The following is a 55,653-nucleotide window of genomic DNA, read 5'->3' on the forward strand; positions in this document are numbered from 1 at the left end:
ATCGGCTCCGGCAGCATCGGCGCCACCAATGTGCTGCGCACCGGGCGCAAGAGTCTTGCCGCCGGCACCCTGCTGTTCGATGCGCTCAAGGGCACCGTGGCCGTATTGATCGCCGGCTATATCGCAGGGCCCAACGCCGCCATGGTGGCCGGGCTCGGCGCCTTCCTCGGCCATCTCTTCCCGGTCTGGCTCAAGTTCAAAGGCGGCAAGGGCGTCGCGACCTACATCGGCGTCCTGCTCGGCTTGTTCTGGCCCGGCATGGTGGTGTTCTGCCTGCTCTGGCTGGCGACCGCCTTCACCACCCGCTACTCCTCGCTGTCGGCCCTGGTGGCGGCGTTCATCACGCCTATCTTCCTGTGGTGGTTCGGCCACCTCGCGCTCGCAGCATTGTTCGCGGTGCTGACACTGCTGTTGTTCTACGCGCATCGCGAGAACATCAAGCGGTTGCAAGCCGGCAAGGAAAGCCGGATCGGCGAGAAGGCCTGAATCCGGAAAAAGTACGGATATCGCCGCACATCCCTCGCATTATATGCCAAATCCTGTTCGCAACTTCCGCACCGCTCGCTGCAGACAGTAGCGAACGGGTTCCATGCCTGTCATCCTGACACAGGAAACGGCGTTACGCGGTTGCTCAGAATGTGCGAGATGATTGTCGGCGCGCATAAGGGGGTTGGTTCGCTCGGTGCTTCCGGCAGCGCGGCGAGCCGGCTGCTCTCGGCGACCAATATCTGGTCCGATGCGCCGCCGCCCGCCTCCGCGCCCGTTTCGCCGCAAGTGGCGCAGCCTGAGCCCGTCGCGCAAGCGGGCGCTCCGCGCGACGTCGCGGTCACCAAGGCTGCACCGGTCGCGCTCCCGCAGGCGCGTTCCGGCCAATGGCCGCCGCAACGATTGTCCCTGGCGCTGCAGGGCGGCGGCACCTTTGCCGCCTTCACCTGGGGCGTGCTGGAGCGGCTGCTGGAAGAGCCGATCGAGATCGACACCATCAGCGGCGCCAGTGCCGGCGCCATCAATGCGCTGCTGCTCGCTTGCGGTCTTGCCGAAGGCGGCCGTGAAGGCGCCCGCAGCCGGCTGAGCCGGTTCTGGCTCCGCCTGATGCACGAGGCCTCGTTCCGCTCGCTGATGCTGCTCGGTGGCTTCTCGCCGGCGGGAAGCTCGGTCGCATTCGGTCCGACGCTACGCTCGGGCCAGTTCGATCCGTTCGATCTCGATCCGCTGCGGCTGGCGCTGTCGCGCGACATTAATTTCCCGGCGCTGCAAGATCCAAGAGCACCAAAGCTGCTGATTGCAGCGACGCGGATCCGCGACGGCCAGCAGCAGATCTTCCGCAACGACGCCGTCACCGCCGACGTCGCGCTGGCCTCGACCTGCCCGCCGCTGGTTCACTGCGCCGTCGAGATCGACGGCGAGGCCTATTGGGACGGCGGCTTCGGCGGCAACCCGCCGCTGCTGCGGCTGGTGCAGGAGACGACGACGGCCGACGTCCTGCTCGTCCAGGTCACGCCGGCGCGCGACAGCTATGTGCCGATCACCCTGGCCGCGATCGACCGCCGGCTCGACCAGATCGCGGCCAACGCCGCGCTCAATGCCGAGATCGCAGCGATCGCATGGGCGCAATCCCACGCAGCCTCTTCCCCGCGGCTCACCAGGATCGCGGCGGAAGATTCCGTTGACGGCCTGGCGCAGCGTTCATCGACCGATCTCGGCCGCGGCTTCATCCGGCTGCTGCACCGGAGCGGTCGCGCGGCCGCCGAGCGCTGGCTCGGACAAGATGCGGTCGGGACCGAGGCCCCAAGCGTCTTGCCCGCCGCCGAGCCGGCGCTGCTCTGATTTGCGCCTCAGGCGTCCGAACCAGACGCGGCCCGGGGTAGCGGCTCGATTGCCATGCGATAGCCGACGAGGCGCGCCACGGGCGCAAGCGTCGCGAACAGCAGCTTCTGAAGCCAGATCGGCACGCCCGCGAGATAGAGGTGATCGCGATAGGTGTGGAGCACCAGTGCAATCAGGAGAAATTTCGGATCGCCCGCGCTGGAGAACCACGCAGGTTGCTTCACGGTGAGCGTTACGAAATTGGCGAAGAAGCGCAGATGCTGCTGCGCCGGCATGAACGAGACCTCGAACTCGGCGTTACCGTCGCCAGCATTGGCGAAATAATGCGGTCTGCCGCGTGGCACGGTCACGCTGCCGCCGGCGTCCACCACCTGCTCACGCCCGTCGATGACGAACTTGATGCGTCCACTCTTCACTGCAAAGTGCTCGTCCGCGCCGGGATGCACGTGCACGAGCGCGTTGCCGCCGCCCGAGCCGCCCTTTTCGAGGATCACACCGAAACGTGCGACGTCACGGTTGTCGAGCAGTCCGGAGAAGACGAACGTCTCCTTGTTGAAGGCATTGCGCAGCCGAGTGCCGCGGGCGAACTCTGTCGACATGTTTGCGTCTCCTTGCGAAGTCTGGAGACGCGCTGGTAGCGGGCTAGGTAACGAACGTATTGTAAAAATCCGACGAGGCGAGTTCGTCATTCCACCCCTGCCATCTGTCGGCCGCAACACGCCGGCAGAAAACCTCCGGCGAGCTTCCTGCGAAAGTGCGAAAGTCGCGGATCAGATGCGCTTGGTCGGTGAATCCGCAAGCATGCGCGACATCGGCCCAATCGGCGCCGGTCCGGCGCGCGGCGATCGCCTGCAGCATCCGCTCGATCCGTGCGAACCGCTTCGCGCACGCACCGGTCTCGGTCTTGAAGCGACGCTGAAGGCTGCGTTCGCCGACATCGAGGCAATCGGCGAGCCCGCGCATCGAGATCGCCGGATTCCGCCTGATCGCCCGCATCGCCTGTGCAACCAGCGGATCGAGCCGTGACGGCCTCCGCCTCTGCTCGAGAAAGCCCTGCATGCAAGTCACGCGCGCAGCTGCGCTGCCAGCCCCGGCGAGGCGTTCTTCAAGACATACAGCAGCGTTGTCGCCGAAGATGTCCGAGATTTCGACGCTTGTATCGAGCAGCTCGGCAGGCTTGACCCCGAGCACGCGATCGGCCGCCTCAGGCTTCAACCGCACCAGCACGACACCGACCGGACCACTCGGCTTCAGCGCCGTCGCGCGCGTGTGCATGCCTTTGACGGTGCGCTTGTAGACTCCGCGTTGCGAGGCCACTGGCGATCGATAGTGCACGATCAGTACCGGCGACGTCGCCGGTAGCACCTTGATCGTTCGCGCGCAGGCGGTCGCTGCATCTGCGAGATCGACATCACAAAACGTCTCGACGATCTCGCCGAGACTTTCGCTTGCAGCGAAGAATTGCGGGCCGCGCGGACCCTGTCGGTGCGGGAGAGCCATGAATTCAGTTGGTCGTCTGAGCGGCGGCGCGATTGCCTCCGCCGCGGTTACATGAAGTTGAGGGCACGCTCACGCCCGCGCCAGCGCGTTCTCCAGGAACCACGCCGTCGCGAGCGCGCGGGCGTCGTTGCCGAAACGTGCGATCACCTGCACGCCGATTGGCAGGCCGCCGACTTTCAGCACCGGCACGTTGACGCAAGGATTGCCCATCAGCGTCCAGAGCCGGTTGTAGCGAGGATCGCCTGTGGTCGCGAGCTCCTTGGCCGGCGCAGTGCCCGGCGCCGAATAGGTCAAGAGCACGTCGACGCCCTCGAACAATTCGCCGAGCTCGCGGCGGCCGCGACGGCTGATCCGGCGCGCCTCGTCATATTCCTTCGGGGTCAGATGGGCCGTCGCGTCGAGGCTTGCCCGCAGCATCGGCGCGATCTCGTCGTGACGCTCGGAAAACTCCCAGGCCAGCGCGCGATGCGCCTCGAAATCCTGAATGATAGGATGGATGCGCCAGGCTTCCTGCACCGCCTCGGGCAGATCGATGGTCTGCACGCTGGCACCGGCGCGCTCGGCCGCATTGATGGCAGCTTGCAGCCCCTGCTCGGCCGCCGGCTCCACGGTGTCCGCGAATTCCTGCCTGACCACGCCGATCCGCGGCGATTTCGCCGCGACGATGCCGGAGAACTCCGTGCGCCCCGTCATCGCGAGCAGCCCACGCGCGAGATCCTCAGCGCGCGCGCCGAACAGGCCGACGGTGTCGAGCGCCCACGAGTAGCACTTCACACCGACCGTCGGCAGCATCCGGAATGACGGCTTGATCGCGGCCGTCCCGCAATAGGCGGCGGGCCGGATCACTGAGCCGCCGGTTTGGGTGCCCAGCGCCAGCGGGATCATGCCGGCGCCGACGGCAGCCGCCGAGCCCGCGGACGAGCCGCCCGGCGAATGGCCAAGATTGTGCGGATTGAGTGTCGGGGTCGGATCGCGCGAGGCGAACGCGGTCGTGGTGGTCTTGCCGATGATGGTGGCCCCTGCCCGCTTCAGCATCATCACCACAGGCGCGTCGCTGCGCGGCTGCCAGCCGCGATAGATCTCCGAGCCCATCTCGGTCGGCATATTGGCGGTGTCGATGATGTCCTTGATGCCGACCGCGATGCCGCGCAGCGGACCGGAGCCTTGCGCCTTCGCCGACTTGTCGTGGCGGACGAAGGCGTGGACGTCGTTCTCCTTGGCCTCGATCGCCGCATGCGATTGCGCGATGGCGGCGTCAGGCGAAAGCTCGCCCGCTTCGATGCGGCGCTGGAGGTCGGCGAGTGAGATCATGGCAAAATCCTTCTTATTGGCATCGCTTTTAGCATCGGGGCGAGGCCACGCAAGCACACGTCGCTGTTGCGCAACGCCCTCAGGTTGTTCCATGCTGGGGCTACAAGGAGCCGCCGTGGACGCCATCAACCCGAGCGTGGAGCTGACCGAGGCTGACAGGATCGACCGCCTGCGGCTGATCCGCTCCGACAACGTCGGCCCGCGCACATTCCGTTCGCTGGTCGATCATTTCGGCAGCGCGCGCGCCGCGCTGGAGCGGCTGCCCGATCTCGCGCGCCGCGGCGGTGCGCAGCGATCGGGCCGCATCTGTAGCGCCGATGAAGCCAAGGCCGAGCTGGCCGCGAGCCGCAAATTCGGCATCGCCTGGCGCGCGCCCGGCGAGGACGGCTATCCAACACGGCTGGCGATGATCGACGACGCACCGCCGCTGCTCGCCGTGCGTGGCGATACCAAAACCCTGATGCGGCCGATGATCGCCATTGTCGGCTCGCGCAATGCTTCCGGCGCCGGGCTGAAATTCGCGGGCCTGCTCGCGCGTGAGCTTGGCGAGGCCGGCTTCGTCGTCATCTCCGGGCTCGCCCGCGGCGTCGATCAGGCCGCGCATCGCGCCAGCGTCGAGAGCGGCACCGTCGCCGTGCTCGCCGGCGGCCATGACTGCATCTATCCGCCTGAGCATGGCGACCTGCTCGCCGCGATCCTCGATCACGAAGGCGCTGCGATCTCCGAGATGCCGCTCGGCCATGAGCCGCGCGCCCGCGACTTCCCGCGCCGCAACCGCCTGATCTCGGGCGCGTCGCTCGGCGTCGTTGTGGTGGAGGCGGCGCACCGCTCGGGCTCGCTGATCACCGCGCGCATGGCGGCCGAACAGGGCCGCGAGGTGTTCGCGGTGCCGGGCTCCCCGCTCGATCCGCGCGCCGCCGGCGCCAACGACCTGATCAAGCAGGGCGCGACCCTCGTCACCGAAGCTGCCGACATCGTCAACGCGGTGCAGCCGATCATGGAGCGGCCGTTGATGCTTCCTGCGGGCGAGCCCGACAGCGAGCCGTTCGAGAGCGATCCGCAAGGCCACGACCGCGATCAGATCACCCGCCTGCTCGGCCCGGCGCCGGTCTCGATCGACGATCTCGTGCGGATGTCCGGCGCCTCGCCCGCGATCGTGCGCACGGTGCTGCTGGAGCTGGAGCTGGCCGGAAAGCTCGAACGCCACGGCGGCGGATTGGTGTCGCTGCTGTAGAGCCGTGCCTCGAACTCCCATTCACTGAGGGTACGTCATTCCGGGGCGCGACGAAGTCGCGAGCCCGGAATCCATTCATCCATCTACGCCGGGGCCAAATGGATTCCGGGCTCCCTCGCTCCCGCTCGGGGCCCGGAATGACCGAGAAGATCGTCGGATGTGCGCTATAGGCACCGGCAATGTTGAACCCGTCATCCTGAGGCGCGAGTGGCGCGATGCGGAGCATCGCGCCGGGAGCAGCGGCCGGGATGCAGCCGGGCCGTCGTCCTTCGAGGCTCGCCCTGCGTTGCAGGACGAGCACCTCAGGATGACGGTGACAGACTTGGCTAGCCGTTATTGCGCCGATCGAACTGCGTCCGTGCCGCCTCGATCTGCGTCAGGTGGTCCATCGCCCACTCCCCAAGCGCCTTCACCGGCTCCGACAGCCCTCGGCCGAGATCGGTCAGCTCATAGTCGACACGCGGCGGAATCGTCGGAAAGATCGTGCGCGTCACCAGGCCGTCACGCTCCAGCCCACGCAATGTCAGGGTCAGCATCCGCTGGGAGATGCCGTTGATCATGCGCTTCAGCTCGTTGAAGCGCTTCGGCCCGTCGCCGAGCATCATGATCACCAACACGCTCCATTTGTCGCCGACACGGGACAGCACGGAGGCGACCCCGCGGCAGTCCGCATGATCAGGATCCGGCCGCGGCAAGGCGGTCAAATCGGTGTGCGCAGGTTTCAAAGATGTGCCCATGGCCCAAAAAAGTGCGTTCTTGCGGGGATTTCGGTAGTCACTCATGTAGTCCTGGTTACAAACTTATACCATGGTGACCCCAAAATGAAACTTCTCCATCTCGACTCCAGCGTCCTCGGCCCCCACTCGGTCTCCCGGCAGGTCTCCGCCGCCATCGTCAATCGGCTGCGCCAGGCAACGCCCTCGCTCGAAGTGGCCTATCGCGACCTGACCCAGGCCCCGCTTGCCCACCTCTCCGGCTCTCATCTCGCCGCCGCGCAAGGCGCGCCCGCGCCGGCGGAACTCGGACCCGACCTTGCCGCTGGCGCTGCCGCGCTCGACGAGTTTCTTTCTGCCGACATCGTTGTGATCGGCGCGCCCATGTACAATTTTACGATTCCCAGCCAGCTCAAGGCCTGGATCGACCGCATCGCCGTGAGGGGCAAGACGTTCAGCTACGGCCCTAACGGACCGCAGGGCCTCGCCGGCGGCAAACGTGTGATCATCGCGATCTCGCGCGGTGGCTATTACGGCGCGGGCTCGCCCGCCGCGGCGCTAGAGCACCTGGAAACGTACTTGCGCAGCGTGTTCGGGTTCATCGGGATCAATCCCGAATTCATCGTCGCCGACGGCATCCAGGTCGGGCCGGAGCATCGCGAGAAGGCGCTGGCCGACGCACTCCACGCCGCCGCAAGCCTGCGCGCCGCCTGAGGTCGCAAGACGCAGGATTCGGCCGGCGCAATTGCGGACGCGGCGCCGGCCGATTCAGATTGTGGCCGATTTGATCAGCCGCGATAGATCGGCGCGCCGCTTGGAGAGGCCACCGCGCCGCCGTCGACGAAGATCTCCTGGCCCTGCACATGCGCGGCATCGTCGGAGGCGAGGAACAGCACCGTCTTCGCAACGTGATCGGTCTCGCCGATGCGGCCGAGCGGCGTCGACAGCGCGATCCGCTGCTCGAACGCCTTCTCGGCTTCCGGTGTCGCGGTCGCAGGCCCCCAGATCGGCGTGCGGATCGCGCCGGGCGCCACGACGTTGACGCGAATGCCGCGCGGCGACAGCTCGGAGGCCATGATCCGCGCCATCGCCCGCACGCCGGCCTTCGCGGCGCCGTAGGCCGCGTAACCGGGAATGCCGAGCACCGAGATCACCGAGCCGTTGAGGACGATCGAGGCGTTGTCGTTGAGATGAGGCAGCGCCGACTGCACCGTGAAGAACACGCCGGTCAGGTTGGTGCTGATGACCCTCTCGAACACGTCAAGCGTGGCCGAGCCCAGCGGCGTGCCGCCGGCGATGCCGGCATTGGCGAACACGATGTCGAACTTGCCGAACTTTTCGGCGCCCTGCTTGATCGCAGCTTCGGTCGCGGCGATGTCGGTGGCATCGGCGGCGAGCGCGAGCGCGTTCGGCCCGAGCTGCTTCGCCGCACTCTCCAGCGTCTCCTTGTTGCGCCCGGTGATCACCACCTTGGCGCCTTCGGCCACGAACAGTCTTGCGGTCGCAAGGCCGATGCCGCTATTGCCGCCGGTGATCAGGGCCGTCTTGTTCGTCAGTCTCACGCTCGCCTCCAGTGGTTGCATCATAAAACTAGATTGCCATCTAGGGCGCATGGTTTTATGATGCAACCACACAAGCGCGTGATCGGCGTTCGGATCGTGCGAACGCGACAGGACCGGAACGATGGTGAAACGAACGAGCTTCGAGGGCGATTCCTGCCCGATCGCGCGCTCATTGGAGGCGATCGGCGATTGGTGGTCGCTGCTGATCATCCGCGAGGCGTTGTTCGGCCTGCGCCGTTTCGGCGAGTTTCAGAGCAAGCTCGGCATGGCCAAGAACATCCTGTCCGTGCGGCTGCGTTCACTCGTCGATCACGGCATTCTGGCCACCGCCCCCGCCTCCGACGGCAGCGCGTATCAAGAATATGTGCTGACGGCGAAGGGCCGCGGCACCTTCCCGATCCTGGTGGCGCTGCGGCAATGGAGCGAGGAGTTCGACGACCATCCCGAGGAGATCGCGACCATTTTGGTCGATCGCGAGAAGGGCCGCCCGGTGAAGAAGCTGGAAATGCGCGCAGAGGATGGGCGGCTGCTCAGTCCCGCCGACACCACGCTGAAGCCGCGGCCGGCGCGACGGCGGTCGGCCTGATTGCGGCGACGAGCTGCCACCACGCCGTCAATGCCAGCGGGGCGAACTCTGGCTAGCATCCGACCAGGGTAGCCCTGCGAACCATTTTCAGGCGATCGGCGCGTTGGCGCTGGCCGAACTCGGCCTCGTAGTTCAGATCATAAACGCAGCCGACCTTCATGGCGGCAAAGTCTGCATTCCGCTCGATCGTGTAATGACCGGAAGGCTCCGTCTTGAGATGGACGCGACCGGGCTCGAACCAAGCTTGATCGACGCCGCGATAGATCACCCGATCGGTCCAGCCGACGGTCGCAAACCAAAGGATCAAGCCTCCGATCAATGCCGCCATGATCACGAGGCCACGAACATCGTTGCGGAGCTTGTCCGCAAGGCTCGAGAGATTGAACGCGTTCTTCACATTGGCTTTGTCGTCGGTAGAACGCGATAGTTCACGCCAAACTATCCAGCCTTGTCATGACAGCTTGCGCTTGCTCCGCAGCCTCAAGTGCTCGTCGGCCTCGAGCTTGGTCATGCCCAACAGATAATGCAGCACGGCGAGCTTGTGCCGCTCGGCGAGCTTGCGTAGCGCCCCGACCTGTTCGGCGATGAAGGCGACGGCCTCGTCCGCGCCGCCCTCCCCCGGTTCCTCGTGACGCGAGCCTCGCGGCGCGCCGACAGTGGCGCGCGCCCGTTTCTTTCCCGGCCTAGTCACCAGTCCCCACCCGAATCCATGCCCCACGCGACATTACGCCGACATCGGCCGCAACTCCAAGGTGGTGTTTTACAACTTTTTCGATATGAAACTTTTCCCATTCGGCGGGCCTTCGACACCCGTCGATTTGACAGCGGAGGCCTCACCACCCATGTTCGGGTCGAAACGGCCGACCCGAATCCTTTCGTTTTCGGCCTCAGATTTTCCCGTAAGTTACTGGAACTACATGAATATCGTCATTGTGGAGTCGCCGGCGAAAGCCAAGACGATCAACAAGTATTTGGGCTCGTCCTATGAGGTTCTGGCCTCGTTCGGCCATGTCCGCGACCTGCCGGCGAAGAACGGTTCCGTCGATCCCGATGCCAATTTCAAGATGATCTGGGAGGTCGACCCCAAGGCGGCCGGCCGGCTCAACGACATCGCCAAGTCCCTGAAGAACGCCGATCGCCTGATTCTCGCCACCGACCCTGATCGCGAGGGCGAGGCCATCTCCTGGCACGTGCTGGAGGTGCTGAAGGAAAAGCGCGCGCTGAAGGATCAGAAGATCGAGCGGGTGGTGTTCAACGCCATCACCAAGCAGGCGGTCTCGGACGCCATGAAGCATCCGCGCCAGATCGACGGCGCGCTGGTCGACGCCTATATGGCGCGCCGTGCCCTCGACTACCTCGTCGGCTTCACCCTCTCCCCGGTGCTGTGGCGCAAGCTGCCCGGCGCCCGCTCGGCCGGCCGCGTGCAGTCGGTGGCGCTGCGCCTCGTCTGCGACCGCGAGCTCGAGATCGAGAAGTTCGTCGCGCGTGAATATTGGTCGCTGATCGCGACGCTGCTCACGCCGCGCGGCGATGCGTTCGAAGCCCGCCTCGTCGGCGCCGACGGCAAGAAGATCCAGCGCCTCGACATCGGCACCGGCGCGGAGGCCGAGGACTTCAAGAAGGCGCTGGAAGCGGCGAGCTACGCCGTCACCGCGGTCGATGCCAAGCCGGCCCGGCGCAATCCGCAGGCGCCCTTCACCACCTCGACGCTGCAACAGGAAGCCAGCCGCAAATACGGCTTTGCGCCGGCGCACACGATGCGGATCGCCCAGCGGCTCTATGAAGGCATCGACATCGGCGGCGAGACCACCGGACTCATTACTTATATGCGTACCGACGGCGTGCAGATCGATCCGTCAGCGATCACCCAGGCCCGCAAGGTGATCGGCGAGGATTACGGCAACGCCTATGTGCCGGATACCCCGCGCCAGTACCAGGCCAAGGCCAAGAACGCGCAGGAAGCCCACGAAGCGATCCGCCCGACCGACATGTCCCGCCGCCCCGCGAGCATGAGCCGCAGGCTCGATGCCGATCAGGCGAAGCTCTATGAGCTGATCTGGAAGCGCACCATCGCGAGCCAGATGGAATCGGCCGAGCTCGAGCGCACCACCGTCGACATCACGGCCAAGGCAGGCTCCCGCACGCTGGAGCTGCGCGCCACCGGCCAGGTCGTCAAGTTCGACGGCTTCCTGGCGCTCTATCAGGAAGGCCGCGACGACGAGGAGGACGAGGATTCGCGCCGCCTGCCCGCGATGAGCCAGGGCGAGGCGGTGAAACGGCAGAGCCTGTCGGTCACCCAGCACTTCACCGAGCCGCCGCCGCGCTTCTCCGAGGCCTCGCTGGTCAAGCGCATGGAAGAGCTCGGCATCGGCCGTCCCTCGACCTACGCCTCGATCCTCCAGGTTCTGAAGGACCGCGGCTACGTCAAGCTGGAGAAGAAGCGCCTGCACGGCGAGGACAAGGGCCGGGTCGTGATCGCGTTCCTGGAGAGCTTCTTCAGCCGCTACGTCGAGTACGACTTCACCGCGGGCCTCGAGGAGCAGCTCGACCGCATCTCCAACAACGAGATCTCCTGGCAGCAGGTGCTGAAGGATTTCTGGACAGGCTTCATCGGCGCCGTCGACGAGATCAAGGATCTGCGCGTCGCGCAGGTGCTCGACGTGCTCGACGAGATGCTCGGGCCGCACATCTATCCGCCCCGCGCCGACGGCGGCGACGTCCGGCAGTGCCCGAATTGCGGCACCGGCCGGCTGAATCTCAAGGCCGGCAAGTTCGGCGCCTTCGTCGGCTGCTCTAACTATCCGGAGTGCCGCTACACCCGCCAGCTCGCCGCCGATGGCGAGGCCAGCGCCGACCGTTCGCTCGGCCAGGATCCTGACACCGGGCGCGATGTCTGGGTCAAGGCCGGCCGGTTCGGACCCTACATCCAGCTCGGCGAGCAGAAGGATTATGAGGAAGGCGAGAAGCCCAAGCGCGCCGGCATCCCGAAAGGCACCTCGCCCGGCGATGTCGATCTCGAGCTTGCGCTGAAACTCTTGTCGCTGCCGCGCGAGATCGGCAAGCATCCGGAGACCGGCCAGCCCATCACCGCCGGGCTCGGCCGCTTCGGGCCGTTCGTGAAGCACGAGAAGACCTACGCCAGCCTCGAGGCCGGCGACGAGGTGTTCGACATCGGGCTCAACCGCGCGGTGACGCTGATCGCGGAGAAGGTCGCCAAGGGCCCGAGCCGCCGCTTCGGCGCCGATCCCGGCAAGGCGCTCGGCGATCATCCCACCCTCGGCACCGTCACCGTGAAGAGCGGCCGTTACGGCGCCTATGTCGCTGCCGGCGGCGTCAACGCGACGATCCCGGCCGAGTTCGAAAAGGACACCGTCACGCTCGCCCAGGCCATCGCCCTGATCGACGAGCGCGCGGCCAAGGGCGGCGGAAAGAGCGGCAAGGCCAAAGCCAAGAAGGCGGCCAAGCCGGCCAAGGCCAAGAAGACTGCAGAGAAGGCCGCGGACGGCGAGGACACCCCGCCAAAGCCGAAGAAACCGGCCGCGAAGAAGGCGGCCAAATCGAAAACCGAATCCATCAGCAAGGCGCGCGCCGCCGTGCCGTCGACGGCAAAAACGTCGCCGACCAAGGCCGCCGCCACCAAGGCTCCGGCCAAGAAGAGTGCCGGAAAGACTTGAGATCAAGAATTAGAGGTTAAGTGAAACGCAAGAATGACCATGGCTTTCCCGACCGGCAAGCCATCGTCGCCTTCATCAAGGCAAATCATGGAAAGGCCGGGACCCGCGACATCGCACGCGAGTTCGGCCTGAAGAACGCCGATCGCGCCGAGCTCAGGCGCATGCTGCGCGAGCTCGCCGACGACGGAATCGTCAAGAAGAAGCGCCACAAGGTGTCCGAGCCGGACGCGCTGCCACCCACGCTGCTTGCCGACATTACGGGACGCGACGCCGACGGCGAATTGATCGCCTCCCCCGCCGAATGGGACGAGGTCGAAAGCGGCGAGCCGCCAAGGATCCTGATCGAGATGCCGCGCCGGCCCAGGCCCGGCACCGCCGCCGGCGTCGGCGACCGCGCGCTGTTGCGCATCGAGCCGACAGGCGAGGACGAAGGCCCGGCCTGGCGCGGCCGCATCATCAAGGTCATCGACAAGGCCAAGAGCCGTATCCTCGGCGTGTTCCGCGAGCTTCCCGAAGGTGGCGGGCGGCTCGTGCCCGTCGACAAGAAGTTCGCCGACCGCGAGCTGAACATCGCCAAGACCGATACCGCCGGCGCGCAGGACGGCGACCTCGTCAGCGTCGACATCGTCCGCTCGCGCGGCTTCGGTCTGGCCTCGGGCCGGGTCAAGGAGAAGCTCGGCTCGGTCAAGTCGGAGAAGGCGATCAGCCTGATCGCGATCTACGCCCACGACATCCCGTTGCAATTCTCCTCCGCCGCGGAGCGCGAAGCGGAAGCCGCCGAGCCTGCGAACCTGAAGGGCCGCGAGGACTGGCGCGACGTGCCGCTCGTCACCATCGATCCACCGGATGCGAAGGATCATGACGACGCGGTGCATGCGCAAGCGGACGATGATCCCAACAACAAAGGCGGCTTCATCGTCAATGTCGCCATTGCCGATGTCAGCTTCTACGTGCGGCCGGGCTCGGCGCTCGACCGCGACGCGCTCGATCGCGGCAACTCGGTCTATTTCCCCGACCGCGTCGTGCCGATGCTGCCCGAGCGCATCTCGAACAATCTCTGCTCGCTGGTGCCGGGCGAGCCGCGCGGCGCGCTCGCGGTGCGCATGGTGCTCGGCCCCGACGGCCGCAAGCGCTCGCATACGTTCCACCGCATCCTGATGCGCTCGGCGGCGAAGCTCGCTTACGCGCAGGCGCAGGCCGCGATCGACGGTCGGCCCGATGACACCACCGGCCCCCTGCTCGATCCGATATTGAGGCCGCTCTATGCCGCTTACGCCTGCGCCAAGCGCGCGCGGGACGAGCGCGATCCGCTCAATCTCGATCTGCCCGAGCGCAAGATCCTCTTGAAGAGCGACGGCACGGTCGATCGCGTCGTCGTGCCGGAGCGGCTCGATGCGCACAAGCTGATCGAGGAGTTCATGATCCTCGCCAACGTCGCGGCAGCGGAAATGCTGGAGAAGAAATCGCTGCCGCTGATCTACCGCGTGCACGACGAGCCGACGCTGGAGAAGGTCCATGCGCTCTCCGAGTTCCTGGAGACGCTCGACGTTCCCTTCACCAAGTCAGGCGCGCTGCGCCCGACGCTGTTCAACCGCGTGCTGGCCCAGCTCGAAGGCCACGATTATTACCCGCTGGTCAGCGAGGTGGTGCTGCGCGCGCAGGCGCAGGCGGAATATTCCTCGGAGAATTACGGGCACTTCGGCCTGAATTTGCGCCGCTATGCGCATTTCACCTCGCCGATCCGCCGCTATGCCGACCTCGTCGTGCACCGCGCGCTGGTTCGCGCGCTGGGCATGGGCGAAGGCGCTCTGCCCGACAGCGAGACGCCGGAAACCTTGAGCGAGGTCGCCGCGCATATTTCGCTGACCGAGCGGCGCGCCATGAAGGCGGAGCGCGAGACGGTCGACCGTCTGATCGCGCATCACCTCGCCGATCGCATCGGCGCCAGCTTCCAGGGCCGCGTCTCCGGCGTCACCCGCGCCGGCCTGTTCGTGAAGCTGAGCGAGACCGGCGCCGACGGATTGATCCCGATCCGATCCCTCGGCACGGAATATTTCAACTATGACGAGAGCCGGCACGCGCTGGTCGGCACGCGCAGCGGCACCATGTACCAGCTCGGGGACGTCGTCGATGTCCGCCTGATCGAAGCCGCTCCCATCGCCGGCGCGCTGCGCTTCGAGCTGCTGTCATCATCCAGCGAGACCGCGCCGCGCCAGCGCCGGCCGCTCGGTGCGCAGCGCAAATCCTCCAAGCCCCATCCCGGACGCAGTCCGGAGAGAAAACGCAAGCCGGCGAAGCCGAAATCCGGCAAACCCGGGAAGGGCAAGGACAAGAACAAGGGAAAGAGCAAGGGCAAAGGCAAGAAGGGCAAGGCATGGTGACGATGAGCACGGCCCCAAAAATCTGGACGCGCGAGACGGGTCTCATCGAGAAGCGCGACGTCTTTGCGGCGATGAGGCGCGGCTTTCGCGGCCGTTGCCCGCGCTGCGGCGAGGGCAAGCTGTTCCGCGCTTTCCTGAAGACGGCGGACAATTGCGCCAAATGCGGTCTCGATTTCACGCCACATCGCGCCGACGATCTGCCCGCCTATCTCGTCATCGTCATCGTCGGCCACATCGTGGTGCCGGCCGTCTTGTGGATCGAGACCAATTACACCACGCCGGTCTGGATCAGCTTCGCCGCCTATCTGCCCTTCACCTTCGTCGCCTCGCTCGCGCTGCTGCAGCCCGTCAAGGGAGCTGTGGTCGGCTTGCAATGGGCTCTGCGCATGCACGGGTTTGACGAGACCCCTCCGGATGGTATTCCGCCGGTGTAGGCAGAATAAGCAAGAACAGTCTGGGTGAGGACATGACGGAAATTGCGCACGTCGCGGAGAAGGCAAAGGTCCACGAGGAAAAGGAGGCCGATCACCATCCCTATTTCCGTCCGAAGGATGCGGCGACGCTGATCCTGGTCGATCGCAGCGGCGCCGTTCCGAAAGTGCTGGTCGGCAAGCGCCACGACAAGGTGGTGTTCATGCCCGGCAAGTTCGTCTTCCCGGGCGGGCGCGTCGACAAGGCCGATTATCGCGTGCCCTGCGCGGCGTCGATCACGCCCGAGCTCGAGGCCAATCTCGCCAAGGGCAGCCCGAAGACCCCCGCCTCGCGCGCGAAGTCGCTCGCCATTGCCGCGATCCGCGAGGCCTGTGAGGAGACCGGGCTTTGTCTCGGCCGCAAGACCGAGGGCAAGCTGACGAAGCTCGATGGTCCGTGGAAGCCATTCGCCGATGCCGGCCTGCTGCCCGATCCATCCAGCCTGTTCCTGATTGCGCGCGCGATCACCCCGCCCGGCCGCGTCAAGCGCTTCGACACGCGCTTCTTCACCGCGGATGCTTCCGCGATCACTCACCGCGTCGACGGCGTCATCCATGCCGATGCCGAGCTGGTCGAATTGGTCTGGGTCGAGCTTGGCTCGAAGCCGCTCGCCGACCTGCATCCGATGACGCGCAACGTGCTCAACGAACTCCACAGCCGCCTTGCCGCCGGCCCGCTCCGTCACGACGCGCCGGTGCCGTTCTTCCATTTCTACGGTGGCAAGATGCAGAAGGATATTTTGGGATGAGCCGCTCTCGGCGTCATTCCCGAAGCGTTGCAAGTTGCTTCTTGGCAGCCGTCGAGCGCGCGCCTCGTCCTTCGAGACGACCGCTTCGCGGTCTCCTCAGGATGAGGCTAGGTTACATTCTTGCCTGTTGAATCTGGCGCCGCGCCTTCAGTCCTCATCCTGAGGGCCCGCCAACGGCGGGCGTCTCGAAGGATGGCCGCAGGCGACGGCGTCAAATGAAATGACGAGATTGTGCTGAGCGCACATCGAAAAACAAAATAATCTTCCCGCCGCTGCCGATGGCGCGGCTCCACGGCATGCCTATGTCTTTCCGAGCGTCACCAAGAACGGACCCCGGGCGATGGCACAACGGCAACTCAAGCTTGGCGCGTTCATGCGCCCGATCAGCATCCACACCGGCGCCTGGCGCTATCCCGGGGCCTGGCCCGACGCCAATTTCAACTTCCCGCACATCAAGCAGCTGATCAGGAAGCTCGAGGCCGGCAAGTTCGACGCCTTCTTCATGGCCGATCACCTCGCCGTGCTGAACATGCCGATCAACGCGCTCAAGCGCAGCCACACCGTGACCTCGTTCGAGCCTTTCACGCTGCTGTCGGCGCTCTCCGCGGTCACCGAGCGCATCGGCCTGATCGCGACCGGCTCGACCACCTTCGACGAGCCCTATCACGTCGCGCGGCGCTTCGCCTCGCTCGACCATCTCAGCGGCGGCCGCGCCGGCTGGAACATCGTCACCACATCGAATCCGGACGCAGCGCTGAATTTCGGCCTCGACGATCACATGGAGCACGCCGAGCGCTACAAGCGCGCCCGCGAGTTCTACGACGTCGTCACCGGCCTGTGGGATTCCTTCGCCGACGATGCTTTCGTGCGCGATGTCGAGAGCGGCCTGTTCTTCGATCCCGCCAAGATGCACACGCTCGACCACCACGGCAAATATCTGAAGGTGCGCGGCCCGCTCAACATCGCCCGCCCCGTGCAGGGCTGGCCCGTGATCGTGCAGGCCGGCGCCTCCGAAGACGGCAAGCAGCTCGCCGCCGAGACGGCGGAAGCTGTGTTCACCGGCGGCGGCAGCTTTGCCGACGGGCAAAAGCTCTACGCCGACATCAAGGGCCGCATGGAGAAGATCGGCCGCGACCCCGAGCATCTGAAGATTCTTCCCGGCGCCTTCGTGGTGGTCGGCGACAGTGTCGATGAAGCCAGGGAGAAGCGCGCTTTGCTGGACAGCCGCGTGCATTACGACAGCGCCATCGCATCGCTCTCCGTCATTCTCGGCACCGACGCCTCCGGCTTCGATCCCGACGGGCCCCTGCCCGAGATCCCCGAGACCAATGCCAGCAAGAGCGGCCGTCAGCGCATGGTCGATCTCGCCACGCGCGACAAGCTCACCGTGCGCCAGCTCGCCCAGCGCGTCGGCGGCTATGGCGGGCTGTCCTTTGTCGGCACCGCCAAGACCATCGCCGACCAGTTGGAGGAATGGCTGGTCGGGCGCGGCTCCGACGGCTTCAACATCATGTTCCCGTTCCTGCCCGCCGGCCTCGACGATTTCGTCGACAAGGTCGTCCCGGAACTGCAACGGCGCGGGATTTTCCGCAAAGAGTATGAAGGGGCCACTTTGAGGGAGAATCTGGGCCTGCCGCGGCCGAAAAACCGGTTCTTCGAGGCCTGATCGGCCCGATTTTGGTGCTTTTCGGGGTGTAAAACCTTGACATCAGGCGGTTTCTGGCTAGGTTGCCGGCCAACGCGGGCCGTTTGGCCGGCTCCAGATTCCCCTGATATTCTGAGGTTCAGAACATGGCCAAAGCGGTCACCATCAAGGTCAAGCTCGTGTCCTCGGCCGACACCGGCTTCTACTACGTTGCCAAGAAGAATTCGCGCACCATGACCGACAAGCTGGTCAAGAAGAAATACGATCCGGTCGCGCGCAAGCACGTCGAATTCCGCGAAGCCAAGATCAAGTAAGATCGCGGGACGTTGAAGACTTTGACGGGGCCCTCTGGGCCCCGTTTTCATTTTCTCCGCTGCGTGTCCCGGGCGCGCTGCAACGCGCAAGCGTTGCTGCGCAGAACCGGGACCCCGAGGGCGACACGGCACACTGCGGAGACATCGACCCCGGCTCTGCAGCGCACCGTCGACGTGACGCTGCGCTGCGTCCGGGGCACGAGAGCGGAAATTGACGCGCGGCTTGCTCTCCGCGTCATTGCGAGGACTCTCGCGACGGAGCAATCCGGAAGCATTCCGCCGAGACACAGCTCGCGCCATGACCTGCGCATTTGGACTCAACGGAGCGAGTGTGACCAACCTCGCAGAGCGCCATGATGGGATTCATTATCTCCAGCGGGATCGTTGCATGAACCTGGTCCATTCCCGTGAAGAGCCATTTGTCCCTGCTGGATCCGCTGCGCTTCGGAGCCGCTCTCGGCGTCGCCATCTTTCACCAGATGTTCTGGTCCTGGGCCTGGGTTTCGATTGGCGTCCCGGGTTTCGAGCGCCACGTCGCCGCCGACGTTCTCTACCCGTCGGCGACGCCGTTCACATGGTTCGGCTGGGTCGGTGTCGAGATATTCTTCGTCGTCTCCGGCTTCGTCATCGCGAATTCCGCCAGCCAATCGTCACCGGGGGCATTCCTTCTCGGTCGCGCGCTCAGGCTCTATCCGGCGGTCTGGGTTTGCGCCACGGCGACCTTCCTCGTTCTGCTGCTCTTCGGCAGTGGACCCGCTTCAGAATTCATCCTGCCCTACCTTCACGCCATGCTGATGGTTCCCAAGGGCGTCACGGGCCAATGGCTCGACGAGGTCTATTGGACGCTGGCGGCCGAGACCGCGTTCTATGGACTCGTGTTCTGCGCGATGCTCACGAAGACGATCACGCTGCGACACCTGGCCTTCGGCCTCACCATCTACAGCGCCATATTCAACGCTATCGCGCTCGTGGTGCTGTCCTGCACCACGCCATCCGACCTGCCTTATCTCGTCATCCTGATGTTCCGGGTGCCATGCGCGGCGTTCCTGTTGACGCATGGCTGCTTCTTTGCGCTGGGCATCTGGCTGTTCATTTCTGCGAACAGGCAGTTGACGGCGCTCGAGCAGCTCGCCGTCGCCGTCGCCTGTCTTTCGGGCGCCGCGGAGATCTACTTCTTCGCCTCTTTCCTTTTGACGTCGATACCTGCGATCGCGGATCAGTCGGCCCTTGTCCCGATCCTGGTTTGGGCGGCCGCGGTGCTGCTCATCGCCTATGCCGCCAACAGGAACAGGCGCTCTGCGGGCACCGCTTGTGCTGAAGCACCGGCTTATCTGAGGACGCTCGGACTCATCACCTATCCGCTCTATCTCACGCACAACGTCCTGGGCGCTGCAATCATCCGTGCCCTGGTCGATGCCGGCCTGGACGCGACCTCCGCCGTTTGGGTCGCGCTGGGCATGCTTGTCCTGGTCTGCTGGTTCATTTGCGCAAAGATCGAGCCGGCCGTCAGGTCGGCGCTGATGCAATCCCTCTCATATTTCGGCAAGCTGCCGCAGAGGCGGCCGGCAACGCGCCGCCCGGCATTGGCCCGGGGGCTGCGTCTTCCGCTGCCCGTCCCGGCGAAGGTGAACGTCGCGGCGTCGTAACCGATGTTCATCTGCTGAAACCGCGTCGCTCGATGTCGACGATGGCCATAACCGGTTGACGCAGATCAAAGTGATGTTGGCGGCACGCTGCAAACTTGCTGACCATGCAGACTACCGGGCCAATGACCCCACCTCACCGTGAGCGGACGGCGTGGGCGTGGATCTGGAAATCCGCCGTATCCGGACTGAGCGGCAGCACCGCTTCGACCGCGCTCATGTACTATAAGGCAAAGGCCGGAATCCTGCCGTCGTTCCAGCCATATGAGCACTTCCAGATGGCGGCAGCGAACTTGATCGGGCACGACATCCATCCAAGAGTTCTTTGGCTGGCCTCGTTCTTCAACGGGTCGACTGCCGTCGGTCTCGCCTTCGGCTATCTCTATCGGTACTTGCCAGGAGGCAGTGGCGCCTCAAAGGGGATGGTTTTCGGGCTTTGCGGCTGGCTGATCATGAACCTGTTCGCATTTCCGCTGGTCGGCCTCGGCTCGTTTGCAACCGCCTTAGGACTAGGGCTTTGGCCGGCAGCATTTTCGCTGGCGATGCTGTCGACTTACAGCGTTACGATGGGATTGATCTACGGTCTGCTGGATCGATCCGAGAACAAGGAATGATAGTGGCCCAATCGGCTCGCCCATGACCATCTTTGGCAAAGTGTAAGAAACCAATTTGCGTCACATCAAGCAGCTGCCGGCAATGGTCGACCACGTTGCGGCGAGAGATCGCTTGGAGGATTGGCCATGCTGCCATTTACACAGCAGCAATTTCTTGCGGTGTTCTCGGATTACAACGAAGCTATCTGGCCGAGCCAGATTTTCGCGTACCTGCTCGGCGGCACAGCCTTTCTTCTGTTGTTTCGGCAAACGGCGAGATCGAGTCGCGCGATCGCGGTTGTACTCTCAGCGATGTGGATATGGACCGGCGTCCTCTATCATGGGATCTGGTTCTCCCAGATCAACAAGTCTGCATATCTGTTCGCCTTGTTGTTCGTGATCGAGGGAGGTGGCCTGCTCCTGGCTGGCGCATACGGACATCAGTTGCGCTTCGGCTTCCGCCGCGGTGCCGCAGCCTGGATCGGAGCGTCACTGGTCGGCTATTCTGCGATTGTCTATCCATTGATCGGTATGGCCACGGGTCATGACTATCCTGCGGTTCCGGTATTTGGCGTCACGCCCTGCCCGGTTGCGATCTTCACATTCGGCATGCTCCTATTGACCATTGGTCCGGTGCCGCACTGGCTTCTTGTCGTTCCTGTCATCTGGTCCTTGATCGGCGGCAGCGCCGCCATACTGCTCGCCGTGCCTCAGGATTGGCTCTTGCTGGTGAGTGGGCTCGTCGCCGCTCCTCTCATCGCTATTCGTCGCGTCGATGTTCAGTCGGCGTCAACATGAAGTCCGCTTCGGGTCCACAAGCGGCCGATCCTGACCAGGCAGCGTGGCGTCCGCTCTGGCTCCCGAGCTGACGAAAAGCGATCACACGTTCCGCCTACGCCGCCCGCAGCACCGGCGCCGGCGGCTGCGACGGCCTGACCAGCGCGAACGCCACCTGCACGATGCCGCCGGCAAGCCCGAGCGCCACGCCGATGCGCCAGGCCATGGTGTAGGAGCCGAGCGCGTCATAGAGCACTCCTCCTCCGTAGGCACCGAGGAAGCTGCCGATCTGGTGGCTCATGAAGGCAAGGCCCTGGATCATCGCCTGCCAGCGCAGCCCGAACATCTCGGCGACGGCGCCCGCGACCAGCGGGCCGACGCCCATCCACAAAAAGCCCATGATGGCGCCGAACAGCAGCGTCGAGAACGGCGTTGCCGGCAGCATGAAGTACCAGGCTAGCGCCAGCGAGCGCAGGATGTAGATGCCACCCAGGAGCGCGAGCTTGTTCCAGCGCTGGCCGGCCCAGCCGAAGAACAGCGAACCCAGCACGTTGAAGCCGCCGATCATGCCGAGCGTCTGCGCGCTCAGCATCGGGTCGAGGCCGCAGATCGCCAGATATGACGGCAGATGCGTGGTGAGGAACACCAGCTGCATGCCGCAGACCAGATAGGCGCAGGTCATCACCACGAAAGAGGCGTTGCCGAACGCCGCCTTCGTCACCGCCGCCGCGGTCGCATCGACGATGTCGTCGGCGGCGGGCTTGGGCAGCGGGACCTGATCGACGCGGCCGGCGTACCAGGCCGCGGGGATCATCAGCACCGACATGACGACGAAGCCGGCAAGGCCGATGCGCCAGCCAAAACCCTCGTTGAGCATCTGCCCGATCGGCGCCGACAACAGCGCGCCGAGCGAGCCCGCGCCGGAGACGATACCGAGCACGGTCGAGCGCATCGTTTCCGGCACCGCACGCGCCGCCACCGACATCGCGATCGCAGCCGCGGTGCAGGCCAGCGACGTCCCGATCAGCACGCCGGCGCCGATCATGATGCTGAAAAGCCCGTTCGCGGTCGCCATCAGTGCGAGCCCCGCGATATACATCAGCGCGCCCGCGATCATGATGGCACGGAAGCCGTAGCGCACCGTCATCGCGCCGGCGAGCGGCTGCAGAAAGCCCCAGGCGAGGTTCTGCACCGCCAGCGCCAGCGTGAAATCCGAGATCGAGATGTGGATGTCGTGCGTCAGCGGCTGCATGAAGATGCCGAGCGACTGCCGCAGCCCCATGCTCAGCGTCAGCATGATCGAGGCGCCGATCAGGATCGGCAAGGTCGGACGCAGGACCTGCAGCAGGGGCATTCTTCTTCTCCCTTTTGGGCACGGCGCACGTGCCGCCGTCTGCTTTTGCCGTTGATTTTGATTACACAGACCTGTGTACTTAGGCTATGATCAGCAGGTGCTGTCAAGCGAACAGGACGCATTCTGCTGCATGGCTCCCCCGCCCGCCCCACAGACGATGAAAGAGCGGATCCTCCGGACCGTCGACAAGCTGTTCTATCTGCAAGGCATTCGCGCGATCGGCGTCGACACCATCGCGGCCGAGATCGGCATCAGCAAGCGCACGCTGTACAACCACTTCCCCTCCAAGGACGCGCTGATCGCGGCCTATCTCGAGCGCCGCTTCGTGCACGCATCCCCTTCCGACAAGCCGCCGGCCGAGCAGATCCTCGCCACCTTCGATTCGCTGGAGCGGCGTTTTGCGGCCAAGGATTTTCGCGGTTGCCCGTTCGTGAACGCGGTCGCTGAGCTCGGGCCTGCCGACCGCGCCGTGAAGAAGATCGCCATCGCCTTCAAGGAAAGCCGCCGTCTCTGGTTTCGCGACCGCCTGAACGAGCTCGGCGTGGCTGATGCGGACGCGCTCGCAACGCAGCTCGTGCTCCTGGTCGACGGCTCGATCGCGCAGGACCTCGTCCGCGACGACCCCGCGATGGCGCGCGCGGCGAAGGAAGCGGCGAAGGTGCTGTTGCGGAATGCGGGGGTGGATGTGGGGGATGCAGTGAAGGCTGCCACGACGCAAAACAGACGTCCACCACGCTGACCATCGTCGCCGCATCGGACGGTGTCATCACCCGCGAAAGCGGGTGATCCAGTATTCCAGAGCCGATTGTGATTGAACCGAGAAGCCGCGGCGTACTGGATTCCCCGCTTCCGCGGGGAATGACAGCGGAGCTTGGGGGACCGTCGCGATCCCACCAACATGCTCCTGTTTTGCTCGACACGTCAAAGGGCGCGACCAGCAGCGCAAAGCCATTTCGCCGCCGCGTAACCCATTGATCCGACTAGCGTCGGCTACTGTGCATGGGGTTGTTTTCGCAATTTTTGTGTCGCGGCGGCCTCACGCCGCCTGCGACACCACGCGGTTGCGGCCGTCGTGCTTGGCGCGGTAGAGCGCGGTGTCGGCGCGCTTGAGGACGTCGGCGACCGCCTCGCCCTTTCGCTCCAGCGTGGTGAGGCCGATCGAGATCGTGACCTCGATGCGCATGGCGCCCTTGTGGATCGCGAACGGCTCGCCCGCGATCGAGCGGCGCAGGCGCTCGGCGACCATGCCGGCGACGTGCAGATCGGTCTCCGGCATCACGATGACGAACTCCTCGCCGCCGTAGCGGCAGGCGAGATCAATGCCGCGGATCGACTTGCGCACCCGCACGGCGAATTCGCGCAGCACGTCGTCGCCGGCGTCGTGGCCGTAATTGTCGTTGATCGACTTGAAGAAGTCGATGTCCAGGATCATCAGCGCCAGGGGCTTGCCGCGAGTCGCGGCCTGCTCGGCGAGCGTTGCCAGATGGCTCTCCATGTAGCGGCGATTGTGCAGGCCGGTGAGCGCGTCGGTGATCGCCATCTCGATCGAGTTCTGCACGTTGTCGCGAAGATGATCGGTGTAGCGGCGGCGGCGGATCTGGGTGCGGGCGCGCGCCAACAGCTCGGTCTTGTCGATGGGACGCAGCAAATAGTCGTTGACGCCGATCTCGAGGCCGCGGAGCAGCCGCGTCGCGTTCTCGGGGTCGGCGATCGCCAGGATCGGCACGTGGCGCGTGCGCTCCAGCGAGCGCGCCTGGCTGCAGAGGCGGAGGCCGTCGAAATTGTTGAGGTCGAGCGAGACGATCAGCAGGTCGTAATTGCCCTCGGCGGCGTGGAACAGCGCCTCCGTCGGGTTCGGCTCCACGTCGATCGTGTGCTCGGCGGCGAGGATGGTCGCCAGCCGCTCGTAGGAGGACTGGCGGTCGTCGACCAGGAGAATGCGGCCGCCCTTGCCGGTGTCGGAGACGGCGCTGCGCTCGGGCGCCTGCATGCCGATCTCGAGCGAGGTGATGGCGCGCATGCGCAGCTCGTCGGTCATCATCTTCAGCCGCGTCAGCGAGCGCACGCGCGCGATCAGCACGACGTCGGAGACGGGCTTGGTCAGGAAATCATCGGCGCCGGCCTCGAGCCCGCGATTGCGGTCGGAGGGACTGTCGAGTGCCGTGACCATGACGACGGGAATGTGATGCGTGGCCGGGTCGGATTTGATGCGGCGGCAGACTTCGAAGCCGTCCATGTCAGGCATCATCACGTCGAGCAGGATGATGTCGCATTCGGCGCGATGGCAGATCGCCAGCGCCTCGGTGCCGTTCGAGGCGGTCATCACGTCGAAATATTCGGCGGAAAGGCGGGCCTCGAGCAGCTTGACGTTGGCAGGAACGTCATCGACGACCAGGATACGCGCAGACACTGTGAACTCACTTCCTATCCGATAAAACGCCGGACCGTCTCAATGAATTTGCCGACCGAGATCGGCTTGGACAAATAGGCCTCGCAGCCGCCCTCGCGGATGCGTTCTTCGTCGCCCTTCATCGCGAATGCCGTGACCGCGACGACGGGAATGGAACGCAGCTCCGGATCGTCCTTGATCCAGCGCGTCACCTCCAGCCCGGAAACCTGAGGCAGCTGGATATCCATCAGCACCAGGTCGGGCCGCATCTTGCGAACGAGGTCGAGCGCCTCGTAGCCGTTGCTAGTGCCGGAGGTCTGGTAGCCGTGCGCCTCCAACAGGTCGCGGAAGAGCTTCATGTTGAGCTCGTTGTCTTCCACGATCAGGACGGTCTTGGCCATCCCGCCCTCCCGATTGGTCCGAAGGACCGGTCCATGTGACGCCTCAGACGCCGCTTTCCGGCGTTTCGAAAACTGGATTCAAACTAGCCTCAGATTCGCTTGAGTTTCGTTAAACCCGAGGGTCGACTTTCTGCGATGTGGTTTCCAGTTGCTTGTCTGGGGTCGGAAGACTCAGAGGCGAGACTCGGGCATGATGCAAAGTAGACACCGAAAGTTAACGGAAAGGCAAATTGTCCCCTTGAAAAAGCCTGTTCACAACCCCCGCGAAGTCGCTGAAATCGTTGCGATTCAGGCCCTGTCCTTCGTCGCGAGCGAACCTGAGCGGCTGGGCCTGTTCCTGGCTGAGACAGGGGTCGGTCCGGAGACCCTGCGCAATGCCGCCGCGGACCCCAATTTCCTGCTCAGTGTGCTCGATTTCGTGATGCGGGACGATGCCACCGTGAAGGCCTTTGCCGGCTCCGTCGAGCTGCATCCGACCAACGTCGCCGCAGCGCGGCAGGTCCTCGGCGACGCGCTCGGCGACCCCTCCTGGGAGCGCGACGTGCCGTGACCGTCCCCGACCCGGCCGGGCCGCGCTGCTTCTGCCGGGATTGTCTGGCCGATCTGGGTATGGGGGTGCGGCGCTGCTCGGCCTGCGGTTCCCCTCGCCTCGTCCGCCACCGGGCACTGGCGGGCCTGACCATCGCCCATATCGACTGCGACGCCTTCTACGCCACGGTCGAGAAGCGGGACAACCCCGACATCGCCGACAAGCCGGTCATCATCGGCGGCGGCAAGCGCGGCGTGGTGTCGGCCGCCTGCTACATCGCGCGCACCTATGGCGTGCGCTCGGCGATGCCGATGTTTCGGGCACTCGAAGCCTGCCCGCATGCGATCGTGATCCCGCCCGACATGGCGAAATATGTCCGGGTCGGCCGCGAGGTGCGCCAGGCCATGCAGGCGCTGACGCCGCTGGTCGAGCCGCTCTCGATCGACGAGGCCTTCCTCGATCTCTCCGGCACCGAACGCGTGCACGGCATGATCCCGGCCAAGGTGCTGGCGCGCTTTGCCCGCGAGGTCGAGCGCGACATCGGCATCTCCGTCTCGGTCGGCCTGTCCTGCAACAAGTTCCTGGCCAAGATCGCCTCCGACCTCGACAAGCCGCGCGGCTTTGCCGCGCTCGACCAGGAGGAGGCGCGCGCGATGCTGGCGGACAAGCCGGTCGGCTTCATCTTCGGCGTCGGCCCCGCCACGCAGGAGCGCCTCGTGCAGCGCGGCTTCCGCATCATCGCCGATTTGCAGAAGGCCGACGAGATCGAGATGATGCGGCAGTTTCCGAGCGACGGCCGCAGGCTGTGGCGACTCGCGCGCGGCATCGACGACCGCCGCGTCGAGCCTGACCGCGGCGCCAAGACCATCTCCAGCGAAACCACCTTCGAGACCGACATCCGCGATTTCGCGACGCTGGAGAAGATCCTGTGGCGGCTGTGCGAGAAGACCTCGTCGCGGCTCAAGAGCGGCGAGCTCGCCGGCTCGACCGTCACGCTGAAGCTGAAGACCGCCGATTTCCGCCAGCGCACCCGCTCGCAGTCGATCGCCGCCCCGACGCAGCTCGCCGCGAAGATCTTCTCGATCTGCCGCGAGATGCTGGCCAAGGAGATCGACGGCACCGCTTTCCGCCTGATGGGCGCCGGCGTCAGCGCGCTGCGCGAGGGCTCGCCCGCCGACGACACCGACATGCTCGACCGCCGCGCCGCGCATGCCGAGCGCGCGGTGGACAGCCTGCGCAAGAAGTTCGGCAGCGCCGCGGTGATCCGCGGCATCGCCTATGAGGGCCCGGAGAAGGCACCGGAGTGAACGACGAAGAGTATCCGTTCCGTCATCCTGAGGTGCGAGCCCTGGCGAGCCTCGAAGGATGAACGGCCGAGATGCAGCAGGGCCGTGCATCCTTCGAGGCCTCCGCCAATGCTCCGGCGCCTCAGGATGACGGGTCTGAGAAGGAGCGACCGTGACGGGTGAATGCGATCTCGCTGCGCTACTGAGGCACATCAAGCCCGAGCTGCGGCCGGGCATCTTCGTGTTCTGCACGATCCCGGCAAATGAGAGCATTCCGGCGGCGATCAGCCCTCTGCTGACGTTTCGCGAGCAGGAAGGCACGACGCTGGTGATCCCTCATGAAGAGGCTGAAGCCGCGGGACTAGGCTATGCGTTCGCCTCACGCCTGATCACCCTGACGGTTCACTCCGCGCTCGATGCGGTCGGCTTTCTGGCGGCCGTCACCTCAGGTCTGGCCGAAGCCGGCATCAGCGTGAATGCCGTTTCGGCGTTCCATCATGACCATCTCTTCGTGCCCGTTGACAGGGTGGACGAAAGCGATGGCGGTTCTACAAGAGCTGTCAGCAGAGTAGGATGGGTAGAGCGCAGCGAAACCCATCAAGCTCTTTCCGGGCGAGAGGATGGGTTTCGCTGCGCTCTACCCATCCTACAGTCAGTTCAATCCGCGACCGCAATCGCCTCGATCTCGATCAGCCATTCCGGCGCGGCGAGCGCGGAGACGCCGACAAGCGTGGATGCCGGCGGCTCCATGCCTTCGAAGAAGGCCGAGCGGGCCTTGCCGATGATCGGCCGCAGCTCCGGCTTGTAGTTCACGACGAAGGTTGTGATCTTGACGATGTTGGAATAGCTCGCGCCGGCCGCCTTCAACGCGTGGCCGAGGTTCTGCATCACCTGCGTGGTCTGCGCGGCGATATCCCCCTCGCCGACGATCCGTCCCTCCTCGTCCACCGAGACCTGGCCCGAGATGTAGATGGTGCGCGCGCCTGAGGCGGTGACGACGTGGGAGTAAGCGGGATTGTGATGCAGGCCGCTGGGGCGAAGATGGTCGAGCTTGGGCATGGGCTGGCTCCCTGAGGTTTTTGGTTGGGAGAGAGCGTAGCTGGGGAGAGAGCAGAGAGCCAGTCCCGTCAAGGCGCGGAGCAGCACGGCGGAGAAAAGGCGCATAGTGCCGTGCCCACGATCTTTCTCAATGGCAACAGATGGTGGGCACGCTACGCTTTGCCCACCCTACGGCACCGCGCGCGGAAATCGCCCTCAATTGCAGGGCTTGCTGTCCTTGACGTCGAACTTGCCCATCGCGCCGGAAATCACGAAGTCGTTGTAGTCGAGCACGAGCTGGCGCGAAACGCCGTTCTCGTACAGCTCGAACGCCATCGCATAGACCGGCGTCTGCTCGCCCTCCTTCTGCTGGGCGTCGCGGTCGAAATAGCTGACGGTGACCGGCCAGCGCTTGAGCGATTTCATGTGCTCGTCCGACGTCGACGGATCGGCGGAGGTGGGACGGTCGGCGGGGATCGGCTGGCCGATCACGGTCAGCGTGTTGTAGACCTTCTGGCCGTCGTCGGAGCCGTCATAGACCGAGAGCTCGAGCAGCGATTTGCCGTCCCTGGCGGCGGCGATGATGCGCTGGATCTGCTCGGTCGGGAACACGATCGTGCCGTCGAGGGTAAAACTCTTCGGCGCCGGCAGCTTCAGCTTGACGTTGATGTGGTCGCCGTCGCGCTCGGCCGTGCCGTCGACCCGGCCGGCATCGGCCTCGTTCATGCGCGTCTCGATCTTGAAGCGGTAGCTCTTGCCGGCGGCGTCCTCCCAGGAATTGGAACGGAGGTCGCTGAGCGTGACCTTGCCCTCGCCGCTGTCGAGCTCGGACACCTGGCGGAATTCGGACGTGTAGCCCTCGCACGCGCTTCCGGTGAAGTTGTAGAGGATGCGGCCGCGCGCGCTGTTGACCGAGTTGGAGCGCGATTTCACCAGGCTGAGGTCATAGAGCGCCTGGTGCGGCAGGAACGGACCATTGGCGGCCTGCGCGCCCCCGCCGAGGCCGAAGCTGGCCGCCGCGAGCGCCATCACACCGAGCGAAGTCCGGAAAAGGTGCACCATGTCTATTCCTTGGGGACGCGTCCTTGCGAAGCGCAGATTCGACATTTTAATGACCGTTCCATTGCGTCGCAACTGAGGCCGTTTCACGTAAAGTTGCGGCCCTGGTGCTGAACCTGCTGGCCGACCTCAACAAAATACGGCCCCTTCCGGTTGCTTGCATGTGGCGGCCCGATGGGCGAAACAGGGCGCGCCCGGCCACTTTTGCGGACGCGCCGGGGCGAATGATTTTTGGACAACGAGGTCGGACATGGCGGGCACGGTCGAGCAGAAGCTGGCGGAACAGGGCATCAAGCTGCATGAGGCCCCGACCCCCGTCGCCAATTACGTCCCGTTCGTGCGCACCGGCAACCTGCTGTTCGTCTCCGGCCAGGTCTGTTTCGATCCCGCCGGCAAGCTGATCGCCAAGGGCAAGCTCGGCGCCGGCGTCTCCATCGAGGACGGCGCCGCGGCCGCCCGCGGCTGCGCGGTGAACCTGCTGGCCCAGGTCAAGGCGGCGCTCGGCGATCTCGACAAGGTGGTGCGCGTGGTGCGCCTCGGCGGCTTCATCAACTCGGCGCCGGACTTCCTGGACGGGCCGAAGGTGCTCAACGGCGCCTCCGACCTGATGGTCGCCGCCTTCGGCGACAAGGGCCGCCATGCCCGCACCACCGTCGGCGTCGCCTCGCTGCCGGCCGATGCCGCGGTCGAGGTCGACGGCGTGTTCGAGGTCGCCTGACGCGACATGCGCGCGCCTGATTGGCTGACAGCCCGGCCGGTCGCCCATCGCGGCCTGCATGACATCTCCCGTGGCATCGTCGAAAATATGCCCGGCGCGGTCAAAGCCGCGATCGCAGGCAATTTCGCGATCGAGGTCGACATCCAGCTCTCCGCCGACGGCGAGGCCATGGTGCATCACGACCATGCCCTCGGCCGCCTCACCGAGGCCACCGGCGACGTGATCTCGAAGACCGCCGCCGAGCTGAAGGCGATCAGGTTCAAGGACACGCCCGAGCGGATGATGTCGCTGACCGACCTTTGCGCCCTCGTCGCCGGCCGCGTGCCGCTGGTGATCGAGGTGAAGAGCCATTTTGGCGGCGACCGCAAGCTGGTGAAGCGGATGGCCGAGGTGCTGGCGTCCTATGAGGGGCCAGCCGTCGGCATGTCCTTCGATCCCGACCAGGTGCTGGCCCTGCGCGAGCTGTTGCCCTCCCGTCCGCGCGGCATCGTCGCGCAGCGGACCTATGAGGACGATTACTGGGCCAGGCTCACGCGGGAGCAGCGCGACAGCATGCTGTACCTGCGCCACGGCCTTCGCACCCAACCCCATTTCGTGGCCTTTCGGGTCGACGACCTGCCGGCCCCCGCCCCCTGGATCGCCCGCAACGCCTTCGGCTGCGCCCTGCTCGGCTGGACCGTCCGCACCCCCGAGCAGCGGACCCGGGTCGGGCAGTGCGCGGACCAGATGATTTTTGAAGGGTTCGTGCCGTAGGCTTGGCTCCCTCCACCGTCATTGCGAGCGCAGCGAAGCAATCCAGGATCCCTCCGCGGAGAGACTCTGGATTGCTTCGTCGCAAGGGCTCCTCGCAATGACGGCGGTGGTGGCCGCTCGACCTGCGCCTCCCCACCCCCTTGAAGTCGCTGGTGCAATGCACGATCTTGGGCCCGATGGCATCATCCGAAATGACCCTGGAGGCTGTACCGTCCATTGGCGAGGTCTCGCCCGGGGATTGGGACGCCTGCGCCAATCCCGGCAAGGCCCTTACCGAAAAGGCCTGCAACGGGCATGGCCCGGGAACCTCATCTCTCCCTTCAGGCGATTCCCTCGGCCTCTCAAGACCTGCCTATAACCCCTTCGTCTCCCACGCCTTTCTTTCCGCAATTGAGAAATCGGGTTCGGCGACCATCCGCACCGGCTGGGGCCCGCGGCATCTCGTGGCCAGGATCGATGGCCGCGTCGCCGGAATCGTGCCCTGCTATCTGAAATCGCATTCCCAAGGTGAGTACGTCTTCGACCGCGGCTGGGCGGACGCTTATGAGCGCGCCGGCGGGCGCTATTATCCGAAGCTCCAGGTCTCGGTTCCCTTCACCCCGGCGACGGGTCCGCGGCTCCTGGTCCGCGACGGCGTCGACCGCGAGCGGATCATGGATGCATTGGCGAGCGGGCTGGTGGCGCTGTGCGGCGTCAGCAAGGCCTCCTCGGTGCACGTCACCTTCGCGCGCGAGGCGGAATGGAAGCTGCTCGCCAAGCACGGCTTCCTGCAGCGCACCGACCAGCAGTTCCATTGGCACAATGAGGGCTTTGCGAGCTTCGACGATTTCCTGGCGACGCTGAACTCGCGACACCGCAAATCGATCAAGCGCGAGCGGCGCGACGCGCTGGCCGCGGGCATCACCATCCACTGGCTCACCGGCAAGGACATCACCGAGGAGGCCTGGGACGCCTTCTTCGAATTCTACATGGAGACCGGCTCACGCAAATGGGGCCGGCCTTACCTGACGCGGGAATTCTTCTCGTTGATCGGCGAGACGATGAGCGCGGACGTGCTGCTGGTGATGGCCCGCCGCAACAATCGCTGGATCGCGGGCGCGATCAACTTCATCGGCTCGGACACGCTGTTCGGCCGCAACTGGGGCGCGGTCGAGCATCATCCGTTCCTGCATTTCGAGGTCTGCTATTACCAGGCGATCGACTTCGCCATCAAACGCGGCCTCACGCATGTCGAGGCCGGCGCGCAAGGCGAGCACAAGATCGCGCGCGGCTACCTGCCGCGCACCACCCATTCCGCCCACTTCATCGCCGATCCGGGCCTGCGCCGTGCCATCGACGATTACCTCAAGCGCGAGCGCGCCTATGTCGCCGAGGCCGGACGGGAGCTCGCCGAGCTCGGCCCGTTCCGCAAGGGCGCCGACGAGGCGCCTTGACGGTTTGCCGTTGCTGGTGACAGTAAGCGCAAAATTCCAGGCGCAGAGTTCTCGGGAGCCGCCAACATGACCGCCTACGACACCAACAACATCTTCGCGAAGATCCTGCGCGGCGAGCTGCCCTGCTACAAGGTCTACGAGGACGACCACGTGTTCGCCTTCCTCGACATCATGCCGCGCGTCCCCGGCCACACGCTGGTGATCCCGAAGGCCCCTGCCCGCAACATTCTCGACATCGCGCCCGACGATTATGCCCATGTCGCCCGCGGCGCGAAGAAGATCGCACTCGCCGCGATGAAGGCCTTCAAGGCCGACGGCATCACCGTGCAGCAGTTCAACGAGCCCGCCGGCGGCCAGGTGGTGTTTCACCTCCACATGCACGTGATGCCGCGCCACGACGGCGTGGCGATGCTGCCACCCGCCAGCCGCAAGGAAGATGCCAAGGTGCTGGAAGAAAACGCGGCGAAGCTGATCGCGGCGTTGAAGGCGGGGTAGCCCCACAGCCTCCGTCATTGCGAGGAGCCCTTGCGACGAAGCAATCCAGGATCCCTCCGCGGAGGCAGTCTGGATTGCTTCGTCGCTTCGCTCCTCGCAATGACGACGGAGAGAGCGTGCCTATTCCGTCTCGAAATCACCCTGCTGTGGCGCCGCCAGCGGGGTGAACTCGCACCGATCCGGCTTGATGTCGATCAGCGGCGTGTTGTCGAGGCAGTCGAGACCGCGCACCAGGATGGCGTTGCCCTCGATGCCGACCAGCTTCACGATCGACGTGCCGATCGGGTTCGGCCGCACCGGCGAGCGCAGCGAGAATGTGCCCCGGGTCTTGTCGTTGTTCTTCGGACTCTGCAGGATGATGTCGCGGCGTGACTGGTCGAGCCAGTAGAGCACCTCGAGATTGCTGTAGAAGTCGACGCCCTTGATGGCTGGCACGAACGGCTCGAAGATCTCGAGACGGCAGATCGGGCCATCCTGACGCCCCTGCCGTGGCGTCTCCATCCGCGAGGTCCAGGGCGTGCGGATGCGGCCGATGAAGATCAGGCCGGCATCCTCCGCGGGCGGCAGCTCGATGGCGACCTCGCCCTCGCGGAGCTCGTTCTTGCGAACCATATTTCCAATTCCTTGCTGTCGAGCCGTGTTTTAGCCCAACCACCACTTGCCGGCCAGCATGAAGACTTCGCCGGTCACGACGCCCGCAAAGATCGAGCGGCGCGTCAGCAGGAACACGACGAGACCGGCCGCCACCGCCCCATAGCGCAGACTATCAGGCACGCCGGCCAGCGCGCCCGGCGGCTCGACCACGATCTGGGCGATGACGCCGGCGAGGATGGCGGTGGCGACCGCCCGCACCCAGACCAAGAGCTCGGAGCCTTCGTCGATGCCGCCGCCGAACCACAGGCCCAGCATGCGCCAGATCTGGTTGGGAACGACGCCGGCGACGAACAGCACCGCCAGCGCATGCCAGTCGCCGATGAGCTGCGCCGAGCTCATGCGCGCACCTCCCGCCACCAATGCACGCCATAGGCGATCGTGCCCGCCACCACCCCGCTGACCAGGATATCGACGCCGGAGCTCAGCTTCGCGGCCAGCGGATACAGCACGATGCCGAGCACGAGCGCGACGACGTCGGCAACCTCGCGGCTGTTGCGCGCGGTCGAGAACAGGAAGGACAGCGGCGTCAAGAGCAGGATCGCCGCGCCGAGCGTCTGCGTCAGATTGGCGGCGAGGAAATAGCCCACCGTGTTGGCAACGAGACAGACCGAGACAAGGCCGCAGCCGAGCCCGTGAACGAAGGCGATGCGCCGCTCGCGCGGCACCAGCGGCAGGAAGCGGTGGCATTCGACCCACAGCGTCACCGCGGTGAGATGCGCGGCAAAGACCAGCTCGCGCCGTTTGGTCGTCGGCGTGCGCATCAGCGGCAGCACCGAAACCACCATCGGAAACAGCCTGATAGCGCTGACGGTGACGGCAATCGCCGACTGGACGATGGTGGCGCCGGAGCCGAGCGTGGTGATCAGGATGATCTGCGCCGGCCCGGCCCAGACGAACAGCGTCGAGGCGAGCGCCCAGAGCAGGCTGAAATGGGTGTCATGCGCGAGCGCGCCGATGCCGAGATAGGTCACGAACAGCACGATGGTGAGGATCGTCTGCGTGACCGAGCGCAGGCCCCAGCCGAAGGCAAGCCAGGGGCTATTCCATTGCGGGGAATCGAGCGGGGGCAGCGCCACGGGAGCTTTGGTCGGGGTTACAGAATCGTGCCCGCATAACGGGCAATGGGGGCATCCGCGTCAAGGAAGCCCGCGGCGGGGCTGGCATGCGTGACACACCCACCGCTGTCATTCCGGGGCGCGCCGCTTGGCGCGAGCTATGGTGCGCAATTGCGCATCTGAGAATCCATCGGGCCGGAGAAATTGCTGTGCGATGGATTCCGGCTCGCGCCCAAGAGGGCGCGCCCCGGAATGACGAGTCGAGAGAGACGCGCCCCCTACCCGCTCACACCCCTGTTCCTCAGCACGAAGCACGCCCCGCCGGCTTTCCGGATCCGGTTGCACAAATCATCCGCCTCGTTGCGCGTCTCAGTGCCGATGCGCACCTGGTAGAACGCGCGCGTGCCGCGGCTGCGCATCACCGAGGACAGCAGGCTCGGGTCGCGGTCGCCGATCACCGAATTGAGCCGCGTCACCGCACGGGAGTACATCGCCAGCGCTCTGTTGCGGTCGAAGCCGGCGGCGAGCTGGACGCCCCAGGCCTTGGCGGCCGCAAGCTCCACGTGCTGCTCGAGCTCGGCGACGAAGGCATTCGGTGCGCGCTTCAATAGCGCCATCAGATCGCGGCAGCTCGTCGGCGGTGAGCTTGGCGGTCCCTTGCCGGTCGCTCCTGCCTTGGCCCAGGCATCGACGCTGGTGCCGGTGATGGCATAGACGTAGTTGCGGGTCTGCTCCGGCATTCCGCCGGTCCCGGCGAGCCATTCCTGCACGCGCCGCGGGCCGGCATTGTAGGCCGCCGCGGCGAGGCCGAGATTGCCGAACTGGTTGCGCAGCTCGCTCAGAAATTCCGCCGACTTCGGCAGCGCCTGCACCGGATTGAACGGATCGAGCAGCCCGCGCTCGCTTGCCGTGCCCGGCATGAACTGCGCGATCCCTTGTGCGTGCTCGCCGCTGCGCGTCATGGGGCCGACCGCGTCGGCCTGGAAGCGGCTCTCCTGCCAGATCACCCGGGCGAAGAATTCCAGCGGGAGATTGGCATCGCGCGCCGCCGCCTCCACGATCAGGCAGATCGATTCCCGCGTGTCGCTCTCGCGGGCGTCCTTCGGCTGCTCCGGCGGCTTCGCCGGTTCCTCGGCTTTCGGAGGCACGTCAGGGGCCGGCGCCTCCTCCGCCAGCGCCGGCGACAGCACGAGGGCCTGGCACAAGACAGCGATAACCCGAGCTATTTGCATGGCATCGACGTGACAGGACAAATCGGACCTTGACTTGGAACCCCAGCCAACTAGCAACAGACGGCAGTATCAACGCAGGTCCGGCCCGATGGTGACAATCTTTTTTGATCTCGACGGCACCCTTACGAACCCGAAGCCGGGGATCACGCGCTCGATCCAGTACGCGCTGGCGCGGCTGGACGTCGCGGTGCCGAGCGAGGACGAACTGACCTGGTGCATCGGGCCGCCGCTGCATGCCAGCCTGAAGAAGCTCACCGGAACCGACGAACTCGCCGACCGCGCATTGCTGCTCTATCGCGAGCGCTTCAGCGATATCGGCCTGTTCGAGAACGAGGCCTATGCCGGCATCGTGGACACGCTGACGACGCTTGCCGCGACCAACCAGCGCATGTTCGTCGCGACCAGCAAGCCCGCGGTCTACGCCACCCGCATCGTCGATCATTTCGGCCTGAAGCCGTATTTCGAGCGCGTGTTCGGCTCCGAGCTCGACGGCACGCGCGTCGACAAGCGCGACCTGCTGCGCTATGCGCTGGACGAGACGAAGGTCGATGCCGGGAGCGCGATCATGATCGGCGACCGCAGCCATGACGTGGTCGGCGCCCGCACCAACGGCATGACCGCGATCGGCGTGCTCTACGGCTATGGCAGCGAGGCCGAGCTGAAGGACGCCGGCGCGCATCACATCTGCGCCGCGCATCCCGAGCTGCTCGGCCATTGTGTGGCTTGACGTAGGCCGTCTTTTCGCGCGGCGACGATCAGCTCGCCGCCGCCGCGATGTCCGTAGGCTCGACGGTATCGGCCGGCAACGCGAACTGCTCGACGCGCTGGTACCGATTCTTGTTGAGGAGCAGCCGCGTCACGTCCGGGCGCGAATAATGCCCGGCCGGATCGGCAGCATTCTTGGCGACGCCGATGGCGCCGAGATCGATCTCGGCGATCAACAGTCCCTCCTGGTCCGGCGCGAGCTTGTCGCCTATCTGGCTGCCGTCGGGGCCGTAGATCGCGGCAAAGCCGCCGCCGGCATGGAGCAGCGCGTGCTTGTCCGGCCGGTCACAGAGCTCGTCGATCATCGCCTGCGACACCGTCGCGCAAGGCGCCAGCACGAAGCATGAGCCTTCCACCGCATAGACGCGCGAGGCGGCGTTGTTGACCTCGGCCCCGAGCGCCGGCGCGAAGGGATCGTAGAGCGAGAAGCTCGGCCAGGCCGCGACATGCACCTGCTCGTTCTGGGCGTACATCGCGTATTTCGACAGCGGCTGCAGATGCTCCCAGCAGCACAGCGCGCCGAGCCGGCCGATGTCGGGCCGCGCGTGCACGGCAAGGTCGCTGCCGTCGCCCTCGCCATAGACAGTGCGCTCGGCATGGGTCGGCCGCAGCTTCCGGCGTTTGGCGATGGTCTCGCCGTCGGGCCCGATCAGCCATTGCGCCAGATAGAGGCTGCCGCCGTCGCGCTCGGACAGGCCGATCACGGCGGTGAGCTTGGCCTTGCGCACGGCATCGCGCAGCCGTTCGGCCTGCGGGCTGTCATAGGCCAGCGAATTGTCGAAATAGCGCTGCACGAAGCCGCGGCCGATCGCCCAGGCCGGCGAGTCGATCCAGATATGCCAGGGATAGCCGGGAATGAAAGCCTCCGGGAAGGCGATCAGCTTGGCACCCTTCTCGGCGGCCTCCCTGATCAGCGCGACCGACTTGTCGATCGAGGCGTCGAGGTCGAGCCAGGCCGGCGCCGCCTGCACCACCGCCACCTTGTATTTCGGATGTTCGATGCCCATTCCCGCCTCCATTGCCGGTTGATCGGAAGCCATCTCCGATGCACTCTATTGGACCAAAGCGGGCGATCGAGCGCTCGACCGCGGCGGAACAAAAACTCGACCGGGTGGAATTCCTGCCGGGTACGGGATTTGCCTCCGGTCAGGCCGGGTCCGTCTATTGGCGGTTTTGCTGGACGGGAAAAGGAAGGCTTTCCAGATGCCAATCCAGTTCACGACGGACGGCAGCCCGGCCCATCGGCGGCTCGCGCTCTGGCAGGACATCGTCTGCGACGTCTTCGTCGGGCTCGACTGCAAGTCCGATCTCGGCAGCGCCTTTCGCGGCTCGGTCACGCAAGCTACGCTCGGCAAGGCCGTATGCTCCGAGGTTTGCTCCGATCGCCAGCATGTGTTCCGGACACCCTCCCGCATTGCGCGCTCGGATCAGGATTTCGTCCTGGTCGCGCTCGGCCATCGCGGCGACGGCGGCGTGGTGCAGGACGGCCGCGAGACCGTGATCCATCCCGGCGAGTTCGCCCTCTACGACACCACGCGCCCCTATGAGCTGACGTTCAACGATCCTTTCACGCAGTCCATCTTCAAGGTGCCGCGGGAGATGTTGCAGCGCCGGCTCGGCAGCACCGAGACGCTGACCGCGATGTCGTTCGGCGGCGACGCACCGCTCGAGCGGCTCGCCTATGATTTCATCTTCCGGCTTTGTCAGAGCGCCGACCGGCTCGCGTCCGACGGTGCCGCCGCATTGTCGGAGCAAGCCGTCGATCTGCTCGCGATGGCGCTGAGCGAACGGCTCGGAAAGACATCGCTGCCGTCCTCGACCCACCGCTCGGCCCTGCTCTACCGGTTGAAGACGCACATCCGCGCGCATCTCTCCGATCCCGACCTCTCGCTCGCGGAGACCGCCGGCGCGCTCGGCATCTCGCCGCGTTACGTCAACGATCTTCTCGCCGACGAGGACACCTCCTTCCAGCGCCATGTTCTTGCCGAACGCCTCGCCCGATGCCGGCGCGACCTCGCTTCGCCCGTGCTCGCCCATCGCCACATCAGCGAGGTCGCATTCGGCTGGGGCTTCAACGACCTCTCGCATTTCGGCCGCGTCTTCCGCGAGCATTTCGGAATGTCGCCGCGCGACTTCAGGCAGAGCCAGTTGCGGCACTGACACCCGTCAGCCATCACCTTAAGCCTTCGTCTCGGACGAAGGCAATGCTCGCCAAGTCCAGATTGTCTTGCCACCTCGCGTGCCTCAGGCTGGCACGCATGAGGACTCAGTCAACAATAAGCGGATCGGAACTACTGCTCAGCGTAATCGCGATCCGGCTCGCGGTGTTGGTCGTGGTAGGCTGGAGCCTGACGCTCTTGCCGCGGCAGGTTCACAACAGCGAAACTGCTTGCTTCCCCTCACCCTCGGCAAAGTTCGAGGCGCAAGCAACAGCGAAGTTGACCGGCTCGCGCCTCGCCGATACTGGGTTCGATGACATGCGCCTGCACGATTAGGGCGTGAGCGCATCGCTGGGAGACGCCACCCGGGCCTTCATTGCCTCACTCATGGGAAGCTGGAGGTTTTGTCCCTTGGGCGGGATCGGCGCCTCGAACCACTTGGCATACAGCTTGTCGAACGCACCGGATGCCATCTTCTCCTTGATCGCGGCATCGACCAGCGCCTTGAACTCCGGATCGTCCCTGCGGATCATCAGCCCGTAATAGGACGGCGCGTAGCTCGCCACCAACATGCGGAACGCCTTGGGATTGGACGCGTTTGCGACCAGCCCGGCGATCAGGATGTCGTCCTCGAACCACGCTGTCGCTCTTCCCGTTTCCAACATCAGCAGCGACTCGGCATGGTCCTTGGCCTGAACGATCATCACATTCAGCTTCTGATCGTCGATAACCTTCTTGGCAACCGCGAAATTCAGCGAGCCCTGCGTGATGACGACCGTCTGCCCGTCGAGGCCTTTCGGCTCAGTCACCCCCGAGGCGGCGGATACCAGCCAGCGCGGCGATGCCACATAGGTCGCAACGGAAAACGCGACCTGCTTCTGCCGCTCGGCGGTGTTGGTCGTGCTGCCGCACTCGACGTCGATCGTGCCGTTCTGAAGCAGTGGAATGCGGTTGGACGCATTCACCGGGACGTAGTCGATGCCCAGTTCCGGCCGCCGCAGCGCGATCCTGATCTTGTCGGCCACCGCTGAGCAAAGATCGAGTGAAAGCCCGGTGGGCTTCTGATCCGATCCAAGATAGGCGAATGGAATCGAAGCCTCGCGATAGCCGAGGGAGATCTTGCCGACCTCCTTGATCTTGTCGAGGGTCGGACTCGCGGCCTGCGCTGCCGGCATCTGGAACAGGGCGAGCGACGTGGCGGCAAGAACGAGCTTGGACGAATGTCTGCGGATCATGTCAGCCTCCGGACTGTGCTCAAGCGGCGGGGTTTCGCGACAGCTCGTCGAGGCTTTCCCGCAAGGCGCGATCCAGGATATCGACGGCGCGGTCGATCTCCTCGGACGAGACGGTGAGCGGCGGCGCGATACGCCATACCGATCCGCGTTCGGGCCGGCGGCGTATGTTCATGCTCAGCCCGTATTCGAAGCACTTCTTGGTCGTCAGCCCGCCGAGCTGATGAGCCGCGCGCCGGCTGTTGCGATCGGTGACGAGCTCGACGCCGAGCAGAAGGCCCATGCCCCTGATGTCGCCGATCTGCTCGTATTTCTGCTGGAGCCCTTCGAACCGCCCACGCAGATAGCTGCCCATGACGTTGGCGCGCTCGACGAGCTTCTCCTCGGTAATCACGCGGAGCACCGCGAGCCCGACCTCCGCCAGCAGCGGGTCGGAGACGTGACTGGTGTAGTAAGTGAAGTGATCGTCGTGCAGTTTTCTCTCGATCGCTTCGGTGGTCGAAACCGCCGCGAGTGGCAGCCCGCCGCCGAGCGTCTTCGACATTGTCATGATGTCGGGCACGACGCCGAAATATTCCGATCCTGTCTTCTTGCCGATGCGCCCAAACGCGGTCTGGGCCTCGTCGAAGATCAACAGCATGCCGCGTTCGTCGGCGGCCTTGCGTAGCGCTTCCATGAAGGCTTTCGGCGGCACCAGCACGCCGCCGGCGCTGATCACGGGCTCGGCAATGATCGCAGCCCCCCGGCCGCTCGACTGCATGTCGAACATTTTGAGCGCGAGCTCAAGATTGGCGAGCGCGGATTCTTCGTCGCTGCCCTTCGCGATATAGGGCCGATAGGCGTTCGGCTCGGGGATCACGAACACGCCGGGCGGCGGCACGCCATAGCCTTTGCGATCGCTCGCCATCGAGACCGAGGCCGCGCCGCCGGTGATGCCGTGCCAGGAGCCGCCGAGGACGAGCACCTCGTAGCCGCCGGTGTACATCTTGGCCATCCGAAGCGCGACTTCGGTCGCTTCCGAACCGGTGTTGATGAAGATCGAGCGCTTGAGGTCGCCGGGCAGCCAGTCCTTCGCCAGCACCTGGGCAAGCTCAGCGACGACTTCGGGTATCATCCCGCTGAAGAGATGGAAGGCCTTCTTACCCGCCCGCTCCACCGCCGCGACGATGGCGGGATGGTTGTGGCCGATCGTCGCGCACATCTGCCCCGAAGTGAAATCGAGATAGTCGCGCCCGTCGCTGTCGGTAACGATCGTCCCCTTCGCGGAGGTGAAGAGGTTCGGGAACACGTCTCCGCCGTACCGGACCAGAAATTCATCGGCGGCATGTTTCAGCGCTGAAGTCATGGGGGTCTCCTCGGGCAAGCGGCATCCGCCGCACGGCTCCGCGGCGCGGCGATGCGGAGTCCGCTCACCGGTCTCGGGTCGGGTTTCGGGCACGAAGCTGTTGCGTCGGGGCGTTCGCGGTACGAAACTTGCCCGTGCAACAGGGAAATTCGTACCGGGCAGGCATGATGGGCGCCAGTTCAAAAAACTCAGCAGCCGATGAGCTGGAGTCAACGGAGCGGTCGCGAATGCCGCCGCTCAAGGCACTGTCAGCGTTCGAGGCAGCCTCGCGTCACGGCAGCTTCAGCCGCGCCGCCGAGGAGCTCGGGGTCACGCCCTCGGCAATCAGCCACCACATCCAGAAGCTCGAAGACTTCCTTGGCGTTCGCGTGTTCTCGCGACATGCCGGCCGCGTGGTGCTGACCAATGCCGGTCGGCTCTATGCCGGCGAAATCGAGCGCGCGTTCGGCACGATCATGGGCGCGACGCGGCTGGTAGCGCCGCAATCGCAGCGCAATCATTTGTTCATTGCGAGCGGCCCGAGCTTTGCCGCCAAATGGCTTCAGCCGCGGATCGGCAATTTCATCGGCCAGCATCCGGAGATCGGGATCAGACTGTCGACAATCGCCGACTTACGCGACCTCGAAACCATCCGCTTCGATCTCGCCATTGCCTATGGGCGCCCGCCGGTTGTGAACGACAGGCAGATCGAGCCGCTGCTCGCCGAGCGCTTGCGGCCGCTCTGTAGCCCACGGTTGATCGAACAGCTCAATCTGCGCGAACCCGCCGATCTCGCCCGCGCCACGCTGATCCATTCCTCCAACGCGCTGACCTGGACCGACTATCTGCGCAAGGTCACCGGCGCGAGCATCAAGCCGCGCCATGAATTGTGGTTCGACCGCTCCACCATGGCCATCGACGCGGCGGTCGAAGGTCTCGGCGTCGTGCTGGAGAGCGAAATTCTCGCCGCCGAGGAGCTCGACAAGGGCACGCTCGTTGCGCCGTTCCACCAGCCCGAATTCGAAGTGGAGACGATCTCCTACTATCTCGTGCGATCTGCCGAGGCGAAGGGGCGCAGCCATGTCGGCGCGTTCGAGGCCTGGCTGCGCGCAAAGATCTCGGCAGCGAACTTGCAGACGACAAGCGTGGCCTAGCAAATACGAACCGCGCAAAGCAGAGCCGCCATGTGCACGCGCAATGGTGCGAGGTGCCCGCTTGCGCTAGCTTCGGCACCAAGGCCGCACCGATCAACCGGCGGCCAGCCGAGGAGCATATCGATGGAATACCGACGCTTGGGCCGGTCAGGCCTCATGGTGCCCGCTCTCAGCCTTGGCACCGGCACCTTCGGCGGCGTCGGCCGCCTCGCTGCGTGGGGGACCACGGACGCGACCGAAGCGCGGCGCCTCTTGGACATCTGCCTGGAAGCCGGCGTGTCGATGTTCGACACCGCGGATGTCTATTCGCTCGGCGAATCCGAGCGCGTGCTCGGCGAAGCCATCAAGGGCCGCCGCGACAAGGTGCTGATCTCGACCAAGGCCACCTTCCGCTTCGGCGACGGCCCCAACGACATCGGCTCGTCGCGGCAGCATCTGCTCGCCGCCATCGACGGTTCGCTGCGCCGGCTCGGCACGGACTACATCGATCTGTTCCAGCTCCATGGCTTCGACGCCTTCACGCCGCCCGAAGAGGTGCTGTCAACGCTCGACGTGCTCGTGCGCGCCGGCAAGATCCGCTATGTCGGCGTTTCGAATTTCTCGGGCTGGCACCTGATGAAGTCGCTCGCACTTGCCGACAAGCACGGCTTTCCGCGCTACGTAGCCAACCAGACCTATTATTCATTGATCGGGCGCGACTACGAATGGGAGCTGATGCCGCTCGGCCTCGACCAGGGCCTGGGCGCGGTGGTCTGGTCGCCGCTCGGCTGGGGGCGCCTCACCGGCAAGATCCGCCGGGGGCAGCCGAAGCCCGAGGTGAGCCGCCTGCCCAAGACCGCCGATTTCGGCCCGCCCGTGCCCGACGAGCACGTCTATCGCGTCGTCGAGGCGATCGACGAGGTGGCGAAGGAAACGGGAAAGAGCGTGTCGCAGATCGCGCTGAACTGGCTGCTGCAGCGTCCCACGGTGTCGACGCTGATCATCGGCGCGCGCAACGAGACGCAGCTCCGCGAAAATCTCGGCGCGGTCGGCTGGTCGCTGACCAAGGACCAGGTCGCAAAGCTCGACGCGGCGAGCAAGGTGACGCTGCCCTATCCCTATTGGCACCAGAGGACGACGTTCACCGACCGCAACCCGCCGGCGGTGTAGAACGCTTGAGCTGCATCAAGCGCGCTGGCGTCGGCCGTGACACAGTGCGGCCGTTGCGAGGCCACGATGCGTCGATTCGCCATGAAGGCTCTATTCACGGCCCTCAGTCTGAGCCGCGCCGCACCGGCATTGCTGGCCGTTGGCGTTCTGTGGAGCACCGTGAGTCAAGCCCTGGACGCTGACCAGCGGCGCGCGGAAGCATTGCTGCAGCGGATGTGCGCGGAGTGCCATGCGGTCGGCAGGACGGGCGCGAGCCCACATGCCTTGGCACCGCCTTTCCGGAAGCTGGGTGAGAACAAGCTCTATGACCCCGGTTTCACGCAGCGCCTCCAGGACGGCTACAGCAGCATTCACCGCGCCATGCCGACGGCCCGATTCGGCCGCGACGACGCCGAGGCCGTGGTAAGCTACCTCAGGGCGATTCAGGAGCCGCGGAAGCCGAAATAGGAGCCGAAGCGGCTGCCGCTATGGCTGGAACCATCCCGGGTCGGACCAAGTTGCGGACCAGCAACCGCATCTCAACCGAACGCGCTTCACGATGTCGTCCACCACGATCGAGCATATCGACGGCCTGCCGCAGCCGCAGCGCAACCAGGCGGTGCTGACGATTGCGCTCGGCATCATCATGGCGGTGGTCGACAGCGCCATCGCCAATGTCGCGCTGCCGACAATCGCGGCCGACTTGGACGCGAGTCCTTCCTTCTCGATCTGGATCGTCAACGGCTACCAGCTCGCGATCACGATCTCGCTGCTGCCGCTGGCCTCGCTCGGCGAGATCGTCGGCTATCGCCGCGTCTATCTGGTGGGGCTGGTGTTGTTCACGCTGGCGTCCGCCTTCTGCGCGCTGGCGCATACGCTGCCGCTGCTGACGGTGGCGCGCATCATCCAGGGCTTCGGCGCCGCGGGCATCATGAGCGTCAATGCGGCGCTGGTGCGCTTCACCTATCCGCGCAATCTGCTCGGCCGCGGCATCGGGCTCAACGCGCTCGTCGTCGCCTTCTCCGCTGCGATCGGCCCGACGCTCGCCGCGGGCATCCTCGCGGTCGGAAGCTGGCCCTGGCTGTTCGCCATCAACGTGCCGCTCGGCGCGGTGACGCTGCTGATCGGCTTGCGCAGCCTGCCGCACACCAGGCCGGCCGGCCGTTCCTTCGACTGGCAGAGCGCGGGGCTATCTGCGATCACGTTCGGCGTCGGCATCGCGGCGATCGACAGCGTCGGTCATGGCGAGGCCGCGATCACCTGCCTGATCGAGTTCGCCGTCGCCATCGTCGCCGGCGCGCTGTTGATCTGGCGCGAAACCCACATGACCTCGCCGCTGCTGCCGGTCGATCTGTTGCGCATCCCGGTGTTCGCGCTGTCGATCGCGACGTCGATCGCCTCGTTCTGCGGGCAGATGCTCGCCTTCGTCGCGATCCCCTTCTACCTCCAGAGCCGCTTCGGCTATTCGGCGGTGCATATGGGGCTCTTGATCACGCCATGGCCGATCGCGCTGGCGTTCGCGGCGCCGCTCGCCGGCCGGCTGGTGGAGCGTTATCCGGCCGGCCTGCTCGGCGGCATCGGGCTCACGCTGTTCGCCTGCGGCCTTGCCGCGCTCGCCTTGTTGCCGGCGGCCCCGACGCCGTTCGACGTGATCTGGCGCATGGCGCTGGCGGGCGCCGGCTTCGGCCTGTTCCAGACCCCCAACAACCGCACCATGATCGCCGCCGCCCCGCGCGAGCGCGCCGGCGGCGCCAGCGGCATGCTGGGGACGGCGCGCCTGCTCGGCCAGACCACCGGCGCAGCGCTGGTGGCCCTGCTGCTCGGCCGCTATCCGGTCGACGGCACCAGGCTGGCCCTCCTCGCCGGCGTCGGATTTGCACTCTGCGGCGCGGTCCTGAGCATGCTGCGGTTGTCCCCGGCCGGCGCGCGCGGCGCCGAGCACGTCCGCGTGCAGGACGATCAGCGCTTGCGCGGCGACTGACGGCGTCCACCTTCCGGTCCCTGCCATTCCCGTGCACAACCCCTGCGTGACTTAACTATCCGGACCAATGACCCATTGCCCTCACGCTCCGGTTGCGCTTGATAGACGCGGGGAATATGGGGCAGTTCATGCGTTTATTGGGAATTGTGGCGCTCGGCGTCATGCTGGGCGGCTGCGCGTCTGTCACGCGCGGCACGACCGAGAACATCAGCATTTCATCGACACCTTCGGGCGTGGAAGCCGTCGTGAGCGGAATGGAGGTTCCGACCACCTGCACGACGCCCTGCTCAGTGGTCGTCAAGCGGAACGCCGACCTTTCGATCACCTTCCAGAAGGAAGGCTATGAACCGCAGATCGTGCCGCTCAGCCGGGACATACCGACGTCGGGGGCCGCCGGCTTCGCCGGCAATCTCCTGCTCGGCGGCGTCGTCGGCATGGGCGTCGATGCCGCGACGGGGGCGGCAACCGATCACAAGCCCAATCCGGTCATCGTGACGATGCAGCCGTCGACCCCTGCCCGCGGCGCACGGCCAGCCGGCCCCCGCAAGCCGCGTCCGCCGGCGGCGACGCCCGAAGCCGGAACGTAAGGGCCGCACATCGCTTCAGAAACAAAAAGGCCGGCTTTTCCAGCCGGCCTTTCGATTCATGATGCGCCGGATCAAGCCTTGACCAGCGGGCCCTTCGAGATCGGCCCCTTCGAGCCGCCGGGACCGCCCGGCTTGGACTTGCCCGGCGGGCGCTTGCGGGCGCCGGGCAGCTTCTCGTGCTTCGGCGTGACCGGGCCCTCGACGAATTCGAAGCCGATCTTCTCCTTGGTCTCGTCGGCCTCGTCCTTGACCAGAACGACGCGGACGTGACCGCCGCCCTTGAGCTTGCCGAACAGCACCTCGTCGGCCAGCGGCTTCTTGATGTGCTCCTGGATCACGCGGGCCATGGGCCGCGCGCCCATCTGCTCGTCGTAACCATGCTGGACCAGCCAGGCCTTGGCGGGCTCGGACAGTTCGATGGTGACGTCGCGGTCGCCGAGCTGCGCTTCGAGCTGAAGCACGAACTTCTCGACCACCGTGCCGATCACCTCGACGCTGAGATGGCCGAACGAGACGATGGCGTCGAGACGGTTGCGGAATTCCGGCGCGAACTGCCGGTTGATCGCCTCGTGGTCGTCGCCTTCCCGCTTCGAGCGCGTGAAGCCGAACGCCTGCTTGGCGAGATCGGACGCACCCGCGTTCGTGGTCATGATCAGGATCACGTTGCGGAAGTTGACCTGCTTGCCGTTGTGGTCGGTGAGCCGGCCGTGATCCATGATCTGGAGCAGCACGTTGTAGAGATCGGGATGCGCCTTCTCGATCTCGTCGAGCAGCACCACGCAATGCGGATGCTGGTCGACGCCGTCGGTCAGGAGGCCGCCCTGGTCGAAGCCGACATAGCCGGGAGGCGCGCCGATCAGGCGCGACACGGTGTGCCGCTCCATGTATTCGGACATGTCGAAGCGCAGCAGCTCGACGCCGAGGCTCGCCGCGAGCTGCTTGGCGACTTCGGTCTTGCCGACACCGGTCGGACCCGAGAACAGGTAACAGCCGATCGGCTTCTCCGGCTCGCGCAAGCCGGCCCGCGCCAGCTTGATCGAAGCGGCGAGCGACTCGATCGCCTTGTCCTGGCCGAACACGGTGCGCTTCAGCGTCTGCTCGAGATGCTTGAGCACCTCGGCATCGTCCTTCGACACGCTCTTCGGCGGGATCCGCGCCATCGAGGCGATCGTGGTCTCGATCTCCTTGATGCCGATGGTCTTCTTGCGCTTGTTCTCGGCAACCAGCATCTGCGCCGCACCGGACTCGTCGATCACGTCGATCGCCTTGTCGGGCAGCTTGCGGTCGTGGATGTAGCGCGAGGAGAGCTGAACGGCAGCTTCGATCGCCTCATTGGTGTACTTCAGCCGGTGATAGTCCTCGAAGTACGGCTTGAGACCCTTGAGGATCGCGATCGCGTCCTCGACCGTCGGCTCGTTGATGTCGATCTTCTGGAAGCGCCGCACCAGCGCGCGGTCCTTCTCGAAGTGCTGGCGATATTCCTTGTAGGTGGTCGAGCCCATGCAGCGGATCGTGCCCGAGGCGAGCGCGGGCTTGAGCAGGTTCGAGGCATCCATCGCCCCGCCCGACGTCGCACCCGCACCGATCACGGTGTGGATTTCGTCGATGAACAGGATGGCGTTGGGATGCGCCTCGAGCTCCTTCAGCACCTGCTTCAGGCGCTCCTCGAAATCGCCGCGATAGCGCGTGCCCGCGAGCAGCGTGCCCATGTCCAGCGAGAACACCGTGGCCGCCGCCAGCACCTCCGGCACTTCGCTGTCGACGATGCGCTTGGCGAGGCCTTCGGCGATCGCGGTCTTGCCGACGCCGGCTTCGCCGACGAACAGCGGGTTGTTCTTCTGCCGGCGGCACAGCACCTGGATCGCGCGGTTGATCTCGGAATTGCGTCCGATCACCGGATCGATCTTGCCGTCGCGCGCCTTCTTGTTGAGGTTGACGCAATAGGTCTCGAGCGCCTCGCCCTTCTTCTTGGCGTCCTCGCTGCCCTTGGCCTCGGTCTCCTCGTCGACGCCGCGAACCGGGCGCGCCTCGGAGACACCCGGCCGCTTGGCAATGCCGTGGCTGATGTAGTTGACGGCGTCATAGCGCGTCATGTCCTGCTCCTGCAGGAAGTACGCGGCATGGCTCTCGCGCTCGGCAAAGATCGCGATCAGCACGTTGGCGCCGGTCACCTCTTCACGACCGGAGGACTGCACGTGGATGACCGCGCGCTGGATCACGCGCTGGAAACCGGCGGTCGGCTTGGCGTCGTCGGCGCCATCGGTCACCAGGTTCTCGAATTCGGTCTCAAGATAGTTGACGAGGCTCGTACGGAGCTTGTCGAGATCGACGCTACAGGCGCGCATGACGGCGGCTGCATCGGAGTCGTCGATCAGGGAGAGCAAGAGATGCTCGAGCGTCGCGTATTGGTGATGACGCTCGTTTGCGATCGCCAGCGCACGATGCAGGGATTGTTCAAGGCTTTGGGAAAAAGTCGGCATTCGCGTCCTCTATGGCCCCCACCATCATGGTCGTGATCGCCCGGTCAGGCAACAACAACCTTTGTCACATATAGTTATACAAGACCGCGGCGAAAGACCGGTTCCGCGACTCGGCGACTCCACACTTGAGGTATTTTCGATGCAAATCCCGTTCCGATTGGGCGGGAGCGGCGCCGGCGCGGAATTCCGTAGTCTTGCCGACTGCGGCACACCTCGTGTGCACCGGCGTCACGCAACGCTCACACGGCGACCGACACAAGGGCCGGCGTCAGACGCACCGTCTACTTCTTTTCCATCACGCATTGCAGCGGATGCTGGTGCTTGCGGGCGAAATCCATCACCTGCGTCACCTTGGTCTCGGCGATCTCGTAGGTGAACACGCCGCACTCCCCGATGCCGTGATGATGGACGTGAAGCATGATCTTGGTCGCGGCCTCGATATCCTTGTTGAAGAACTTCTCCAGCACATGGACGACGAATTCCATCGGCGTGTAGTCGTCGTTCAGGATCAGCACGCGGTAGAGGTTCGGCCGTTTGGTCTTGGGCTTGACCTTGGTAATGACCGACGTGTTCGGACCCGACGGGCTGCCCGAACGGTTCTCGTCATTGCTCATGCGAGGAGCGGAGGCAGCGGCTGGCGCGGACAGGTCGAGTCTGGAAGTCAATTGCGGCATGGCTCAGGCGTTCAAATTCCCCACGGAAGCGAATGGCGGTCACCGCGCGACCCCGCCCTTCGGAGCCTGGCGCAGGCGCGCCGCCTTGTTGGATCGCCGCTCCCGACAGATCCGGTCCAAGCCGGATCGTTCGCCAGCAATATGGGCCTCCCCCCGGCTCGCCGCAAGCGTGCAAAGGTCCGGCCGATGGCCGCGGCAGTCCCGATTCCCGGTCCGGGCGATCCGGGCCAAGGTTAATCAATCCGGACCGATTTGACAAAAATTTATGCCCGTACCGCTTAGAATCTGTTGACCAGGAACCAAGCCATTTAACACGATTGCGACGTTCCCCCGGGATACCCCGGTCTTCTACGGTGCGATTTACCAAGCCTTCAATGGCGTGGCGCGAAATCGGGCAAAACCACCGATCTCGGGGCTCGTCATGTTTCGCTCGCCGCTCGTCAGCCTGATTGGTCGACAGTTCGCCCGCTTCGCAGCGGCCGAGCAAGGCAATATCGCCATGGTCTTCGCGATCGCCCTGGTCCCGGTGCTGAGCTTCGTCGGTGCCGCAATAGACTATAGCCGCGCCGTCCAGGCCCGCACGTCGATGCAGGCGGCCCTCGACTCCGCCGCTCTGATGCTCTCCAGGGATCTGTCGACCGGCACCATCACCGCCTCGCAACTCGGCACGAAGGCGCAGGCCTATTTCAACGCGCTGTTTACAGCTACGTCGGCCCTGCCCTCGGTCAGCGTCGCGGCCACCTATACGGCGAGCACCAGCATGGGCTCAACGATCCAGCTCACCGGAACTGGCACCTACACGACCACCTTCATGAAGATTGCCGGCTTTCCGACGCTCGACGTCGGCACCACGTCCACCAGCGCCTGGGGCAACGTCCGCATGCGCGTGGCCCTGGTGCTCGACAACACCGGCTCGATGGCCAGCGACGGCAAGATGGGGGCGATGCAGACGGCCGCCAAGAATCTGGTCGATCAACTCAGCGCGCTCGCCAAGAACCCCGGCGACGTCTACATCTCGATCGTCCCGTTCGCCAAGGACGTCAACGTCGGCGCCGGCAACTACAACAAGAGCTGGATCGATTTCAGCGATTGGGATGCCGCCAACGGCAGCTGGAGCTGCACGTCGGGCAATTCCAACAATTGCAACAAATGGAAATGGACGCCGGCGAACCGCGAGACCTGGACCGGTTGCGTGGTCGATCGCGATCAGGACTACGACACCAAGAACACCACGCCGACGAGCGGCAATGTGGGGACGCTGTTCCCGGCCGATCAGTACTCCTACTGCAGCACGGCCAGCTGGTCCTACCTGCAACCGATCATGCCGTTGAGCTACGACTGGGCCGCGCTCAAGAGCCGGATCGATGCCATGAAGCCCACGGGTAACACCAACCAGGGCATCGGCCTCGCCTGGGGGTGGATGACGCTATCGACCGGCGATCCCATGAACGCGCCGGCCAAGGACACCAACTACACCTACAAGGACGCGATCGTGCTGCTTTCCGACGGTCTCAATACGCAGAACCGCTGGTACAACAACGCCGCGCAGATCGACGCGCGGCAGAAGAAGCTGTGCGACAACGCCAAGGCCCAGCCTTCCAACATCACGATCTACACGGTGCAGGTGAACACCGGCAGCGATCCGACCTCGAGCGTGCTGCAATATTGCGCCAGCAGCGCCGACAAGTTCTACCTGGTCACGTCGGCCAGCCAGACCGTATCGGTGTTCAAGGACATCGGCACCTCGCTGTCGAAGCTGCGCGTGGCGCGCTGACTGATCGACCGCGAGCAAACAAAAAGCCCGGCTGGATCAGCCGGGCTTTCGATTCCAAGATGTCCTGAAAGGTTACTGGGCGGCCGGGGTGAACTTCGACACGATGGTCTCGACCGGCTTGAACGCCTGCTTGGCGAGGTCGCTGTAGAGGCCGGCGATCTTCTGCGATTCCGCAACGAAGGTCTCGTAGGCGGAACGGGCGAAATCGGTCTGCGCTTCCATGGCCTTGTCCAGCGACTTCACGCCGGAAAGCTTCTCGACGAAGGACTTGGTGTCTTCGAACGACTTCTTGGTGTAGTCGCCATAGGCGCTGGCGATCGCCTGGAAGCCGTGCTGCACCGAGGTCGCGGAAGCAACGCACTGCTCGAACTGCTCTTTCCCGTAGTTCTGAAAGTCTTCAACCTTGAACATTTCGGAATCCTTTTCCCTGGCTTTCGTCGGAAGCCCCGGCTCCCTGACTGTGCCCATAATTAGTGCAACGCACAAATAAGTCAAGAATATTTGTGCGACGCACAAAATTCGACGCAAATCGCGGAGATTTCCGGGGTTTCCCGCAAGGTTTCCTTAAGCTTTTGGAAACCGCGGCCCCCTACCCTGATTCCCGGACGTGTTCAGCTTCCGAGGACGGTCAAAAGCCGTTCGAGAACATCACCTTAGCCAGAATAGCGGCTCAGGTCCAACGTCCCCCGCGGCGAACACCAGCGGAGGGACAGCCTGAGCAGGTAATGATCCCGGGTCCATTGGGCACAATTTCGCCTCACGAGCCGGTGATCTAGTCAGAAACGGGGACGGGGTTCCATGCTTCGTAACAACTTGTCTTCCTCGCGCTTGGCGCGGGTTGGCGTTTTGGGGCTGCTTACGGTCACCATCGCGGTCATCTTCACCACCGATGCAGCGGAGGCGCGGCGCCATCGCCGCCACCATGTGCATCATCGGGTGCAGCGCGATGTGTCCGAGAGTTCCAGCCCGAAATTCGCATCCATCATCGTCGACGGCAATTCCGGTGCGGTGCTGCAGGCCACGAGCCCCGACGGAATCCGCCACCCCGCCTCGCTGACCAAGATCATGACGCTCTATCTGCTGTTCGAGCGCCTTGAGTCCGGCAAGATGAAGCTCGACACCGAGATGCCGGTGTCCAAACACGCGGCCGACCAGGATCCGACCAAGCTGAACCTGCGTGCCGGTCAGACCATTCGTGTCGAGGACGCGATCAAGGGTCTCGTCACCCGTTCCGCCAACGACGCCGCGGTGGTGATCGCGGAAGCCATCGCCGGCGACGAGGACGACTTTGCCCAGATGATGACGCGCAAGGCGCGCGCGCTCGGCATGTCCAGGACGGTGTACCGCAACGCCAACGGCCTTCCCAACGACGAGCAGGTCACGACCGCGCGCGACCAAGCCACGCTCGGCCGCGCCATCCAGGAGCGCTTCCCGCGCTACTATCGCTATTTCGCGACCTCCACGTTCAACTGGCGTGGACAGTCGATCCGCAATCACAACCATCTGCTCGGCAGCGTCGAGGGCGTGGACGGCATCAAGACCGGCTACACCCGCGCCTCCGGCTTCAACCTCGTCACCTCGATGCGCCGCGGCAACCGCCATCTGATCGGCGTCGTGCTCGGCGGCCGCAGCGGCGGCTCGCGCGATGCCATCATGCGCAACCTGCTCGCGGAGAATCTCGATAAGGGTGCGACCATCCACACCGTTGCCGCGGTCACCGAGCGCAACGGCGCCGACACCGCGACCGATATTGCCGCCGCCTCGGACACGCCGCCGGCCCGTCCCGCCCCGCAGGTCCAGGCCGCCGCCGCTCCTGCTCCCGAATCTGCCCCGTCTCGTCTTGCTGCGCGCCTGTCGACGCTGGCCGCCGCGACGGCCGCGGTGCCGCCGGCCCCGACCAAGCCGGAGATCAGCAAGCCTGAGGTTCGGCCGACGGAATCCAAGATCGAGCCCGCGCCGCTCACCAATGGCGTGATCTCGAGCCAGCCGCTCTCCATCATTCCCGGCTCCTCCGAGCCGATGAAGCCGGTCCGGGTCAAGACGGTTCAGGTCAAGGCCGGCCCCGTGAAGGTCGCCTCCGCCGCCCCGGCCCCGGTCCAGGTCCCCCCGCCGGTCACCCATGCCATTCCGTCCCGCTCCGACGTCGCGGAGACCTCCGGCGCCGTCGTCGCCCGGGCCGACCTCATCAACAAGCCCGAGATCGTCAGCCAACCGGAAGCGCCGAAGGCCGAGATCGCCCGCACGGAGCTGCCGCGGCAGCCGGCCGGCTTCGGCACCGGCAACGGGATCCTCGGCGTGCTGCCGGCCGCAACGGCCGCCGCGCCCGCTCCGGCCGCGCCGAAGCTCGCCTCCGCCGATCCGATGCCGGTCCAGATGAGCCCCACCACCAAGCCTGCCGTCACCCACAGCGGCTGGATCGTCCAGGTCGGCGCGCTCGAGAGCGAGAACGAAGCCCAGCAGCGTATCGACGCCGCACGCAGCTCGGCCCGCGGCCTGCTCAGCAAGGCCGACCCGTTCACCGAGCCCGTTGTCGCCAAGGACAATCGCAAGCTTTATCGCGCCCGCTTCGCCGGGCTCGAGCGCGACCAGGCCGAGGCGGTCTGCCGCACCCTGAAGCGCGCCGAGATTTCCTGCATCACCGTGCGCAACTGATCTGGCTTTCCGTTCCAGCCAAAATGCCCGCGCCTTGCGCGGGCATTTTCGTTTTGGGGACGGGTTCGTGATGCGGCCACGGTGGCGCGATCGCGACAAGGCCGTTCCGCGACAACCTCTCGTCAAGAATTTACGGTTAAAACTTTGCTCAAGGGATCGACCACGCCGGAATGGCGGGCATCGGGGCGACGGCAGACAGAGCAAGCGGAGCTCACACGGTACGGGCGTTTGTGGCGTGGTGCCGGAGTTAGCCGTTATGCGTACGAAGCAGAGTATCCTTGGCCTCGTTTACCCGGGCAGCGAGATAGTTCGAGCCCCCCTGGTCGGGATGGAGTTTCTTCATCAGGGACTTGTGCGCCCGGGTGATGTCGTCACGCCCCGCGCCCGGCTGCAGGCCAAGGATCTGATAGGCCTCCTCCGCCGTCATTTTGCCGCTCGCCGCCGTGCGGCGCTGCCCCCCTGCCGCATCGCCCTGCGCGTTCTGACGCCAAGCGGGAAACCGGCGGTCCAGATAGCTTTCAAGTAAGGCCACGCTCTCGGCGTCGAAGGTCGGGACCATCGCCAGCAGGCTCGGAAGATCGAACTCGCCGAGATCGCGCCCGGCGTGAGGCCCGGCGACGATCTGTCCGCCGAGCTGGCCGGAATCGTGGTCGAGCCGCATATCCAGAAATTGCGAGCGCACCCGCGAGCTCTGCCCTGGCGCGGGCGCGGCGCCGGCGCCGAACAGCCCGCCGATATTGCCGAAGCCGGCGTTTGCCAGCGGGCTCCAGCCCAATAGCCCGGCGCCGAAAATCCCCAGCGGAATCGCCACCGCCAGTTCGCCGCGCAGGCCCGTGAATGCCGCGACCGCCAGCGCCAGCACGCCGCCGCCAAATCTGATAGTGCGCGCCAGCACCGCCGGGTTGGCGGAGCGGAACATCTGGAGCAGCAGGTAAAGCGTGATAACGGCGACAGCGCCGGCAAGCAGAGTCATGGCGGGAATATAGTCGCCCTCGCGGCAAAATGCATGGCACACGCCGCGCCACGAGCCAGGGCGGCTTGAGCGCTATTTCATCTGACTGATCAACTTGGCCGCGCCGCTTGCGGACGTCGCCAATTTCAACAAGGCCTCGCGACCGCCGGCGGCATAGGCCGCGGCTGCCCGCAGCAGCTCGCGCAACTGCGCGGCCGCGCCTGGATCGAACCGGCACCAGGCACCGCCGGTCAGGCGCGCGATCTCGCGAAAGGCCTGCTCGGCGACCGCGTCATGACCTTCCTGAAACACGAACACGGGCACCTTGAGCATGCCGAGCTCGCCGGCCTTGGCGCAGAGCTCGTCGACCTTCTCCTCCATGGCATCGCCGACGAAGACGACGGCGCGCACGCCCGATGCGATCGCTTCGCGTCGCACCTCCGTCAGCACCTTGCCGATCTGGGTGTCGCCGCCGCGGCAATCGATCTTGCTCATCAAAGCTGCAAGCCTGGTGCTGTCGGAGATCCACCCCGTGGCGCGGCACTCGTTCAGACCGCGATAGTAGACGAGCCGGATATCGAGGCTGCCGAGCGCCGCGGTCTCGCGAAACATGTCGGCCTGAAGCGCGCAGGCCATGTCCCAGGTGGGCTGCCGGCTCATCGTCGCATCCAATGCGAAGATCAGCCGCCCCTTGGCGCCCGGCGCATGGGGTGACAGCGCTCGCGCCTTGGCGACGAAAGCGGCGATGTCGTCCGCGGTCGACGTTCCGGCCTGCGGCACCGCGCCGGCCGCTTGCGCCGGGACGGCATCGCCGCCGCGCGGCTTGATGGGTTCGCCCGACATCTCTTGACCCTTACCTGGGCGGTTAATGTGGTCAGCGCGGACGGCCTGGTCAATGTGCAAAGCCCCCGCGGACGGAGCCGGCGGGGGCTTTGAGAATGAGACGGACGACGAAGCGCGTCAGCTCTTGACGCATTAGCCCTTGGCAGGCGCCATCAACGCGACCGGACCAGGCTCGAGGACGTTGGGCGGCGACGATTGCGTATCGACCGGCGCGATCTCGCTATCGGTCGCGCTCAGGAATCTGTCGAGCATGCTCTGGATCGAGCTCTTGGCCACATCCGGACCAGTGTCGCGCATGTCGTTATGCTGGAATTCGGTCTTCACGACCTGGATGCCCGCCTTCTCGCATTCCTCGTCGGTCGGGATCACGCCCGCATCGGCCTTGAACTGCGGATCCTGCGAGCGGAACGAGAGGATCTTGAACTTGCCGGCGGTGACGAAGGGCACGCGCAGATTGTCGAGCGTGACGACCTTCTTGACCTCGTCCGGATATTGCTTGGCGAAATACATCGTGATGTCGCCGCCCATGGAGTGGCCGACCATCGTCACCTTGGCGTAGTCGGCATTGGGCTG

Annotated in this window: 55 protein-coding genes and 1 pseudogene (2 of these 56 cut by a window edge); 31 read left to right on the forward strand and 25 right to left on the reverse strand. The window is 65.3% G+C overall.

Annotation, left to right across the window (positions count from 1 at the left end; genetic code table 11):
* Both plsY and E4K64_RS11900 read left to right on the forward strand, forming a co-directional pair.
* Nucleotides 1-486: the 3' portion of a glycerol-3-phosphate 1-O-acyltransferase PlsY gene (gene plsY, locus E4K64_RS11895; RefSeq protein WP_135163677.1), read on the forward strand. 111 nt of this gene lie to the left of the window's left edge; 486 of the gene's 597 nt are visible here — the last part of the coding sequence; the start codon falls outside the window, past its left edge; the stop codon is at nt 484-486.
* A gap of 150 nt (nt 487-636) precedes the next feature.
* Complete coding sequence (locus E4K64_RS11900) at nt 637-1,827, forward strand: patatin-like phospholipase family protein (RefSeq protein WP_167771958.1); 1,191 nt, start codon at nt 637-639, stop codon at nt 1,825-1,827.
* An 8-nt stretch (nt 1,828-1,835) separates the two neighbouring features.
* Here E4K64_RS11900 and E4K64_RS11905 read toward each other — a convergent pair whose 3' ends face one another.
* From E4K64_RS11905 to E4K64_RS11915, 3 genes are all read right to left on the reverse strand, one after another.
* Nucleotides 1,836-2,426, reverse strand: a complete 591-nt coding sequence (locus E4K64_RS11905; RefSeq protein WP_167771959.1) for a cupin domain-containing protein — start codon at nt 2,424-2,426, stop codon at nt 1,836-1,838.
* A gap of 43 nt (nt 2,427-2,469) precedes the next feature.
* The gene (locus tag E4K64_RS11910; RefSeq protein ID WP_135163680.1) at nt 2,470-3,327 is read right to left on the reverse strand and encodes a helix-turn-helix domain-containing protein; all 858 of its coding nucleotides are present in this window, start codon (nt 3,325-3,327) and stop codon (nt 2,470-2,472) included.
* 69 nt (nt 3,328-3,396) lie between these two features.
* Nucleotides 3,397-4,638 carry an amidase gene (locus E4K64_RS11915; protein WP_135163681.1) on the reverse strand — a complete coding sequence of 414 codons (1,242 nt, stop codon included), beginning with the start codon at nt 4,636-4,638 and terminating at the stop codon, nt 3,397-3,399.
* Between the two features lie 91 nt (nt 4,639-4,729).
* On the opposite strand from E4K64_RS11915, the gene dprA reads away from it, so the two are divergent.
* Nucleotides 4,730-5,872: a DNA-processing protein DprA gene (gene dprA / locus E4K64_RS11920; protein WP_135163682.1), complete on the forward strand. Its 1,143-nt coding sequence runs from the start codon at nt 4,730-4,732 to the stop codon at nt 5,870-5,872.
* 326 nt (nt 5,873-6,198) lie between these two features.
* Here the strand turns inward: dprA and E4K64_RS11925 are convergent, their stop codons facing one another.
* On the reverse strand, nt 6,199-6,609 hold the full coding sequence (locus E4K64_RS11925; protein ID WP_135163683.1) for a winged helix-turn-helix transcriptional regulator: 411 nt from the start codon (nt 6,607-6,609) through the stop codon (nt 6,199-6,201).
* Nucleotides 6,610-6,693: 84 nt separating this feature from the next.
* Between E4K64_RS11925 and E4K64_RS11930 the strand changes: the two genes are divergently transcribed.
* The gene (locus tag E4K64_RS11930; RefSeq protein ID WP_135163684.1) at nt 6,694-7,299 is read left to right on the forward strand and encodes an FMN-dependent NADH-azoreductase; all 606 of its coding nucleotides are present in this window, start codon (nt 6,694-6,696) and stop codon (nt 7,297-7,299) included.
* A gap of 74 nt (nt 7,300-7,373) precedes the next feature.
* Here the strand turns inward: E4K64_RS11930 and E4K64_RS11935 are convergent, their stop codons facing one another.
* A complete protein-coding gene (locus E4K64_RS11935) occupies nt 7,374-8,147 on the reverse strand; it encodes an SDR family oxidoreductase (RefSeq protein ID WP_167771960.1) in 774 nt (257 codons plus the stop codon).
* A 121-nt stretch (nt 8,148-8,268) separates the two neighbouring features.
* Between E4K64_RS11935 and E4K64_RS11940 the strand changes: the two genes are divergently transcribed.
* Nucleotides 8,269-8,733, forward strand: a complete 465-nt coding sequence (locus tag E4K64_RS11940; RefSeq protein WP_135163686.1) for a winged helix-turn-helix transcriptional regulator — start codon at nt 8,269-8,271, stop codon at nt 8,731-8,733.
* A 52-nt stretch (nt 8,734-8,785) separates the two neighbouring features.
* Here E4K64_RS11940 and E4K64_RS11945 read toward each other — a convergent pair whose 3' ends face one another.
* Nucleotides 8,786-9,061, reverse strand: coding sequence for a hypothetical protein (locus tag E4K64_RS11945; protein WP_135163687.1), 276 nt, complete (start codon nt 9,059-9,061; stop codon nt 8,786-8,788).
* Between the two features lie 123 nt (nt 9,062-9,184).
* Nucleotides 9,185-9,424 (reverse strand): hypothetical protein, encoded by a 240-nt coding sequence (locus E4K64_RS11950; RefSeq protein ID WP_135163688.1) that lies wholly within the window; start codon nt 9,422-9,424, stop codon nt 9,185-9,187.
* A gap of 226 nt (nt 9,425-9,650) precedes the next feature.
* Here E4K64_RS11950 and topA point away from each other — a divergent pair, with 226 nt between their 5' ends.
* The 9 genes from topA to E4K64_RS12000 all read left to right on the forward strand — a co-directional run bounded on the left by topA (nt 9,651) and on the right by E4K64_RS12000 (nt 21,000).
* Nucleotides 9,651-12,407 carry a type I DNA topoisomerase gene (topA, locus tag E4K64_RS11955; protein WP_135163689.1) on the forward strand — a complete coding sequence of 919 codons (2,757 nt, stop codon included), beginning with the start codon at nt 9,651-9,653 and terminating at the stop codon, nt 12,405-12,407.
* Nucleotides 12,408-12,427: 20 nt separating this feature from the next.
* A complete protein-coding gene (gene rnr / locus E4K64_RS11960) occupies nt 12,428-14,788 on the forward strand; it encodes a ribonuclease R (RefSeq protein WP_135163690.1) in 2,361 nt (786 codons plus the stop codon).
* Nucleotides 14,782-15,222 (forward strand): DUF983 domain-containing protein, encoded by a 441-nt coding sequence (locus tag E4K64_RS11965; RefSeq protein WP_126258591.1) that lies wholly within the window; start codon nt 14,782-14,784, stop codon nt 15,220-15,222. Before rnr ends, E4K64_RS11965 begins: the two co-directional genes overlap by 7 nt.
* A 32-nt stretch (nt 15,223-15,254) precedes the next feature.
* Nucleotides 15,255-16,007 carry an NUDIX hydrolase gene (locus E4K64_RS11970; RefSeq protein WP_135163691.1) on the forward strand — a complete coding sequence of 251 codons (753 nt, stop codon included), beginning with the start codon at nt 15,255-15,257 and terminating at the stop codon, nt 16,005-16,007.
* Between the two features lie 340 nt (nt 16,008-16,347).
* The gene (locus tag E4K64_RS11975) at nt 16,348-17,673 is read left to right on the forward strand and encodes an LLM class flavin-dependent oxidoreductase (protein ID WP_135163692.1); all 1,326 of its coding nucleotides are present in this window, start codon (nt 16,348-16,350) and stop codon (nt 17,671-17,673) included.
* A 125-nt stretch (nt 17,674-17,798) separates the two neighbouring features.
* Nucleotides 17,799-17,966 (forward strand): 50S ribosomal protein L33, encoded by a 168-nt coding sequence (gene rpmG, locus E4K64_RS11980; protein WP_007603295.1) that lies wholly within the window; start codon nt 17,799-17,801, stop codon nt 17,964-17,966.
* Between the two features lie 419 nt (nt 17,967-18,385).
* Complete coding sequence (locus tag E4K64_RS11990; RefSeq protein ID WP_235884655.1) at nt 18,386-19,612, forward strand: acyltransferase family protein; 1,227 nt, start codon at nt 18,386-18,388, stop codon at nt 19,610-19,612.
* Between the two features lie 122 nt (nt 19,613-19,734).
* On the forward strand, nt 19,735-20,223 hold the full coding sequence (locus E4K64_RS11995; protein ID WP_347338624.1) for a DUF6789 family protein: 489 nt from the start codon (nt 19,735-19,737) through the stop codon (nt 20,221-20,223).
* A 126-nt stretch (nt 20,224-20,349) separates the two neighbouring features.
* Nucleotides 20,350-21,000 (forward strand): DUF6064 family protein, encoded by a 651-nt coding sequence (locus E4K64_RS12000; RefSeq protein WP_135163695.1) that lies wholly within the window; start codon nt 20,350-20,352, stop codon nt 20,998-21,000.
* A 94-nt stretch (nt 21,001-21,094) separates the two neighbouring features.
* Here E4K64_RS12000 and E4K64_RS12005 read toward each other — a convergent pair whose 3' ends face one another.
* Nucleotides 21,095-22,333, reverse strand: coding sequence for an MFS transporter (locus E4K64_RS12005; RefSeq protein ID WP_135163696.1), 1,239 nt, complete (start codon nt 22,331-22,333; stop codon nt 21,095-21,097).
* 130 nt (nt 22,334-22,463) lie between these two features.
* Between E4K64_RS12005 and E4K64_RS12010 the strand changes: the two genes are divergently transcribed.
* A complete protein-coding gene (locus tag E4K64_RS12010) occupies nt 22,464-23,072 on the forward strand; it encodes a TetR/AcrR family transcriptional regulator (RefSeq protein WP_135163697.1) in 609 nt (202 codons plus the stop codon).
* A 297-nt stretch (nt 23,073-23,369) separates the two neighbouring features.
* On the opposite strand, the gene E4K64_RS12015 is transcribed toward E4K64_RS12010, so the two are convergent.
* On the reverse strand, nt 23,370-24,743 hold the full coding sequence (locus tag E4K64_RS12015) for a PleD family two-component system response regulator (protein WP_135163698.1): 1,374 nt from the start codon (nt 24,741-24,743) through the stop codon (nt 23,370-23,372).
* A gap of 14 nt (nt 24,744-24,757) precedes the next feature.
* The gene (locus E4K64_RS12020; RefSeq protein WP_008130064.1) at nt 24,758-25,123 is read right to left on the reverse strand and encodes a response regulator; all 366 of its coding nucleotides are present in this window, start codon (nt 25,121-25,123) and stop codon (nt 24,758-24,760) included.
* A 238-nt stretch (nt 25,124-25,361) separates the two neighbouring features.
* Here E4K64_RS12020 and E4K64_RS12025 point away from each other — a divergent pair, with 238 nt between their 5' ends.
* The 3 genes and pseudogenes from E4K64_RS12025 to E4K64_RS12035 all read left to right on the forward strand — a co-directional run bounded on the left by E4K64_RS12025 (nt 25,362) and on the right by E4K64_RS12035 (nt 27,510).
* Entirely contained in the window at nt 25,362-25,673 is a 312-nt protein-coding gene (locus E4K64_RS12025; protein ID WP_126258599.1) for a DUF3572 domain-containing protein, read from the forward strand.
* A complete protein-coding gene (locus E4K64_RS12030; protein WP_135163699.1) occupies nt 25,670-26,959 on the forward strand; it encodes a DNA polymerase IV in 1,290 nt (429 codons plus the stop codon). Before E4K64_RS12025 ends, E4K64_RS12030 begins: the two co-directional genes overlap by 4 nt.
* Nucleotides 26,960-27,110: 151 nt before the next feature.
* Nucleotides 27,111-27,510, forward strand: a pseudogene (locus E4K64_RS12035) (ACT domain-containing protein).
* Between the two features lie 85 nt (nt 27,511-27,595).
* Here the strand turns inward: E4K64_RS12035 and E4K64_RS12040 are convergent.
* Together E4K64_RS12040 and E4K64_RS12045 are read right to left on the reverse strand one after the other, a co-directional pair.
* Nucleotides 27,596-27,997, reverse strand: a complete 402-nt coding sequence (locus tag E4K64_RS12040) for a RidA family protein (protein ID WP_135163700.1) — start codon at nt 27,995-27,997, stop codon at nt 27,596-27,598.
* A gap of 195 nt (nt 27,998-28,192) precedes the next feature.
* Nucleotides 28,193-29,038, reverse strand: a complete 846-nt coding sequence (locus tag E4K64_RS12045; RefSeq protein ID WP_167771961.1) for a cell envelope integrity EipB family protein — start codon at nt 29,036-29,038, stop codon at nt 28,193-28,195.
* Between the two features lie 247 nt (nt 29,039-29,285).
* On the opposite strand from E4K64_RS12045, the gene E4K64_RS12050 reads away from it, so the two are divergent.
* From E4K64_RS12050 to E4K64_RS12065, 4 genes are all read left to right on the forward strand, one after another.
* On the forward strand, nt 29,286-29,753 hold the full coding sequence (locus E4K64_RS12050) for a RidA family protein (protein WP_018321130.1): 468 nt from the start codon (nt 29,286-29,288) through the stop codon (nt 29,751-29,753).
* 6 nt (nt 29,754-29,759) lie between these two features.
* Entirely contained in the window at nt 29,760-30,506 is a 747-nt protein-coding gene (locus tag E4K64_RS12055) for a glycerophosphodiester phosphodiesterase (protein WP_135163702.1), read from the forward strand.
* A 176-nt stretch (nt 30,507-30,682) separates the two neighbouring features.
* A complete protein-coding gene (locus tag E4K64_RS12060) occupies nt 30,683-31,939 on the forward strand; it encodes a GNAT family N-acetyltransferase (RefSeq protein WP_135163703.1) in 1,257 nt (418 codons plus the stop codon).
* Nucleotides 31,940-32,005: 66 nt separating this feature from the next.
* A complete protein-coding gene (locus E4K64_RS12065) occupies nt 32,006-32,434 on the forward strand; it encodes an HIT family protein (RefSeq protein ID WP_126258608.1) in 429 nt (142 codons plus the stop codon).
* Between the two features lie 120 nt (nt 32,435-32,554).
* Here the strand turns inward: E4K64_RS12065 and tsaA are convergent, their stop codons facing one another.
* The 4 genes from tsaA to E4K64_RS12085 form a co-directional block, all read right to left on the reverse strand.
* Complete coding sequence (gene tsaA, locus E4K64_RS12070; protein ID WP_126258609.1) at nt 32,555-33,046, reverse strand: tRNA (N6-threonylcarbamoyladenosine(37)-N6)-methyltransferase TrmO; 492 nt, start codon at nt 33,044-33,046, stop codon at nt 32,555-32,557.
* Nucleotides 33,047-33,076: 30 nt separating this feature from the next.
* A complete protein-coding gene (locus E4K64_RS12075; protein WP_135163704.1) occupies nt 33,077-33,427 on the reverse strand; it encodes an AzlD domain-containing protein in 351 nt (116 codons plus the stop codon).
* On the reverse strand, nt 33,424-34,164 hold the full coding sequence (locus tag E4K64_RS12080) for an AzlC family ABC transporter permease (RefSeq protein WP_135163705.1): 741 nt from the start codon (nt 34,162-34,164) through the stop codon (nt 33,424-33,426). Before E4K64_RS12080 ends, E4K64_RS12075 begins: the two co-directional genes overlap by 4 nt.
* Nucleotides 34,165-34,421: 257 nt before the next feature.
* A complete protein-coding gene (locus tag E4K64_RS12085; protein ID WP_135163706.1) occupies nt 34,422-35,375 on the reverse strand; it encodes a lytic transglycosylase domain-containing protein in 954 nt (317 codons plus the stop codon).
* An 88-nt stretch (nt 35,376-35,463) separates the two neighbouring features.
* Between E4K64_RS12085 and E4K64_RS12090 the strand changes: the two genes are divergently transcribed.
* The gene (locus tag E4K64_RS12090) at nt 35,464-36,102 is read left to right on the forward strand and encodes an HAD family hydrolase (protein ID WP_135163707.1); all 639 of its coding nucleotides are present in this window, start codon (nt 35,464-35,466) and stop codon (nt 36,100-36,102) included.
* Nucleotides 36,103-36,130: 28 nt separating this feature from the next.
* On the opposite strand, the gene E4K64_RS12095 is transcribed toward E4K64_RS12090, so the two are convergent.
* Complete coding sequence (locus E4K64_RS12095; RefSeq protein WP_135163708.1) at nt 36,131-37,147, reverse strand: carbon-nitrogen hydrolase family protein; 1,017 nt, start codon at nt 37,145-37,147, stop codon at nt 36,131-36,133.
* 196 nt (nt 37,148-37,343) lie between these two features.
* Here E4K64_RS12095 and E4K64_RS12100 point away from each other — a divergent pair, with 196 nt between their 5' ends.
* A complete protein-coding gene (locus tag E4K64_RS12100) occupies nt 37,344-38,300 on the forward strand; it encodes an AraC-like ligand-binding domain-containing protein (RefSeq protein WP_135163709.1) in 957 nt (318 codons plus the stop codon).
* A gap of 331 nt (nt 38,301-38,631) precedes the next feature.
* Here E4K64_RS12100 and E4K64_RS12110 read toward each other — a convergent pair whose 3' ends face one another.
* Both E4K64_RS12110 and E4K64_RS12115 read right to left on the reverse strand, forming a co-directional pair.
* A complete protein-coding gene (locus E4K64_RS12110) occupies nt 38,632-39,534 on the reverse strand; it encodes an amino acid ABC transporter substrate-binding protein (protein ID WP_135163710.1) in 903 nt (300 codons plus the stop codon).
* Between the two features lie 19 nt (nt 39,535-39,553).
* The gene (locus tag E4K64_RS12115; protein WP_135163711.1) at nt 39,554-40,876 is read right to left on the reverse strand and encodes an aspartate aminotransferase family protein; all 1,323 of its coding nucleotides are present in this window, start codon (nt 40,874-40,876) and stop codon (nt 39,554-39,556) included.
* A gap of 227 nt (nt 40,877-41,103) precedes the next feature.
* Here E4K64_RS12115 and gcvA point away from each other — a divergent pair, with 227 nt between their 5' ends.
* The 5 genes from gcvA to E4K64_RS12140 all read left to right on the forward strand — a co-directional run bounded on the left by gcvA (nt 41,104) and on the right by E4K64_RS12140 (nt 45,705).
* Entirely contained in the window at nt 41,104-42,009 is a 906-nt protein-coding gene (gcvA, locus tag E4K64_RS12120) for a transcriptional regulator GcvA (protein ID WP_126258618.1), read from the forward strand.
* A 123-nt stretch (nt 42,010-42,132) separates the two neighbouring features.
* Nucleotides 42,133-43,158: an aldo/keto reductase gene (locus E4K64_RS12125; protein WP_167771962.1), complete on the forward strand. Its 1,026-nt coding sequence runs from the start codon at nt 42,133-42,135 to the stop codon at nt 43,156-43,158.
* Between the two features lie 66 nt (nt 43,159-43,224).
* Nucleotides 43,225-43,605 carry a c-type cytochrome gene (locus E4K64_RS12130; protein WP_235884657.1) on the forward strand — a complete coding sequence of 127 codons (381 nt, stop codon included), beginning with the start codon at nt 43,225-43,227 and terminating at the stop codon, nt 43,603-43,605.
* 91 nt (nt 43,606-43,696) lie between these two features.
* A complete protein-coding gene (locus E4K64_RS12135) occupies nt 43,697-45,118 on the forward strand; it encodes an MFS transporter (protein ID WP_135163713.1) in 1,422 nt (473 codons plus the stop codon).
* A gap of 128 nt (nt 45,119-45,246) precedes the next feature.
* Nucleotides 45,247-45,705: a PEGA domain-containing protein gene (locus E4K64_RS12140; RefSeq protein ID WP_135163714.1), complete on the forward strand. Its 459-nt coding sequence runs from the start codon at nt 45,247-45,249 to the stop codon at nt 45,703-45,705.
* 71 nt (nt 45,706-45,776) lie between these two features.
* Here E4K64_RS12140 and clpA read toward each other — a convergent pair whose 3' ends face one another.
* Together clpA and clpS are read right to left on the reverse strand one after the other, a co-directional pair.
* Nucleotides 45,777-48,185, reverse strand: a complete 2,409-nt coding sequence (gene clpA / locus E4K64_RS12145; RefSeq protein WP_135163715.1) for an ATP-dependent Clp protease ATP-binding subunit ClpA — start codon at nt 48,183-48,185, stop codon at nt 45,777-45,779.
* Between the two features lie 281 nt (nt 48,186-48,466).
* Nucleotides 48,467-48,799, reverse strand: a complete 333-nt coding sequence (clpS, locus tag E4K64_RS12150; protein ID WP_164718725.1) for an ATP-dependent Clp protease adapter ClpS — start codon at nt 48,797-48,799, stop codon at nt 48,467-48,469.
* 481 nt (nt 48,800-49,280) lie between these two features.
* Between clpS and E4K64_RS12155 the strand changes: the two genes are divergently transcribed.
* Nucleotides 49,281-50,633 (forward strand): TadE/TadG family type IV pilus assembly protein, encoded by a 1,353-nt coding sequence (locus E4K64_RS12155; protein ID WP_135163716.1) that lies wholly within the window; start codon nt 49,281-49,283, stop codon nt 50,631-50,633.
* 72 nt (nt 50,634-50,705) lie between these two features.
* Here E4K64_RS12155 and E4K64_RS12160 read toward each other — a convergent pair whose 3' ends face one another.
* Nucleotides 50,706-51,044, reverse strand: a complete 339-nt coding sequence (locus E4K64_RS12160; RefSeq protein ID WP_126258625.1) for a phasin family protein — start codon at nt 51,042-51,044, stop codon at nt 50,706-50,708.
* A gap of 387 nt (nt 51,045-51,431) precedes the next feature.
* Here E4K64_RS12160 and E4K64_RS12165 point away from each other — a divergent pair, with 387 nt between their 5' ends.
* A complete protein-coding gene (locus E4K64_RS12165; protein WP_135163717.1) occupies nt 51,432-53,285 on the forward strand; it encodes a D-alanyl-D-alanine carboxypeptidase in 1,854 nt (617 codons plus the stop codon).
* A gap of 247 nt (nt 53,286-53,532) precedes the next feature.
* On the opposite strand, the gene E4K64_RS12170 is transcribed toward E4K64_RS12165, so the two are convergent.
* From E4K64_RS12170 to E4K64_RS12180, 3 genes are all read right to left on the reverse strand, one after another.
* Nucleotides 53,533-54,258, reverse strand: coding sequence for a DnaJ domain-containing protein (locus tag E4K64_RS12170; protein ID WP_135163718.1), 726 nt, complete (start codon nt 54,256-54,258; stop codon nt 53,533-53,535).
* A 72-nt stretch (nt 54,259-54,330) separates the two neighbouring features.
* Nucleotides 54,331-55,080 (reverse strand): vWA domain-containing protein, encoded by a 750-nt coding sequence (locus E4K64_RS12175; RefSeq protein WP_135163719.1) that lies wholly within the window; start codon nt 55,078-55,080, stop codon nt 54,331-54,333.
* 132 nt (nt 55,081-55,212) lie between these two features.
* On the reverse strand, nt 55,213-55,653 hold the 3' portion of the coding sequence (locus E4K64_RS12180) for an alpha/beta fold hydrolase (RefSeq protein ID WP_135163720.1). It continues 420 nt past the right edge of the window; only the last 441 of its 861 coding nucleotides appear in the window; its start codon lies beyond the right edge, outside the window; the stop codon is at nt 55,213-55,215.

Origin of the sequence: Bradyrhizobium frederickii, assembly GCF_004570865.1 — a bacterium.
GTDB lineage: Bacteria > Pseudomonadota > Alphaproteobacteria > Rhizobiales > Xanthobacteraceae > Bradyrhizobium > Bradyrhizobium frederickii.

Excerpts from the sequence above, each read along its gene's own strand:
- E4K64_RS11900 (WP_167771958.1), top strand. The coding sequence starts at position 637 with ATGTGCGAGATGATTGTCGGCGCGCATAAGGGGGTTGGTTCGCTCGGT.
- E4K64_RS11905 (WP_167771959.1), bottom strand. The coding sequence starts at position 2,426 with ATGTCGACAGAGTTCGCCCGCGGCACTCGGCTGCGCAATGCCTTCAAC.
- E4K64_RS11910 (WP_135163680.1), bottom strand. The coding sequence starts at position 3,327 with ATGGCTCTCCCGCACCGACAGGGTCCGCGCGGCCCGCAATTCTTCGCT.
- E4K64_RS11915 (WP_135163681.1), bottom strand. The coding sequence starts at position 4,638 with ATGATCTCACTCGCCGACCTCCAGCGCCGCATCGAAGCGGGCGAGCTT.
- dprA (WP_135163682.1), top strand. The coding sequence starts at position 4,730 with ATGCTGGGGCTACAAGGAGCCGCCGTGGACGCCATCAACCCGAGCGTG.
- E4K64_RS11925 (WP_135163683.1), bottom strand. The coding sequence starts at position 6,609 with ATGGGCACATCTTTGAAACCTGCGCACACCGATTTGACCGCCTTGCCG.
- E4K64_RS11930 (WP_135163684.1), top strand. The coding sequence starts at position 6,694 with ATGAAACTTCTCCATCTCGACTCCAGCGTCCTCGGCCCCCACTCGGTC.
- E4K64_RS11940 (WP_135163686.1), top strand. The coding sequence starts at position 8,269 with ATGGTGAAACGAACGAGCTTCGAGGGCGATTCCTGCCCGATCGCGCGC.
- E4K64_RS11945 (WP_135163687.1), bottom strand. The coding sequence starts at position 9,061 with ATGGCGGCATTGATCGGAGGCTTGATCCTTTGGTTTGCGACCGTCGGC.
- topA (WP_135163689.1), top strand. The coding sequence starts at position 9,651 with ATGAATATCGTCATTGTGGAGTCGCCGGCGAAAGCCAAGACGATCAAC.
- E4K64_RS11965 (WP_126258591.1), top strand. The coding sequence starts at position 14,782 with ATGGTGACGATGAGCACGGCCCCAAAAATCTGGACGCGCGAGACGGGT.
- E4K64_RS11970 (WP_135163691.1), top strand. The coding sequence starts at position 15,255 with ATGACGGAAATTGCGCACGTCGCGGAGAAGGCAAAGGTCCACGAGGAA.
- E4K64_RS11975 (WP_135163692.1), top strand. The coding sequence starts at position 16,348 with ATGGCACAACGGCAACTCAAGCTTGGCGCGTTCATGCGCCCGATCAGC.
- rpmG (WP_007603295.1), top strand. The coding sequence starts at position 17,799 with ATGGCCAAAGCGGTCACCATCAAGGTCAAGCTCGTGTCCTCGGCCGAC.
- E4K64_RS11995 (WP_347338624.1), top strand. The coding sequence starts at position 19,735 with ATGACCCCACCTCACCGTGAGCGGACGGCGTGGGCGTGGATCTGGAAA.
- E4K64_RS12000 (WP_135163695.1), top strand. The coding sequence starts at position 20,350 with ATGCTGCCATTTACACAGCAGCAATTTCTTGCGGTGTTCTCGGATTAC.
- E4K64_RS12005 (WP_135163696.1), bottom strand. The coding sequence starts at position 22,333 with ATGCCCCTGCTGCAGGTCCTGCGTCCGACCTTGCCGATCCTGATCGGC.
- E4K64_RS12010 (WP_135163697.1), top strand. The coding sequence starts at position 22,464 with ATGGCTCCCCCGCCCGCCCCACAGACGATGAAAGAGCGGATCCTCCGG.
- E4K64_RS12020 (WP_008130064.1), bottom strand. The coding sequence starts at position 25,123 with ATGGCCAAGACCGTCCTGATCGTGGAAGACAACGAGCTCAACATGAAG.
- E4K64_RS12040 (WP_135163700.1), bottom strand. The coding sequence starts at position 27,997 with ATGCCCAAGCTCGACCATCTTCGCCCCAGCGGCCTGCATCACAATCCC.
- E4K64_RS12045 (WP_167771961.1), bottom strand. The coding sequence starts at position 29,038 with ATGGTGCACCTTTTCCGGACTTCGCTCGGTGTGATGGCGCTCGCGGCG.
- E4K64_RS12050 (WP_018321130.1), top strand. The coding sequence starts at position 29,286 with ATGGCGGGCACGGTCGAGCAGAAGCTGGCGGAACAGGGCATCAAGCTG.
- E4K64_RS12055 (WP_135163702.1), top strand. The coding sequence starts at position 29,760 with ATGCGCGCGCCTGATTGGCTGACAGCCCGGCCGGTCGCCCATCGCGGC.
- E4K64_RS12060 (WP_135163703.1), top strand. The coding sequence starts at position 30,683 with ATGGCATCATCCGAAATGACCCTGGAGGCTGTACCGTCCATTGGCGAG.
- E4K64_RS12065 (WP_126258608.1), top strand. The coding sequence starts at position 32,006 with ATGACCGCCTACGACACCAACAACATCTTCGCGAAGATCCTGCGCGGC.
- tsaA (WP_126258609.1), bottom strand. The coding sequence starts at position 33,046 with ATGGTTCGCAAGAACGAGCTCCGCGAGGGCGAGGTCGCCATCGAGCTG.
- E4K64_RS12075 (WP_135163704.1), bottom strand. The coding sequence starts at position 33,427 with ATGAGCTCGGCGCAGCTCATCGGCGACTGGCATGCGCTGGCGGTGCTG.
- E4K64_RS12085 (WP_135163706.1), bottom strand. The coding sequence starts at position 35,375 with ATGCAAATAGCTCGGGTTATCGCTGTCTTGTGCCAGGCCCTCGTGCTG.
- E4K64_RS12090 (WP_135163707.1), top strand. The coding sequence starts at position 35,464 with ATGGTGACAATCTTTTTTGATCTCGACGGCACCCTTACGAACCCGAAG.
- E4K64_RS12095 (WP_135163708.1), bottom strand. The coding sequence starts at position 37,147 with ATGGGCATCGAACATCCGAAATACAAGGTGGCGGTGGTGCAGGCGGCG.
- E4K64_RS12100 (WP_135163709.1), top strand. The coding sequence starts at position 37,344 with ATGCCAATCCAGTTCACGACGGACGGCAGCCCGGCCCATCGGCGGCTC.
- E4K64_RS12110 (WP_135163710.1), bottom strand. The coding sequence starts at position 39,534 with ATGATCCGCAGACATTCGTCCAAGCTCGTTCTTGCCGCCACGTCGCTC.
- E4K64_RS12115 (WP_135163711.1), bottom strand. The coding sequence starts at position 40,876 with ATGACTTCAGCGCTGAAACATGCCGCCGATGAATTTCTGGTCCGGTAC.
- gcvA (WP_126258618.1), top strand. The coding sequence starts at position 41,104 with ATGCCGCCGCTCAAGGCACTGTCAGCGTTCGAGGCAGCCTCGCGTCAC.
- E4K64_RS12125 (WP_167771962.1), top strand. The coding sequence starts at position 42,133 with ATGGAATACCGACGCTTGGGCCGGTCAGGCCTCATGGTGCCCGCTCTC.
- E4K64_RS12130 (WP_235884657.1), top strand. The coding sequence starts at position 43,225 with ATGCGTCGATTCGCCATGAAGGCTCTATTCACGGCCCTCAGTCTGAGC.
- E4K64_RS12135 (WP_135163713.1), top strand. The coding sequence starts at position 43,697 with ATGTCGTCCACCACGATCGAGCATATCGACGGCCTGCCGCAGCCGCAG.
- E4K64_RS12140 (WP_135163714.1), top strand. The coding sequence starts at position 45,247 with ATGCGTTTATTGGGAATTGTGGCGCTCGGCGTCATGCTGGGCGGCTGC.
- clpA (WP_135163715.1), bottom strand. The coding sequence starts at position 48,185 with ATGCCGACTTTTTCCCAAAGCCTTGAACAATCCCTGCATCGTGCGCTG.
- clpS (WP_164718725.1), bottom strand. The coding sequence starts at position 48,799 with ATGAGCAATGACGAGAACCGTTCGGGCAGCCCGTCGGGTCCGAACACG.
- E4K64_RS12155 (WP_135163716.1), top strand. The coding sequence starts at position 49,281 with ATGTTTCGCTCGCCGCTCGTCAGCCTGATTGGTCGACAGTTCGCCCGC.
- E4K64_RS12160 (WP_126258625.1), bottom strand. The coding sequence starts at position 51,044 with ATGTTCAAGGTTGAAGACTTTCAGAACTACGGGAAAGAGCAGTTCGAG.
- E4K64_RS12165 (WP_135163717.1), top strand. The coding sequence starts at position 51,432 with ATGCTTCGTAACAACTTGTCTTCCTCGCGCTTGGCGCGGGTTGGCGTT.
- E4K64_RS12170 (WP_135163718.1), bottom strand. The coding sequence starts at position 54,258 with ATGACTCTGCTTGCCGGCGCTGTCGCCGTTATCACGCTTTACCTGCTG.
- E4K64_RS12175 (WP_135163719.1), bottom strand. The coding sequence starts at position 55,080 with ATGTCGGGCGAACCCATCAAGCCGCGCGGCGGCGATGCCGTCCCGGCG.